63 protein-coding genes (2 of these 63 cut by a window edge) are annotated in these 55,532 nt (G+C 60.3%); 47 read left to right on the forward strand and 16 right to left on the reverse strand.

What is annotated here, in order from left to right; genetic code table 11:
- The 6 genes from LQK83_RS14115 to LQK83_RS14140 form a co-directional block, all read right to left on the reverse strand.
- Positions 1–76, reverse strand: partial view of an ABC transporter ATP-binding protein gene (locus tag LQK83_RS14115; protein WP_230838037.1) — the 5' end (the start) only. It extends 1,553 nt beyond the left edge of the window; only the first 76 of its 1,629 coding nucleotides appear in the window; the start codon lies at positions 74–76; the stop codon falls past the left edge of the window.
- Positions 69–575 carry a type II toxin-antitoxin system VapC family toxin gene (locus tag LQK83_RS14120; protein WP_230838038.1) on the reverse strand — a complete coding sequence of 169 codons (507 nt, stop codon included), beginning with the start codon at positions 573–575 and terminating at the stop codon, positions 69–71. Before LQK83_RS14120 ends, LQK83_RS14115 begins: the two co-directional genes overlap by 8 nt.
- Positions 572–817, reverse strand: coding sequence for a hypothetical protein (locus LQK83_RS14125; RefSeq protein WP_230838039.1), 246 nt, complete (start codon positions 815–817; stop codon positions 572–574). The genes LQK83_RS14120 and LQK83_RS14125 overlap by 4 nt, the downstream gene beginning before the upstream one ends.
- 69 nt (positions 818–886) lie before the next feature.
- A complete protein-coding gene (locus tag LQK83_RS14130) occupies positions 887–2,029 on the reverse strand; it encodes an ABC transporter permease (RefSeq protein WP_230838040.1) in 1,143 nt (380 codons plus the stop codon).
- A gap of 1 nt (position 2,030) precedes the next feature.
- The gene (locus LQK83_RS14135) at positions 2,031–3,125 is read right to left on the reverse strand and encodes a microcin C ABC transporter permease YejB (RefSeq protein ID WP_230838041.1); all 1,095 of its coding nucleotides are present in this window, start codon (positions 3,123–3,125) and stop codon (positions 2,031–2,033) included.
- Between the two features lie 102 nt (positions 3,126–3,227).
- A complete protein-coding gene (locus LQK83_RS14140) occupies positions 3,228–5,078 on the reverse strand; it encodes an extracellular solute-binding protein (protein ID WP_230838042.1) in 1,851 nt (616 codons plus the stop codon).
- Between the two features lie 193 nt (positions 5,079–5,271).
- Here LQK83_RS14140 and mepA point away from each other — a divergent pair, with 193 nt between their 5' ends.
- From mepA to LQK83_RS14180, 8 genes are all read left to right on the forward strand, one after another.
- Complete coding sequence (gene mepA / locus LQK83_RS14145; protein ID WP_230838043.1) at positions 5,272–6,414, forward strand: penicillin-insensitive murein endopeptidase; 1,143 nt, start codon at positions 5,272–5,274, stop codon at positions 6,412–6,414.
- A gap of 257 nt (positions 6,415–6,671) precedes the next feature.
- Entirely contained in the window at positions 6,672–7,046 is a 375-nt protein-coding gene (locus tag LQK83_RS14150) for a methylglyoxal synthase (RefSeq protein WP_230838044.1), read from the forward strand.
- 33 nt (positions 7,047–7,079) lie between these two features.
- Complete coding sequence (locus LQK83_RS14155; protein ID WP_230838045.1) at positions 7,080–8,108, forward strand: glucokinase; 1,029 nt, start codon at positions 7,080–7,082, stop codon at positions 8,106–8,108.
- A gap of 93 nt (positions 8,109–8,201) precedes the next feature.
- Entirely contained in the window at positions 8,202–9,011 is an 810-nt protein-coding gene (dapB, locus tag LQK83_RS14160; protein WP_230838241.1) for a 4-hydroxy-tetrahydrodipicolinate reductase, read from the forward strand.
- Between the two features lie 51 nt (positions 9,012–9,062).
- Positions 9,063–9,698: a 2,3-bisphosphoglycerate-dependent phosphoglycerate mutase gene (locus tag LQK83_RS14165; protein ID WP_230827940.1), complete on the forward strand. Its 636-nt coding sequence runs from the start codon at positions 9,063–9,065 to the stop codon at positions 9,696–9,698.
- Positions 9,699–9,793: 95 nt separating this feature from the next.
- Positions 9,794–10,039: a type II toxin-antitoxin system ParD family antitoxin gene (locus LQK83_RS14170; protein ID WP_230838046.1), complete on the forward strand. Its 246-nt coding sequence runs from the start codon at positions 9,794–9,796 to the stop codon at positions 10,037–10,039.
- A gap of 9 nt (positions 10,040–10,048) precedes the next feature.
- Positions 10,049–10,342: a type II toxin-antitoxin system RelE/ParE family toxin gene (locus tag LQK83_RS14175; protein WP_230838242.1), complete on the forward strand. Its 294-nt coding sequence runs from the start codon at positions 10,049–10,051 to the stop codon at positions 10,340–10,342.
- Positions 10,343–10,417: 75 nt separating this feature from the next.
- Positions 10,418–10,675 carry a HigA family addiction module antitoxin gene (locus tag LQK83_RS14180; protein ID WP_230838047.1) on the forward strand — a complete coding sequence of 86 codons (258 nt, stop codon included), beginning with the start codon at positions 10,418–10,420 and terminating at the stop codon, positions 10,673–10,675.
- 16 nt (positions 10,676–10,691) lie between these two features.
- Here LQK83_RS14180 and LQK83_RS14185 read toward each other — a convergent pair whose 3' ends face one another.
- Complete coding sequence (locus tag LQK83_RS14185; protein ID WP_230838048.1) at positions 10,692–11,573, reverse strand: methylated-DNA--[protein]-cysteine S-methyltransferase; 882 nt, start codon at positions 11,571–11,573, stop codon at positions 10,692–10,694.
- Between the two features lie 85 nt (positions 11,574–11,658).
- A complete protein-coding gene (locus tag LQK83_RS14190) occupies positions 11,659–12,171 on the reverse strand; it encodes a DUF2244 domain-containing protein (RefSeq protein ID WP_230838049.1) in 513 nt (170 codons plus the stop codon).
- On the opposite strand from LQK83_RS14190, the gene nth reads away from it, so the two are divergent.
- A complete protein-coding gene (gene nth / locus LQK83_RS14195; RefSeq protein WP_230838050.1) occupies positions 12,170–12,955 on the forward strand; it encodes an endonuclease III in 786 nt (261 codons plus the stop codon). The genes LQK83_RS14190 and nth overlap by 2 nt on opposite strands.
- Here the strand turns inward: nth and LQK83_RS14200 are convergent.
- Together LQK83_RS14200 and spdA are read right to left on the reverse strand one after the other, a co-directional pair.
- Positions 12,948–13,658 (reverse strand): sulfate transporter family protein, encoded by a 711-nt coding sequence (locus tag LQK83_RS14200; RefSeq protein WP_230838243.1) that lies wholly within the window; start codon positions 13,656–13,658, stop codon positions 12,948–12,950. The genes nth and LQK83_RS14200 overlap by 8 nt on opposite strands.
- Before the next feature lie 83 nt (positions 13,659–13,741).
- The gene (spdA, locus tag LQK83_RS14205; RefSeq protein WP_230838051.1) at positions 13,742–14,560 is read right to left on the reverse strand and encodes a 2', 3'cyclic nucleotide phosphodiesterase SpdA; all 819 of its coding nucleotides are present in this window, start codon (positions 14,558–14,560) and stop codon (positions 13,742–13,744) included.
- Between the two features lie 712 nt (positions 14,561–15,272).
- On the opposite strand from spdA, the gene LQK83_RS14210 reads away from it, so the two are divergent.
- The 13 genes from LQK83_RS14210 to visR all read left to right on the forward strand — a co-directional run bounded on the left by LQK83_RS14210 (position 15,273) and on the right by visR (position 27,389).
- Positions 15,273–16,883: a methyl-accepting chemotaxis protein gene (locus LQK83_RS14210; protein WP_230838052.1), complete on the forward strand. Its 1,611-nt coding sequence runs from the start codon at positions 15,273–15,275 to the stop codon at positions 16,881–16,883.
- Positions 16,884–16,955: 72 nt separating this feature from the next.
- Complete coding sequence (locus LQK83_RS14215) at positions 16,956–17,243, forward strand: STAS domain-containing protein (RefSeq protein ID WP_230838053.1); 288 nt, start codon at positions 16,956–16,958, stop codon at positions 17,241–17,243.
- 13 nt (positions 17,244–17,256) lie between these two features.
- A complete protein-coding gene (gene cheY1 / locus LQK83_RS14220; protein ID WP_109855772.1) occupies positions 17,257–17,622 on the forward strand; it encodes a chemotaxis response regulator CheY1 in 366 nt (121 codons plus the stop codon).
- 22 nt (positions 17,623–17,644) lie between these two features.
- Positions 17,645–19,945: a chemotaxis protein CheA gene (locus LQK83_RS14225; RefSeq protein WP_230838054.1), complete on the forward strand. Its 2,301-nt coding sequence runs from the start codon at positions 17,645–17,647 to the stop codon at positions 19,943–19,945.
- Between the two features lie 29 nt (positions 19,946–19,974).
- Complete coding sequence (locus LQK83_RS14230) at positions 19,975–20,442, forward strand: chemotaxis protein CheW (protein WP_230838055.1); 468 nt, start codon at positions 19,975–19,977, stop codon at positions 20,440–20,442.
- Positions 20,442–21,347 carry a protein-glutamate O-methyltransferase gene (gene cheR, locus LQK83_RS14235; protein WP_230838244.1) on the forward strand — a complete coding sequence of 302 codons (906 nt, stop codon included), beginning with the start codon at positions 20,442–20,444 and terminating at the stop codon, positions 21,345–21,347. Before LQK83_RS14230 ends, cheR begins: the two co-directional genes overlap by 1 nt.
- Complete coding sequence (gene cheB, locus LQK83_RS14240) at positions 21,344–22,402, forward strand: protein-glutamate O-methylesterase CheB (protein ID WP_230838056.1); 1,059 nt, start codon at positions 21,344–21,346, stop codon at positions 22,400–22,402. The genes cheR and cheB overlap by 4 nt, the downstream gene beginning before the upstream one ends.
- Positions 22,402–22,791 (forward strand): response regulator, encoded by a 390-nt coding sequence (locus LQK83_RS14245; RefSeq protein ID WP_109855767.1) that lies wholly within the window; start codon positions 22,402–22,404, stop codon positions 22,789–22,791. The genes cheB and LQK83_RS14245 overlap by 1 nt, the downstream gene beginning before the upstream one ends.
- Positions 22,788–23,348: a chemoreceptor glutamine deamidase CheD gene (gene cheD / locus LQK83_RS14250; protein ID WP_230838057.1), complete on the forward strand. Its 561-nt coding sequence runs from the start codon at positions 22,788–22,790 to the stop codon at positions 23,346–23,348. The genes LQK83_RS14245 and cheD overlap by 4 nt, the downstream gene beginning before the upstream one ends.
- A gap of 19 nt (positions 23,349–23,367) precedes the next feature.
- Positions 23,368–23,760 carry a chemotaxis protein CheT gene (gene cheT / locus LQK83_RS14255; RefSeq protein WP_230838058.1) on the forward strand — a complete coding sequence of 131 codons (393 nt, stop codon included), beginning with the start codon at positions 23,368–23,370 and terminating at the stop codon, positions 23,758–23,760.
- A gap of 181 nt (positions 23,761–23,941) precedes the next feature.
- Positions 23,942–25,663, forward strand: a complete 1,722-nt coding sequence (gene fliF / locus LQK83_RS14260) for a flagellar basal-body MS-ring/collar protein FliF (protein WP_230838059.1) — start codon at positions 23,942–23,944, stop codon at positions 25,661–25,663.
- 271 nt (positions 25,664–25,934) lie between these two features.
- A complete protein-coding gene (visN, locus tag LQK83_RS14265; protein WP_442966769.1) occupies positions 25,935–26,603 on the forward strand; it encodes a transcriptional regulator VisN in 669 nt (222 codons plus the stop codon).
- Between the two features lie 51 nt (positions 26,604–26,654).
- The gene (gene visR / locus LQK83_RS14270) at positions 26,655–27,389 is read left to right on the forward strand and encodes a transcriptional regulator VisR (RefSeq protein ID WP_230838061.1); all 735 of its coding nucleotides are present in this window, start codon (positions 26,655–26,657) and stop codon (positions 27,387–27,389) included.
- Between the two features lie 35 nt (positions 27,390–27,424).
- Here the strand turns inward: visR and LQK83_RS14275 are convergent, their stop codons facing one another.
- The 6 genes from LQK83_RS14275 to motA all read right to left on the reverse strand — a co-directional run bounded on the left by LQK83_RS14275 (position 27,425) and on the right by motA (position 32,856).
- Complete coding sequence (locus LQK83_RS14275; RefSeq protein WP_230838062.1) at positions 27,425–27,865, reverse strand: hypothetical protein; 441 nt, start codon at positions 27,863–27,865, stop codon at positions 27,425–27,427.
- Entirely contained in the window at positions 27,865–28,953 is a 1,089-nt protein-coding gene (flhB, locus tag LQK83_RS14280; protein ID WP_230838063.1) for a flagellar biosynthesis protein FlhB, read from the reverse strand. Before flhB ends, LQK83_RS14275 begins: the two co-directional genes overlap by 1 nt.
- Before the next feature lie 169 nt (positions 28,954–29,122).
- Positions 29,123–30,163 (reverse strand): flagellar motor switch protein FliG, encoded by a 1,041-nt coding sequence (fliG, locus tag LQK83_RS14285; RefSeq protein WP_230838064.1) that lies wholly within the window; start codon positions 30,161–30,163, stop codon positions 29,123–29,125.
- A gap of 20 nt (positions 30,164–30,183) precedes the next feature.
- Complete coding sequence (fliN, locus tag LQK83_RS14290) at positions 30,184–30,753, reverse strand: flagellar motor switch protein FliN (protein ID WP_230838065.1); 570 nt, start codon at positions 30,751–30,753, stop codon at positions 30,184–30,186.
- Between the two features lie 241 nt (positions 30,754–30,994).
- Positions 30,995–31,876, reverse strand: a complete 882-nt coding sequence (locus tag LQK83_RS14295) for a FliM/FliN family flagellar motor switch protein (protein WP_230838245.1) — start codon at positions 31,874–31,876, stop codon at positions 30,995–30,997.
- Between the two features lie 101 nt (positions 31,877–31,977).
- A complete protein-coding gene (gene motA, locus LQK83_RS14300; protein ID WP_230838066.1) occupies positions 31,978–32,856 on the reverse strand; it encodes a flagellar motor stator protein MotA in 879 nt (292 codons plus the stop codon).
- Positions 32,857–33,052: 196 nt separating this feature from the next.
- Between motA and flgF the strand changes: the two genes are divergently transcribed.
- From flgF to flgK, 25 genes are all read left to right on the forward strand, one after another.
- Entirely contained in the window at positions 33,053–33,778 is a 726-nt protein-coding gene (gene flgF, locus LQK83_RS14305; protein WP_230838067.1) for a flagellar basal-body rod protein FlgF, read from the forward strand.
- A 76-nt stretch (positions 33,779–33,854) separates the two neighbouring features.
- A complete protein-coding gene (gene fliI / locus LQK83_RS14310) occupies positions 33,855–35,249 on the forward strand; it encodes a flagellar protein export ATPase FliI (RefSeq protein ID WP_230838068.1) in 1,395 nt (464 codons plus the stop codon).
- Between the two features lie 3 nt (positions 35,250–35,252).
- Entirely contained in the window at positions 35,253–35,837 is a 585-nt protein-coding gene (locus LQK83_RS14315; protein WP_230838069.1) for a flagellar protein, read from the forward strand.
- Between the two features lie 126 nt (positions 35,838–35,963).
- Positions 35,964–36,362 (forward strand): flagellar basal body rod protein FlgB, encoded by a 399-nt coding sequence (gene flgB, locus LQK83_RS14320; RefSeq protein ID WP_230838070.1) that lies wholly within the window; start codon positions 35,964–35,966, stop codon positions 36,360–36,362.
- Between the two features lie 5 nt (positions 36,363–36,367).
- Positions 36,368–36,793, forward strand: coding sequence for a flagellar basal body rod protein FlgC (gene flgC, locus LQK83_RS14325; RefSeq protein WP_230838071.1), 426 nt, complete (start codon positions 36,368–36,370; stop codon positions 36,791–36,793).
- Positions 36,790–37,104 carry a flagellar hook-basal body complex protein FliE gene (locus LQK83_RS14330; RefSeq protein WP_230838072.1) on the forward strand — a complete coding sequence of 105 codons (315 nt, stop codon included), beginning with the start codon at positions 36,790–36,792 and terminating at the stop codon, positions 37,102–37,104. The genes flgC and LQK83_RS14330 overlap by 4 nt, the downstream gene beginning before the upstream one ends.
- A 9-nt stretch (positions 37,105–37,113) precedes the next feature.
- Positions 37,114–37,902, forward strand: a complete 789-nt coding sequence (gene flgG / locus LQK83_RS14335; RefSeq protein ID WP_230838073.1) for a flagellar basal-body rod protein FlgG — start codon at positions 37,114–37,116, stop codon at positions 37,900–37,902.
- Positions 37,903–37,920: 18 nt separating this feature from the next.
- Positions 37,921–38,415, forward strand: coding sequence for a flagellar basal body P-ring formation chaperone FlgA (gene flgA, locus LQK83_RS14340; protein WP_230838074.1), 495 nt, complete (start codon positions 37,921–37,923; stop codon positions 38,413–38,415).
- The gene (locus LQK83_RS14345; protein ID WP_230838075.1) at positions 38,412–39,530 is read left to right on the forward strand and encodes a flagellar basal body P-ring protein FlgI; all 1,119 of its coding nucleotides are present in this window, start codon (positions 38,412–38,414) and stop codon (positions 39,528–39,530) included. Before flgA ends, LQK83_RS14345 begins: the two co-directional genes overlap by 4 nt.
- Positions 39,530–40,054 (forward strand): MotE family protein, encoded by a 525-nt coding sequence (locus LQK83_RS14350; RefSeq protein ID WP_230838076.1) that lies wholly within the window; start codon positions 39,530–39,532, stop codon positions 40,052–40,054. Before LQK83_RS14345 ends, LQK83_RS14350 begins: the two co-directional genes overlap by 1 nt.
- A 2-nt stretch (positions 40,055–40,056) precedes the next feature.
- Positions 40,057–40,767, forward strand: a complete 711-nt coding sequence (gene flgH / locus LQK83_RS14355) for a flagellar basal body L-ring protein FlgH (protein ID WP_230838077.1) — start codon at positions 40,057–40,059, stop codon at positions 40,765–40,767.
- Between the two features lie 24 nt (positions 40,768–40,791).
- Complete coding sequence (locus tag LQK83_RS14360) at positions 40,792–41,367, forward strand: flagellar basal body-associated FliL family protein (RefSeq protein ID WP_230838078.1); 576 nt, start codon at positions 40,792–40,794, stop codon at positions 41,365–41,367.
- A complete protein-coding gene (fliP, locus tag LQK83_RS14365; protein ID WP_230838079.1) occupies positions 41,364–42,101 on the forward strand; it encodes a flagellar type III secretion system pore protein FliP in 738 nt (245 codons plus the stop codon). Before LQK83_RS14360 ends, fliP begins: the two co-directional genes overlap by 4 nt.
- A gap of 266 nt (positions 42,102–42,367) precedes the next feature.
- Positions 42,368–43,333 (forward strand): flagellin N-terminal helical domain-containing protein, encoded by a 966-nt coding sequence (locus LQK83_RS14370; protein ID WP_230838080.1) that lies wholly within the window; start codon positions 42,368–42,370, stop codon positions 43,331–43,333.
- A gap of 239 nt (positions 43,334–43,572) precedes the next feature.
- Complete coding sequence (locus tag LQK83_RS14375; protein ID WP_230838081.1) at positions 43,573–44,538, forward strand: flagellin N-terminal helical domain-containing protein; 966 nt, start codon at positions 43,573–43,575, stop codon at positions 44,536–44,538.
- Positions 44,539–44,840: 302 nt separating this feature from the next.
- A complete protein-coding gene (locus LQK83_RS14380) occupies positions 44,841–45,806 on the forward strand; it encodes a flagellin N-terminal helical domain-containing protein (RefSeq protein ID WP_230838082.1) in 966 nt (321 codons plus the stop codon).
- Positions 45,807–46,165: 359 nt separating this feature from the next.
- Positions 46,166–47,134: a flagellin N-terminal helical domain-containing protein gene (locus LQK83_RS14385; RefSeq protein ID WP_230838083.1), complete on the forward strand. Its 969-nt coding sequence runs from the start codon at positions 46,166–46,168 to the stop codon at positions 47,132–47,134.
- A gap of 288 nt (positions 47,135–47,422) precedes the next feature.
- The gene (locus LQK83_RS14390; protein ID WP_230838084.1) at positions 47,423–48,052 is read left to right on the forward strand and encodes a hypothetical protein; all 630 of its coding nucleotides are present in this window, start codon (positions 47,423–47,425) and stop codon (positions 48,050–48,052) included.
- On the forward strand, positions 48,049–49,377 hold the full coding sequence (locus LQK83_RS14395; protein ID WP_230838085.1) for a MotB family protein: 1,329 nt from the start codon (positions 48,049–48,051) through the stop codon (positions 49,375–49,377). Before LQK83_RS14390 ends, LQK83_RS14395 begins: the two co-directional genes overlap by 4 nt.
- A 1-nt stretch (position 49,378) precedes the next feature.
- A complete protein-coding gene (locus tag LQK83_RS14400) occupies positions 49,379–50,767 on the forward strand; it encodes a chemotaxis protein (protein ID WP_230838086.1) in 1,389 nt (462 codons plus the stop codon).
- On the forward strand, positions 50,764–52,206 hold the full coding sequence (gene fliK, locus LQK83_RS21760; RefSeq protein ID WP_230838087.1) for a flagellar hook-length control protein FliK: 1,443 nt from the start codon (positions 50,764–50,766) through the stop codon (positions 52,204–52,206). The genes LQK83_RS14400 and fliK overlap by 4 nt, the downstream gene beginning before the upstream one ends.
- The gene (locus LQK83_RS14410) at positions 52,166–52,732 is read left to right on the forward strand and encodes a transglycosylase SLT domain-containing protein (RefSeq protein WP_230838088.1); all 567 of its coding nucleotides are present in this window, start codon (positions 52,166–52,168) and stop codon (positions 52,730–52,732) included. Before fliK ends, LQK83_RS14410 begins: the two co-directional genes overlap by 41 nt.
- A gap of 274 nt (positions 52,733–53,006) precedes the next feature.
- Positions 53,007–53,678, forward strand: a complete 672-nt coding sequence (gene rem, locus LQK83_RS14415; protein WP_109855735.1) for a transcriptional activator Rem — start codon at positions 53,007–53,009, stop codon at positions 53,676–53,678.
- 125 nt (positions 53,679–53,803) lie between these two features.
- Positions 53,804–55,090, forward strand: coding sequence for a flagellar hook protein FlgE (locus LQK83_RS14420; RefSeq protein ID WP_230838089.1), 1,287 nt, complete (start codon positions 53,804–53,806; stop codon positions 55,088–55,090).
- A gap of 22 nt (positions 55,091–55,112) precedes the next feature.
- Positions 55,113–55,532: the start of a flagellar hook-associated protein FlgK gene (gene flgK / locus LQK83_RS14425; protein ID WP_230838090.1), read on the forward strand. It continues 1,041 nt past the right edge of the window; only the first 420 of its 1,461 coding nucleotides appear in the window; the start codon lies at positions 55,113–55,115; its stop codon lies beyond the right edge, outside the window.

Here is a 55,532-nt window from a genome sequence, read left to right on the forward strand (position 1 = left end):
TGACGGCCAGCGACGTGATGCCACCCTGGTGAAAGGCGACTTGCAGATTGCGGACGGAGAGGAGGGGATTAGTCATGGCGGAAACTTCTGATGAGGGTTTCAAGCACCGGGTTATCCAGTCGTAGCACGGAGATTGAAAGCGATGGTGATGTCGCGCCATGGCGCGTGTGCCGGAGCGAGTAGGACTGCAGGAAATCCGTGTCGCGTGTGAGGAAATGGGTGCATCCGGCAGCATAGGCCGAGGAAAGATGGATGGCGTCCGGCAGTTTCAACTTGAACTGCGAACGGATGACAGCCGCGAAATAGAGGACGTCTCGCGCGACAGGAACGACATCTAGCCAGTAGCTTGGAAGGATAGTGCTTTCATAGCGCTGAACAACGGTCTCGCGTTGGAGGCGAAGTGGTTTGACCAGCGTTTCGGCAAGCGTCACTTCGGATGTGCAGAAAACGGGCGGCTCATCCGTCGGCTGCTTGCATATCAGCTCTGATAGGAGTGACACTCTTGTCTCGTCTTCATCCTCGACCAAGGCGATGAACACATTCGTATCGAGGTAGACCCGACGAAAAAATCTCATTCGTCGTCCCATTCGTTCCGCAGTTCGCGGATGCCTGCCACGGCCGCGTCGAGATTTTCCCGCTCCTTGTTTTCAGCACGAAACTTCCGGATAGCGGCTACGGTTTCGGCGGGTGTCGCTCGTTGTCCGGAATTGGCTTCCTCTTCAATGACGACACGAACGGTCTGATAGGCCTCAAGACCCACCCGCAAATCTTCCGGCAGCTTCTCGACCGGGTAATGCTCCAAAACGATCTTATTCATCGCAGCGTCCTCGGCAGTGATGCACATGCGTCCAATATAGCGCCGCTCTCGGCATAACGCGACCCACCATCACACCGCCTTGCGCGGATCGAATGCGTCGCGCACCGCTTCCCCGATGAAGATCAGCAGCGACAGCATCACCGACATGGTGATGAAGGCCATGATGCCGAGCCAGGGGGCTTGCAGGTTGTTCTTGCCTTGCGCGATCATCTCCCCAAGCGACGGCGAGCCCGGCGGCATGCCGAAGCCGAGGAAGTCGAGCGACGTCAGCGTCGAGATCGAGCCTGAGAGGATGAAGGGCAGGAAGGTCAGCGTGGCGACCATCGCGTTCGGGAGCAGATGCCGGAACATGATCGTGCCGTTGCCGACGCCGAGCGCGCGGGCGGCGCGCACATATTCGAAATTGCGCGCACGCAAAAACTCCGCTCGCACCACGCCGACAAAGGCGGTCCAGGAGAAGAGCAACATGATACCGAGCAGCACGAAGAAGCCCGGCGGCAGGATCGCGGCGATGATCAGCAGAATGTAGAGCACGGGCATGGAAGACCAGATCTCGATGAAACGCTGCATCAGAAGATCCGTCCAGCCGCCGAAATAGCCCTGCACCGCACCCGCCGTCACGCCGATGATGGCCGAAGCAATGGTCAGCGCCAGCCCGAAGAGAACCGAAATGCGGAACCCGTAGATCAGTCGCGCCAGCACATCGCGCGCCTGATCGTCGGTGCCCAGCCAGTTCATGTTGCCGAGAATGCAGCCGGGATCGTTCACCCCTTGCGGATAGGCCGAGCAGCGCTCCTGCTTGTCCATGAGCCAGAAGGGCGCGGTCGGCGCGGAATGCGGCACGTAGGAATTGACCGAATTGTAGGAATAGCGGATCGGCGGCCAGATCATCCAGCCGTTCGCATTGATCTCGTTCGAAATGTCGGTCGATTTGTAATCCGTTGTCGCGAGAAACCCGCCGAACTTCTCTTCCGGATAATTGACTAGAACCGGAAACAGGATTTCGCCCTTGTAGGAAACGATCAGCGGCTTGTCGTTGGCGATCAGCTCGGCGCCAAGGCTGAGCACGAAGATCACCATGAAGATCCAGAACGACCAGTAGCCGCGCCGGTTGGCCTTGAAATTCTGCCAGCGGCGCTTGTTGGCGGGCGAGAGAAACGGCCGCTTCGGCGGCGCTGCAACGATGGCGATAGTGGCGGGCGTGTCGACCATATCAGACATCCCTCTTGTCGAAGTCGATGCGTGGATCGACCCATGTATAGAGCAGGTCGGAAATGAGCCCGACGACGAGGCCGATCAGCGAGAAGATGAAAAGCGTGGCAAACACGATCGGATAGTCGCGCTTGACGATGGCGAAATAGCCGAGCCGTCCGAGCCCATCGAGCGAGAAGATGTTCTCGATGAGCAGCGAGCCGGTGAAGAAGGCCGAGATGAAGGCACCCGGAAAGCCGGCAATGATGATCAGCATCGCATTGCGGAAGACGTGACGATAGAGCACTTGCCGGTCGGTGAGCCCCTTGGCGCGCGCAGTCACCACATATTGCTTGCGGATCTCGTCGATAAAGGAATTCTTCGTCAGCAGTGTCGTCGTCGCGAAGGCCGAGAGTGACAGCGAGATCAGCGGCAGTGTCAAATGCCAGAAATAGTCGCCGATCTTCTGATACCAGTTGAGCTGGTCGAAATTGTCGGACACGAGGCCGCGCAGCGGAAACCAGTCATAGAAAGACCCACCTGCGAACAGAACGATCAGCAGGATGCCGAAGAGGAAGCTCGGTACGGCATAGCCGATGATGATCACGCCGGAGGTCCACACGTCGAAGGCCGAGCCGTCGGAAACGGCCTTCTTGATCCCAAGCGGGATGGAGATGAGATAGGAGAAGATCAGGATCCACACACCGAGCGACGCCGAGACCGGCAGGCGGTCCTTGATCAGGTCTAGCACCTTCTCGTTGGAAAAGAAGCTTTCGCCGAAATCGAAGCGGATATAGTCCCACATCATCTTGCCGAAGCGCTCGAGCGGCGGCTTGTCGAAGCCGAACTGCTTTTCCAGCCGCTTGACGAGATCCGGGTCGAGGCCCTGTGCGCCACGATACTTGGAATCGAGATCGGCGCCCGACATGGACTGGCTGCCGAGATCGCCGCCACCCGAAAGCCGGTCTTCCGCCCCGTTGCCCTGTCCGGTCAGGTCTGCAATCGCCTGTTCCACTGGTCCGCCGGGCGCGAACTGCACGACGGCAAAGGAAATCGCCATGATGCCGACAATGGTCGGGATGATCAGGAGGAGGCGGCGTAGGATATAGGCGCCCATTCTATCGGCGATCTCCGTGCGTCGTAATATGTGTCAGGCCGTCAGCCGCGTTCGAATCGCAGCCTTTGCAGTTGGAACGCTGGATAGTGCGAAAGCAAGTCATCATTGTTTGGCGGCATCAGCCGACCACCAGATGGTCGGAAAGCCGGTGCTGTAGGTCGGCAGGTCTTTTGGATGTTTGAGCTTCTTCCAATAGGCGATTTTCATCTCGCCGGAATAGAAGAGCGGCACAACATAATGGTTGGCGAGAAGCACGCGGTCGAGCGCATGGACAGCCGCGATCTGGTCGTCGCGATCCTTCGCATTTACGACCATGTCGATAAGCTGGTCGACGGCCGGATTGGCAATGCCGGCGTAGTTCTGCGAGCCGGGCGTATTGACGGAATCCGAACCCCAGAACCCGCGTTGTTCGTTGCCGGGGTTCATCGTCTGGGGCCAAACATAAAAAATCATGTCGTAGTCGAAGCTTCGAATACGATTGATATATTGCGATGCATCGACCGTCCGCAGCGTCGCCGTGACGCCGATCTTGGCGAGACTGTTGACGAAGGGCTGGAGTGTGCGCACTGCGGACGTGCTGCTGAGCAGGATTTCGAAGGTCAGCGGCTTGCCGGTCTTGGTGTTGACCATGCGATTGCCCTTGATCTCGTAGCCGCCCGCCTTGAATAGCTCGATCGCCTTCTTGAGATTGTCGCGCACCTTCTGAGGATCGCCGTTCACCGGATTGGTGTAGGGTGTCGTGAAAACCTGCGGCGGAACCTTGTCCTTCATTCCCTCCAGGATTTCGAGTTCGCGACCTTTAGGCAGACCGGACGAGGCGAGCTCCGTGCCCCAGAAGAAGCTGTTGACACGCTTCAACCCGCCATAAGCGAGGTTTTTGTTCAGGTCCTCGAAATCGAACGCGTAGTTCAGCGCCTCACGAACGCGCTCGTCCTTGAACATGTCGCGACGCATGTTCGGCACCAGTGCCTGCATGATACCGGTGGCGCGGAACGGGTTTGGCAGCGCCTCTCGGATGATGCGGCCATCTTTCACCGCGTCGAAATCATAGCGCGTGGCCCAGCGGCTGGCGCTGTTTTCCTGATAATAGTCGATGTCGCCGGCTTTGAACGCCTGAAACTCGGCCTCCGGATCGGTGAAATAGACGTAGGTGATCGCGCCGAAGTTATGCGCGCCGATGTTTTCCGGCAGCTTCGCGCCCCAGTAATCCTTGCGCAGTTCATAGCGGATGGTCGAGCCCGGCTGCATGGAGGCGACCTTGTAAGGGCCGGAGCCCATCGGCAGTTCCAGCGTGCTCTTCGAAATGTCGCGCTGATTGCCGTTGGCATCCTTGCCCTGCCACCAGTGCTTGGGAAGAATGGACAACTGGCCGACGATTTCCGGCAGCTCGCGATTGCCCTTCTGGTCGAAGGTGAAGGTCACTTCGCGCTCGCCGGTCTTCTCGGCAGATTTCACATGGCGATAGTAGTTGGCAAGGCGCACGCTGTTGGCCTTGGCGCTGTCGAAACTGAAGATCACGTCTTCGGGCGTCACCGGCTCGCCATCGGCCCATTTCGCCTCTGGCCGCAGCTTGAAGCTGACGGAGGAATAGTCGTCCGGATAGGAAATCGCCTCGGCCAGCAGGCCATAGGAGGTCATGATCTCGTCCATCGAGGGCGTCAGCAGCGTCTCGTAAATCCGCTCCATGCCATCGGCCGGCGCGCCCTTGTCGATTAGCGGGTTGAAGCTGTCGAATGTGCCTTCGTTGGAAAGTCTGAGTTCGCCGCCTTTCGGCGCGTCTACATTCACATAGTCGAAATGCTTGAAGTCAGGTCCGTATTTCGGCGTGCCGAACAGGGTGAGCGCGTTGCGCCAGACTTTTTCCTGAGCCTCAGCGGGAGGGGCTGAAATCGCCGCGATGGCCAGCAGGCCGGCAAGGCCGAGGATTGCGCGCTTCAAACCGCCATGGAACATTCAAACGTCTCCCTGAATCGTCTTGAGGGCAAACATAGAGCAAATCAGGTCAAAATATAGGCCTGCTCCCATTTGCGCCGCGACGGTTTGGCGCAAGGGGATTCATCTAATGCTGGAATGTCGGTAGAATTGCCGTAAATCAATTTCAGGATCGCGCTCACGTTATTCTGGAAACCGCCGCAGGACCTCGTGCATGAAACTATTCCGATCCGTCGCCCTCCTTGCCGCCGCGCTTGTCACAGTCACAACTGATGCGGCACTTGCCAGCGACAATCGTCCGGCCAAGACGACATTCGGAGCGATGACGCTAGGCTCCTCGCAGGAGCCACAGCCGATCGGTTTCTACGCCAAGGGCTGCCAGGCCGGCGCCGTGCAATTGCCCTATGATGGACCGAACTGGCAGGTCATGCGGCTGGAGCGCAACCGCCGCTGGGGCCAGCCGCAGATGATTTCCTTCATCCAGCAATTCTCCCGCGATGCCGCGGCCAAGGACGGCTGGCCGGGTCTCCTGATTGGCGACATTTCCCAGCCGCGCGGCGGGCCGATGGTGAACGGCCATGCCTCGCACCAGATCGGGCTCGACGCCGATATCTGGCTGTCGCCCATGCCGCGCCAGCGCCTGACGGGCCAGCAGCGTGAACAGCTTTCGGCTGTTTCCATGTTGAAAAAGGGCGAGTATCTCACCATCGACAATCGCAACTGGAGCGAGGGCCAGGCGCGCCTGATCATGCGGGCTGCCAGCTACCCGCAGGTCCAGCGTGTTTTCGTCAATCCGGCGATCAAGAAGAAACTCTGCGAAACCTGGCGCGGCGACCGAACCTTCATGAGCAAGGTGCGACCCATCGGCGGCCACGATTCCCATTTCCACGTCCGGCTCTATTGCCCGCCCGGCGTTGCCAATTGCAAGGCGCAGCCGGAAATCCAGCCGGGCGACGGCTGCGGCAAGGATCTGGCCGCCTGGTTTGGACCAAGGGCCGTCAGAAAGCCGACCGCGCCGATCAAGCCGCCGCCAAAGCCACGTGTCGTAACGGTCGGCGATCTGCCGCCGGCCTGTCTGGCGGTGCTCTCCGCTTCTTCGAAGCGCGGCGACGACAATATGGGTCTGCCCTATGCGCCGCTGGCCTCGGCCGATTCCAGCGTCGGGACACCGATCACCACACTCGCCGCCTATCAGGAAAAGCTGACCCCGCAGCCGAGTGCCGCCACCGCTGCGATGCCCACCGATCCCGCGGCAGTGGCAACTGCGGCCGATCCCGCGTCTTCGAGCCCGGCTGCCGCTCCGTGGATTGCGCTGCCGGACAAGGTGCCGGTGCCGCGCGTCCGGCCTGTTCGGTAAGGACTGGCCTTTTGGGCTGCGCCGCCCTCATCTGTCCTTCGGACATCTTCTCCCGAGGGGGGAGAAGAGGGAACGTGCCGCAAGGTCTGCGGACCTCCTCGCCCCTTGGGGAGAGGTCCGCCGAGCGCAAGCGGAGGCGGGGTGAGGGGGCGCCGCTGGCTCAAGGGCCGTCTGGATTGCGTTACGGCCTTTTCAAACGGCGCACCTTCCTGTATTTGCCTAAACCGATTTAAATCCGCATCCAGCAGGAGTTCTCCATGGCGGACGACCGGGCGATTGCGCTCATTGCGCATGATCAGAAAAAGGCCGAAATGGCGGATTTTGCCGCCCGTCACGTGGAAATCCTGCAGCGCCATCGACTGGTCGCAACAGGAACCACCGGCGGCCGCATTCTTGAAGTCTGCCCGGACCTCAACCTGACGCGGCTCAAAAGCGGCCCGCTCGGCGGCGACCAGCAGATCGGCGCGTTGATTGCAACGGGTGAGATTTCCATGCTGATTTTCTTCACCGATCCTTTGACGCCCCTGCCGCATGATGTAGATGTCAAGGCACTGACGCGGCTTGCGACCGTCTATGATGTTCCCATGGCGCTGAACCGCGCGACCGCCGAACTGCTGATCGATAAAATCTGACCCGCCTGCCGGGATATGACGAGACTGTAAGACATGGCCAACCAGAACAACCACGACGCCACACTTCCATTCCCGATCCTGATTGGCGACATTGGCGGCACCAACGCCCGCTTCGCGCTTCTGGTCGATGCCTATGCGCAGCCGAAATTCTTCCCGAACGTCCACACGGCCGATTTTCCGACGATGAACGAGGCGATCCAGGCAACGGTTCTCGACAAGACCTCCGTTCAGCCGCGCTCGGCCATCCTGGCCATTGCCGGCCCGATCCAGGGCGATGAAATCCCGCTGACCAATTGCCCCTGGGTCGTCAAGCCGAAGGAAATGATCTCGGACCTCGGCTTCAGTGACGTTCTGGTGATCAACGATTTCGAGGCGCAGGCGCTCGCTATAGCCTCTCTGGGCGAAAATGATCGCGAGCAGATCGGCGGCGGCGCAAGCCTGCCCTCGGCCTCGCGTGCCGTTCTCGGCCCGGGCACCGGTCTCGGCGTTGCCGGCCTCGTCCATGCCCAGCATGCCTGGATCCCGGTTCCGGGTGAGGGCGGCCATATCGATGTCGGCCCGCGCAGCGATCGCGATTATCAGCTCTTCCCGCATTACGACCCGATCGAAGGCCGCATCTCCGCCGAGCAGCTTCTCTGCGGTCGTGGTCTCGTCAACATCTATCACGCAGTCTGCAAGGTCGACGGCATCGAGCCGGTCCTGAAGACCCCGGCGGATGTCTCGACCGCAGCACTCTCGGCCGCGCCGGACCGTGCCGCCGCTGAAACGCTGGAGCTTTTCTCGACCTATCTCGGCCGCGTCGCCGGCGACGTTGCGCTGATCTTCATGGCCAAGGGCGGCGTGTTCCTCGCCGGCGGCATTTCGCAAAAGATCATCCCGGCGCTGAAAGCCCCCGCCTTCCGCGCCGGCTTTGAGGACAAGGCGCCACACACGGCCATGATGCAGCAGATGCCGACCTATGTCGTCACCCATCCGCAGGCCGCACTTTCGGGTCTTGCCGACTACGCCCGCGCGCCGGCCCGCTTCGGGCTCGCGTCCGATGGCCGCCACTGGCGCGGCTGATCCCGCCTTCGGCGTCTGGTCAAGGCCGCTTTGACTGGCTATAGAACAGGAAAACAGCGAAGGGACGGAAGCGCCATGGACGACGGAATGGATATGCGGCTGGTGGTTGTCGGTGCGGCGGGCCGCATGGGGCAGACGCTGGTCAAAGCCATTCACGCCATGCCGGGCGTCACAGTCTCAGGCGCGATCGAGCGCCCCGGCTCCTTCGCGCTCGGCAAGGATATCGGCGAGATCGCCGGTTTGGGGCATCTGGGCGTCCCGGTCACTGACGATCCGCTGAAGGCCTTCGTCGCCGCAGACGGCGTCATCGATTTCACCACGCCTGCTGCGACCTGCGACTTCGCCGAACTCACCGCACAGGCGCGCATCGTCCACGTCATTGGCACGACCGGCCTGTCGGAAGAGGACGAGAAGAAGATCGCCGCCGCCGCCCGCCATGCCCGCATCGTCAAGTCCGGCAACATGAGCCTCGGCGTGAACCTGCTCGGCGTTCTGGTTCGTCAGGCGGCGAAGGCGCTGGACGCCGCCGGCTGGGATATCGAAGTGCTGGAAATGCACCACAAGCACAAGGTCGATGCCCCCTCCGGTACCGCCTATCTGCTCGGCCGCGAGGCTGCAAAGGGCAGGGGCGTCGAGCTGAAGGACAAGGCCGTCAAGGTCCGCGACGGCCTCACCGGCCCGCGCGAAGAGGGCACGATCGGGTTCGCGACGGTCCGTGGCGGCGGCGTGATCGGCGACCATTCGGTGATGTTTGCCAGCGAAAGCGAGATGATCACGCTGTCGCACCGCGCCACCGACCGCTCGCTCTTCGCCTCCGGCGCGCTGAAGTCGGCGCTCTGGGCGCGCGACAAGAAGCCCGGCCTTTATTCGACGCTCGACGTGCTCGGGCTGTCCGCTGACTGATTTTTAAAACGGCTCGCTCTCGCGGGCCGATCTTTTGTGAGGAAGACGACGATGAGTGGAACGCTTGTACTGGTACGCCATGGCCAGAGCGAATGGAACCTGAAGAACCTCTTCACCGGCTGGCGCGACCCGGATCTGACTGAGCTCGGCGTGCAGGAAGCCACCGCCGGCGCCAAGGCGCTCGCCGATTACGGCATCAAGTTCGACATCGCGTTTACCTCGGACCTCACCCGCGCGCAGAAGACCTGCAAGATCATCCTCGACGGCGTCGGCCAGCCGAATCTTGAAGTCATCAAGGATCAGGCGCTCAACGAACGCGACTACGGCGACCTCTCCGGCCTCAACAAGGACGACGCCCGCGCCAAGTGGGGCGAAGAGCAGGTCCATATCTGGCGCCGCTCCTATGACGTTCCGCCGCCGGGCGGCGAAAGCCTCAAGGACACCGGCGCCCGCGTCTGGCCCTATTACATGACCGAAATCCTCCCGCGCGTGCTGCGTGGCGAAAAGGTGCTGGTGGCCGCCCACGGCAATTCGCTCCGCTCCCTCCTCATGGTCCTCGACCGCCTCGACTCGACCAAGATCCTCGGCGTGAACCTCGCGACCGGCGTTCCGATGGTCTACAAGCTGAACGCGGACTCGACGGTGGCTTCGAAGGAAGTGCTGGGCGATATGTCCGGGGCGCATTGAATTCAGAAACGAGCCTGCTGCAACAGACATACCTTGCCAATCTTTGCCAAGGTATGTCATCCTCGCTTCGACATAACTGAAGCGAGGTTTCTCCTATGGCGACGATGAATGTCTCTCTGCCTGATCCGATGAAAGAATGGGTCGAAGGGCAGGCTCAATCGGGGCGCTATGCCAATGCCAGCGATTATGTACGCGATTTGATACGCAGGGATCAGGAGCGCGCCGACAAGATCAGCGCGATGCAGCGCTTTGTCGATGAAGGCTTGGCAAGCGGCATCGGCGAGCGGACGCGTGACGAACTTTTTGAAGCGGCCCTAAAGAGTGGCGGCGAGGCTCGCTGACCCATGAAAATCGGCTTCCGTCTTTCCGTCGAAGCTGAAAACGATATCCTCGACATCGCGCGTAATGGCGCTTTGCTCTTCGGCAATGCGCAGGCACGCAAATATCATAATGCACTTTTTTCCGTCTTTCAGTTGCTTTCGCAATACCCGCAAATGGCCCGACTGAGGTATGAAATTAGCCCGCCTGTACGCATCCATCCGTTTCGTGCCCATTTGGTTATCTATAGAGAAGAATTGGACGGGGGTATTCTGATTATACGCGTTCGTCACGGACACGAGGACTGGGCAGGCGAGGCTTTCTGAATGTGCACCTCTTCGGATCTGGAGGACTATCATGGCGCTTAAGATGCACAGCTCGCTTGCAGTCAATGTCGGCGAATGGCTGAAACAGAGGTCGTGGAGCCGGCTGGCCTTTCCGTCACGGCGCTCGCCGATCATTTCGGCGTTTCGCGGCAGGCTTTGAGCACCCTTTTGAATGGCAACGCCAAACTCTCCGCCGATATGGCGATCCGCTTTGAAAAGGCGTTCGGTCTGAAGGCAGAGACACTTTTGAAGATGCAGGCGACGCATGATCTTGCTGAGGCTCGGCTGCACGAAGGCGAGATAAATGTGAAGCCGCTGTCGAAGGCAGCTTGAGACATAAGGGAAAGCCTCAGGCCTTCCCTGCCTCCCAGCCCAGCATCGCCCGCTTTCTTGTCAGACCCCAGTGATAGCCCGTCAGCGCGCCGGATTTCCCGAGCGCCCGGTGGCATGGCACCACGAAGGAGATCGGGTTCGCCCCCACCGCAGCGCCCACCGCGCGGCTGGCCGTCGGCTGGCCGATATGGCCGGCGATGGAGGAATAGGTGACGGCGCGGCCCATGGGGATCTTGAGCAGCTGTTCCCAGACGCGGATCTGGAAATCCGTACCGATGAGGACGACGCGCAGCGGCTCTTCCTGCCGCCAGCGCTTCGCGTCGAAGATGCGCGCCGCATAGGGCGCGGTCGCTGCACTGTCTTCGACATAGCGCGCATTCGGCCAGCGCCGCGCCATGTCTTCGAAAGCCTCCCGCTCGCCGCCCTCGTCCGAAAAGGCGAGACCGGATAGTCCGCGGGGCGTCACCATGACAAGCGCGATCCCGAACGGGGAAGGGTGGAAACCATAGCGGATTTCAAGCCCCGCGCCCTTCGCCTTCCATTCCCCCGGCGACATGGCCTCATGCGTCACGAAGAGATCGTGCAGCCGGCTCGGACCGGAAAGGCCGACTTCCAGAGACGTATCGAGCAGCGGAAGCCCTTCGTTTCCCAGAAGCCGCTTGGCATGATCCAGCGTCACGGCCTGCAGAAAGGCCTTGGGTGACAAGCCCGCCCAACGGGTAAAGGTCTTCTGCAATTGCGTGGGAGACTGGCCGAGTTCGCCGGCGATGGTCTCCAGCGAAGGCTGCGCTTGATAGTCTTCCGTCAGCAGTTCGATCACGCGGCAGACCGTGTCATAATCGGAATCCTCCGGCGTGATGTCGCGGGCAAGGGCGGTGTCGAATTGGGCGAGTGTCATGGTGGTTCTCCTTGCCCTTATCGATATCGCCGTTGACGGTCGCTCTCCACCCGTTTCTTGCGCAAAGTGGCCGCTGGCCACAAGGTCAGATCCGCTGCTTGACCGTCGCCAGAGCCTGGGTCAACTCACTGGCCAGACGCTCGCGCGCCTCCGGATAGAGGAATTCGCCGAACGGCGTCTCGCGGCCCTGTCCGGCAACGCGCATCGAGGTGATACCGATCTCCGGATGGCGGGCGATCTTGAGCTTCGTCCAGAACGGATTGTAGCGCGCCTCGCGCACCAGGCCGTTCGGCGCGATCTTCCTGATGGTGAGGTCGAGGCGGGAGAGGCGGATCTGTTCACGCGCCAGCGCCGCGCGATAGTTCAGCCAAAAGGCGCCATAGAGCAGGACGAAATCGAGCCCGAAGAAGAGCATGATCGGCCAGGCGCCGACAGTCATGAAGAAGAGTACATGCACGAGGCTCAATGCGCTAGTGATGGCGAAGAGAATGCGGAAGCCTTTGCGCCCCAGCGAGCGATGCGGAACAAGCTCGGTTTCATATACCGGGCGCTCGCTCAAGCCCTCTTTCAGGCCCATCGTGCCGTTGCCATCGCTCATGGCCCATGATTATAGGGGAAGCATGAAAAACGGAAAGAAGAATTCGCAAACGTCAAGCCGGACAAAGGGTCGCGCCAAACGCGTGAAGACCGCCTATACGCAGGATGAACTGCGCGAAATCTTCCGCCGCTTTTCCGTCCAGCGGCCGGAGCCGAAGGGCGAGCTGGAACATGTGAACCCGTTCACTCTGGTCGTCGCCGTGGCACTCTCCGCGCAGGCGACCGACGCGGGCGTCAACAAGGCAACGCGCGCGCTGTTCAAGATCGCCGATACGCCGCAGAAGATGCTCGATCTCGGCGAGGAGAAGGTCCGTGATTACATCAAGACGATCGGGCTCTATCGCAACAAGGCGAAGAACGTCATCGCGCTCTCGCAGAAGCTGATCGAGGATTTCGGCGGCGAAGTGCCGAAGACGCGGGAAGAGCTGATCACGCTGCCCGGCGTCGGGCGCAAGACGGCGAATGTCGTCATGTCCATGGCCTTCGGCATTCCGACCATGGCGGTCGACACGCATGTCTTTCGCATCGCCAATCGCTTGGGCCTCGCGCCCGGCAAGACGCCGGATGAAGTCGAGGAAAACCTTCTCAAGGTCATTCCGGATGAGTATCTCTTCCATGCCCATCACTGGCTGATCCTGCATGGGCGCTACACCTGCAAGGCGCGCAAGCCGGAATGTCAGCTCTGCGTGATCGCCGATATCTGCAAGTCGGCGGAGAAGACCAATGCGGTTCCGGCGGAGCTCAAGGAGCTGCCGCCGCAATTCTCCGACGAGCCTGTTATCTGAAGGCCGGGTCGCGCGCCGAAATCATCTTGTGCAGATGCACCATCAGCCCCGCCGCAAAGAGCGGCGTCAGCAGGTTGAGGATCGGGATCGCCAGGAAGAGCGCGATGGCAAAACCGCCGAAGAGGACGGTCTGCCAGTGCTTGGAGCGGAAATCCCGCGCCGCCTGTGGCGAACGGAAGCGCATGGCGGCGAACTCGAAGAATTCGCGCCCAAGCAGATAGCCGTTGACGAGGAAGAAGGCGATGAGGTTCACGCCGGGGATCAGAAGCAGGAACAGCGCGAAGATGTTGCCGACGATCACGATGCCGAGGAAGCGTACCGCGGAGACAAGCGACTCGCCGAGTGGCATGGCGACGCCCGGCACATCATTCGGATAGTCGCGCTTTTCGACCACCTCGGCGACGTCATCCAGGAAGAACCCTGCGATCACGGCCGTGACCGGCGAGATCAGCAGGGCAAGCCCCAGCGCCAGCCCGATACTGGCGAGAATGCCGAAGACGAAACTCAGCCAGCCGGCCCATTCGGGAATACCGGGAACGAACTGGTCGATCCAGGGCAGAGCGAGCCAGATGAACAGGTTGCGCAGCAGGATCCAGAGAACGATCAGTGCGAGAAGCGTCAGCCCCAGCACCTTCCAGAAGACGCTACGCGTCTCCTTCGCAAAGAGGTTTGCGAGCGCCAGGCGGGCAGCGTCCATCACCATGTTGGTCTCCATGCCGGGAAATCCGGTGGGAGAAATGTAGGCGCTGTCCCCATCCCCGCCAAGTGCTGCAGTGCAGCAAGAGCTCAGTATTTGGCCGGCGAGGGGTCGCGTTTGGCGATCTCGTAGTCTTCGTTATGCACCTGCAGTCCGTGTTCCGTCGTCACGACGATGCCATAGGCGCCCGGTTCATCGACCGAAAGCGAGGCGTCGGGCATGTCGAAAGGCATCGGCTGCTGATGCACCGGGCTCTTGAAGATGGAGTAGGGAATGCCGCGATGCGATCCATTGATCGTACGGTGGACATGGCCGGCGAAGATGTGGCGCACATTGCCGTGAGCCTCCACCAGATCGTAGAAATCGCCCTCGTTGATCAGCTTGATCAGGTCCATGCCGGTAAAGCCGGTCTTGTGCGGCGGATGGTGCAGGAAGATCAGCACGGGCTTGTTCGCCGCCTTGGCCGATTTCAGCTCGGTTTCCAGCCAGCGCATCCGCTTGTTGCAGAGGAAGCCGGCATGTGTGATCGGGTATTCGTAGGGCGGCGCGAAGAGCGAATCGAGGATCAGCGCGCGGCAGTCGGCAAAGTCGAGGGCACGCTGCACGAAGCCGTTTTCGTCGACAGCGGTGTCGGTGAAGACGGAAAGAAAGTTGTCCCGCTGGTCGTGGTTGCCGACCGCGAGATAAAGCGGCGGCTTGAGCTGGTCGAGCAGCGTCTTCAGCCGCGCATAGGATACGACATCGCCATGATGGGTCAGATCGCCGGTCACGATCACGCCATCGGCGTCGGGGTGATAGGCATTCACATGCGCGATGCCGGTTTCCAGCCGCTTGAAGGGGTCGAGGCCGATAATGGTCTCGCCTTCCGGCACCATGTGGAGGTCGGTGAAAACAATCAGTTTGGTCATGAAATCAACTCGTTCGGGATGTTCTGGCCTGAGACATTCGGCCAGCGAGAATCTGGCGGGACTGTCGCTTCCGGCGCGCCCTTCGTCAAGCGCCGAACCGCAGTTTTGCGGCACGTTCATTGATTGGCGTGGGGCTGGGCGCTCCGCCGACCCGTGCGGAAAAATGCCATTTCGAGGCTTTAACCCGGGTGCGGAGATCCTCCCGCCAAAGCGTTGTCGGTGGAGACGGGCGAGTGCCATCCGGGCCTAAGCGCCGCCGCCGCGACAGCTTTTTCGCGTGTCGTCCTGCGTTAACCTCCGTTAATTTGCGTCTACTAGTTCTAGCGAGAGCAGACATCTTCCGAGTTCTATTTCTCGCTTGCCGCAGCCAAATTAACCTTCAGGCAAGGAATTAACCATAAAGATTAAGACGGGCCGGAGTGGGACAACTATTTGTGTCGATCAAGGTGCAAAACCTTGAAGACGGAACGCCTCAAAATTCGACAAACGCGGCAAGCGCTTTCGTCGAATGACAAGGCAGATGGAAGTTCCAGGCATGATGCCTTTCCGCTGCGCCGGGATTGGACCGGCATGTGATTGGGGTTGATTGGCAGTTTGCTCTGCCGCCGGCCGGCCGTGGAAATTTGATCCCCGCGCCTCAGCTGCAAGAGCAGGTCTCCTCAGGGGAGGCGCCGCCGTCGATTGCCTCGCCTGGTGTTCAGTGGGATTTGATTTGGAAAACGGGGCTCAAAACGATCGGTCGCAGCGGCAGCAGGCAGGCAGCCTGTTCGAACGGCTGCGCTTTGCCGGTCTCGAGGCCGAGCAGACCGAATTCCTTCGCAAGCACCGCGACAGCCTTCTTCCCGAGATCGAAAAGGGTCTCAAGGCGCTGTTCGAGCGCTTCCAATCCTCGCCCGAGGCCTCCGCACAATTCGAAAGCGACCGCCATCTCGACAGGCTGCATAGCCTCATGTCGTCGCATTGGGCCGTGCTTTCCGACGCCCGTTTTGACAGTCTCTATGCCGAGCGTGTCAAGGTTCTCTCCGATGCCGAAGGCCGCATGGGTCTCGATCCGCGCTGGCACATCGCCGGCCATTCGGTCGTTCTGGAACATCTGATTGCCGGCGCGCTGGCCACCCGCTGGCCCAAGACATGGTTCGGTCGCAAACATGCGAGCGCCGAAGAGGCGCAGGCGCTGGTCAAATCCATCGTCCGTCTGGTGATGGTCGATCTGGAAATTGCCGTGTCTCTGCGGTTCAACGAATTGCGGCTCGGCCACAAGCAGTCGCTCAAGGAACAGCGCGAGGAAATCGAGACCTCCACGGTCGCCTTCTTCGCCGACACGGTCGAGGCGCTGGCAAACAAGGACCTGACCGTTCGTCTGCGCGACGATGGCCCCGAAAGCTATGCTGACCTGACGCAGCGCTTCAATGAGGCGCTCGATCGTCTGCGCCAGGAAATCGACTCCGCCAACGCCCGCAACCGGCAAGGTCATGAACTGGCCGAAAATGTCACCACGCTCTCCCGGCAGGCGGCCGAAGTCGCGGCAGATTGCGCTCGACGCATCGATCTGGGCGTGACCGGGCTCAAGGACCTGACCCAAGGTGTCAGCCGCAATGCCGAACGGTCCATCGAGGCCGAACGCCATGTCGGCGAGACGCGCGTCGCCGTCGAACGCAGCGGCGAGATCGTCGGCGAAGCCATTGCCGCCATGGCCGATATTGAAGCCTCGGCGGAAAAGATCGGCGAGATCATCGGCGTCATCGACGACATTGCCTTCCAGACCAATCTTCTGGCGCTGAATGCCGGCATCGAAGCTGCCCGCGCCGGCGATTCCGGCCGCGGCTTTGCCGTTGTCGCCCAGGAAGTCCGCGCATTGGCGCAACGGTCTGCCGATGCCGCACGTCAGATCAAGACGTTGGTCAGCGAAACGAAATCGCAGGTCGACTCGGGCGTCCAGATGGTCGGCCGCACCCAGACCGCGATCGGTGACATCGTCCGTCAGGTCCAGGAGATCAGCGCGGCCGTCACCGGCATCGCCCGGGATTCCGGCGACCATGCCCGCGGCCTCGATCATTCGATGGCCGCCTTCACGGATATCCGTCGCGAAGCCTCGCGCGGTGCGGAAATCGCGCTCAGCTCGCGGGCCACGTCCGGCGACCTTCATACCGTCATCCTCGAACTCGGCGATACCATCCGTTCGTTCCGCGTGGCAGCGCGTGAACCGGAGCGCCGGCAGACGCCGCAGCCGAAGCGCGCGCCCGCCTTCGAGCTCGGCAATCGCGATGACGATCAGTTTCTGCCGCAGCCGTCCTACCTCGCAGGTCTTGGAGGTGGACGATGAACGGCATGACAGGAAAGCCCGCATGTCGGGCTGAAGCAGAAAACACTTTGTTGCGCAATGAAGGACAACCGAATGGCTAGCAAGAAACCGGCCGCCGCGAAAAGTCTGAGCCTGGCCCCGGTCCTCGATCTGAACGAGGCCACGGCGCTGCATGGCAAGCTGATGGCGCTGCGCGGCAGCGACCTGATGATTGATGCGTCCGGCGTGGAACGCGTGGGCGCACAATGCGTCCAGGTTCTCTGGGCAGCAAAGAAGAACTGGGAGGAGGACAAGCTGACTTTCAAGTTTTCGAAAGTCTCCGACTCTTTCACAAAGACGATGCAACTGATCGGCATCAATATCGAGCCCCTGCTGGCATAGGAGAGTACCTGAAATGAAAAAGAAAGTTCTGACAGTTGATGATTCCAGAACGATCCGGAACATGCTTCTGGTGACGCTGAACAACGCCGGATTTGAAACGATCCAGGCCGAGGACGGCATTGAAGGCCTCGAAGTTCTCGAGGATGCAAATCCTGACGTGATCGTCACGGACATCAACATGCCGCGTCTCGATGGCTTCGGCTTCATCGAAGGCGTGCGCAAGAACGACAAGTTCCGGGCCATCCCGATCCTCGTTCTGACCACCGAAAGCGACGCGGAAAAGAAGAACCGCGCCCGCCAGGCTGGTGCGACCGGCTGGATCGTAAAACCGTTCGACCCGACCAAGCTGATTGATGCAATTGAGCGCGTAACGGCCTGACCGCCTACCCGGGATATTCCAAATGGATATGAACGAAATCAAAGACATCTTCTTCCAGGAATGCGAGGAACAGCTCGCAGAACTGGAATCGGGTCTTCTGAAGCTGAATGACGGCGATCGCGATCCGGAAACAGTCAACGCTGTCTTCCGCGCCGTTCACTCGATCAAGGGCGGCGCCGGCGCATTCGGTCTCGATGACCTCGTGGCCTTCGCGCATGTCTTCGAGACCACGCTCGATTGCGTTCGATCCAACAAGCTCGATCCCGGGCCGGAAGTTCTCAAGACGATGCTGAAGTCGGCCGACGTGCTTGCCGACCTCACCGCAGCGTCTCGCGACGGCGGAACGGTGGACCCCTCCCGGACCAGTGTTCTGGTCAAGGAACTGGAAGCGTTGGCCAGCGGTCAGGTGCCAGCCCCGACCGCTGAAGTTGCCGCGCCCGTCGCTCCGCCTGCGCCCAAGCCCGCACCCGCTCCGGCAAAGCCTGTTGCCGCAGCCCCCACGGACGAAAGCGGCTTCCAGCCGATCCCGTTCAGCTTCGATGAGTTCGGCGGCGATGAGCCGGAACCGCTCGCCATGGAAATCCCGCTCTGCGACGTCGTGTTCAAGCCGCGTCCGGAACTCTATTCCAAGGGCAATGAAGCGGCTCTCCTGCTGCGCGACCTCTCGCGCCTCGGCGAGATGAGCATCTATTGCGACATGGATGCCCTGCCGCCGCTCGACCAGATGGACCCGGAAGGCGCCTATTTCTTCTGGAAGATCGCCATCCGCACCGAAAAGGGCGAAGAGGGTGTCCGCTCCGTCTTCGAATTCGCCGAGTGGGATTGCGACCTCGAAGTCAAGGTTCACGAAGTGGTTTCCGAGGAAGAAGAGGGTGAAGAGCTGCCGATGCAGCCCGTTCCCTTCGATCTGTCCGCGCTCGATGATGCAGACGAAGAACACGATCACCACGACGATCATCATCACGAAGATGTGGCCGCTGCCATCGAAGCGGCCAAGGTTGCCAGCGCCGTTGTGAGTGCCGCCGCCAATGCACCGGCAGCGCCGGCCGCACAAGCCGCCGCCAAGCCTGCCGCAGCCGCTGCTGCAAATGCGGACTCCTCCGGCTCGGGCGGTGCCAATCCGACCATCCGCGTCGACCTCGATCGCGTCGACCGCCTGATCAACCTTGTCGGCGAGCTCGTGATCAACCAGGCCATGCTCTCGCAGAGCGTGATTGCCAACGAGACATCCGGCGCCACCACGATCAATACGGGTCTCGAAGAGCTGCAGCAGCTGACCCGCGAGATCCAGGACAGCGTGATGGCCATCCGCGCGCAGCCTGTGAAGCCGGTCTTCCAGCGCATGTCGCGTATCGTTCGCGAAGTCGCCGACATGGTCGGCAAGTCGGTCCGCCTCGTCACTGAAGGTGAAAATACCGAAGTCGACAAGACCGTCATCGACAAGCTCGCCGAGCCGCTGACGCACATGATCCGCAACGCCGTCGACCACGGTCTGGAAATGCCGGAAAAGCGCGCAGCGCTCGGCAAGAACCCGGAAGGCACGGTCAAGCTTTCGGCCAAGCACCGCTCGGGCCGCATCGTCATCGAACTCTCCGACGACGGCGCCGGTATCAACCGTGAAAAGGTCCGACAGAAGGCGATCGACAACGACCTCATCACGTCCGAAACCAACCTGACGGACGAAGAGATCGACAACCTGATCTTCCATCCGGGCTTCTCGACTGCGGACAAGATCACCGACGTGTCGGGTCGCGGCGTGGGCATGGACGTGGTCAAGCGTTCGATCCAGGCGCTCGGCGGTCGCATCAACATCTCCTCGCGCCCCGGTCAGGGCTCGACGTTCACGATGAGCCTGCCGCTGACGCTCGCCGTTCTCGACGGGATGGTGGTCACGGTCGCCGGCCAGACGCTGGTCGTTCCGCTCACCGCCATCGTCGAAACGCTGCAGCCGGAAGCCTCGGCCATCCATTCCTTCGGCGCAAGCCAGCGCCTCATTTCGATCCGCGACAGCTTCTGCCCGCTGGTCGATGTCGGCCGCATCCTGAACTTCCGTTCGGTTCAGGCCAACCCCACCGATGGCGTGGCGCTTCTGGTGGAATCCGAAAGCGGCGGTCAGCGCGCGCTGATGGTCGACGCGATCCAGGGCCAGCGTCAGGTGGTCATCAAGAGCCTCGAAGCCAACTACACCCATGTTCCCGGCATCGCCGCGGCAACCATCCTTGGCGATGGCCGCGTGGCGCTCATTCTGGACGTGGATGCGGTGGTCGCAGCCTCGCGCGGGCAGACGCTCGGCGGTGACGGTGCGCTGGCTGCGGCGAGCTGACTGTGAGTGTGTGAGGAACGAGTTCTGACATGACGATTGCTGCAAAAAATCTGACCAAGGGTGTCCGAGAGCTGATCGCTTTCCGCATTGGCGATCAGGAATTTTGCGTGAACATCATGGTCGTGCGCGAAATACGCGGCTGGACGAAAGCCACGCCCATGCCGCATTCGCCGCACTACATGATGGGCGTGATCAACCTTCGCGGCGCTGTGCTGCCGATCGTTGATCTCTCGCTACGCCTTGGCATGAAGCCTTCGGAGCCGAACCCACGGCATGTGATCATCGTTGTGCAGATCGGCGAGAAGATCGTTGGCCTGCTCGTCGATGCGGTCTCGGACATTCTGGGCATCACTGACGACAGTATACAGCCGATACCCGAGGTCTCCGCGGAATTCGTGCGTGCCTTTGCACGCGGGATCATTGCCGTGGAAGGCCGCATGATTTGCCTGCTCGAGCTCGATGCGCTTGTTCAGGGTAACGAAAGCGAAGCAGCATGATGAGCCCACTTGCGATAGACCAGAAGCTGCCGGGCGAAGAGTTCCTCGCAAACGGTGAATTTCCGCTGACACGGCGGGATCTCTCCGAAATTGCGGCGATGATCTACGCCGATGCCGGCATCTTCCTCAACGAGACCAAGGCCTCGTTGGTCTACTCGCGCCTGTCGAAACATATCCGCAAGCTGGGCCTGAAAAGCTTCCGCGAGTACTGCAATCTTGTCGCCTCGCCGGAAGGCGCTGCAGAGCGTCGTGAAATGCTCTCCTATCTCACGACAAATTTCACGCGCTTCTTCCGCGAGAACCATCATTTCGAGCATCTGCGCGACGAGGTTCTGCCCGAGCTTTTCGCCCGTGCCAAGGCAGGCGGCCGCGTCCGCATCTGGTCTGCGGCCTGCTCGGACGGACAGGAGCCCTATTCGATCGCGCTGACGATCCTGTCGATGATGCCGAATGCGGCGGATTACGATATCAAGATCCTGGCGACCGATATCGATCCCAAGATCCTCGCGATCGCCCGCGAAGGTGCTTACGACCAGAACGCGCTGGAAACGGTCAGTGCCGACATGCGTCGTCAGTGGTTCAAGCAGGTCGATGCGGCCGGCCGCCAGAAGTGGAAGATCGATGATCGCGTCAAGCGCCTGATCACCTTCAACGAGCTGAATCTGATGACCGACTGGCCGTTCAAGGGCAAGTTCGACGTCATCTTCTGCCGCAACGTCGTTATCTATTTCGATGAGCCGACGCAGACGCGCATCTGGTCGCGTTTCGCCGAACAGCTGCCGCCAGGCGGCCATCTCTATATCGGCCATTCCGAGCGCGTGACCGGCGAGGCGAAGAACCGTTTCGACAATATCGGCATCACCACGTATCGCCTGCATGGCACATCCGCGAGGAGGCCGGCATGAGCGCACCTGCACGCGTCCTCGTCGTCGATGATTCGCCCACCATGCGCGGGCTGATCTCGGCGATCCTGAGTTCGGATCCCGATGTCGACGTCGTCGGGCAGGCCGGTGATGCCATGGAAGCGCGCGAGGCGATCAAGCGGCTGAACCCCGACGTCGTCACGCTCGACATCGAAATGCCCAACATGAACGGGCTGGATTTCCTCGAGAAGATCATGACGCTCCGGCCCATGCCGGTAATCATGGTGTCGTCGCTGACGCATCGCGGTGCGGATGCCACCCTGGCCGCGCTGGAAATCGGCGCGTTCGACTGCATCGGCAAGCCGGCCCCCGGCGAGCCGCGCCCGTTCCATGACCTGGCGGAAAAGGTCAAGGCTGCGGCCCGTTCGAAATACCGCCATGGCGGACCGGTTTCGGCGTCCACGCGCCAGCCGCCGGCCAATATCAACAGTGAAAACGCCTATCGCGTTGGTCGCAAGATCGTGGCGATCGGATCGTCCACCGGCGGCGTCGAGGCGCTGATCACCGTGCTGCAGGGATTCCCCGTGAATTGCCCGCCGACGGTCATCACGCAGCACATGCCGCCGACCTTTACCAAGAGTTTTGCCGATCGGCTGAACCGTCTCTGCGCCCCCGTTGTCGAGGAGGCCCGAGATGGGGCCCGTCTCGAGATCGGCAAGATCTATCTTGCTCCGGGCGGAGAACGTCATCTGCAGGTCGTCAATGCCAGCGCGCCGGCTTGCCGGCTGCTGGAATCCGCGCCCGTCAATGGTCATCGACCCTCGGTCGATGTCCTGTTCGACTCCGTGGCCGAGCTGGCCGGGCGCAATGCCGTCGGCGTGATTTTGACAGGCATGGGCCGTGACGGCGCAGCAGGCCTGCTCAAGATGCGCTATGCTGGAGCCAGAACGATCGGACAGGACGAAAAATCCTGCGTCGTTTACGGAATGCCAAGAGTTGCCCACGAATTAGGGGCGGTCGAACGTCAACTGCCGCTCGGGCACATCGGCGAGGAAGTTTTGAAAATGACAGCAGCCCGGAAAGAAGGAAGCGAATAATGTCCATAGCAGAGAAGATCAAGGTTCTGATCGTAGACGATCAGGTGACAAGCCGTTTGTTGTTGAGCGATGCGCTCACCCAGCTCGGCTTCAAGCAGATCACGGTCGCCGGTGACGGCGAGCAGGGCTACAAGATCATGTCGACGGCACCGCATCATCTGGTGATCTCCGACTTCAACATGCCGAAAATGGACGGCCTCGGGTTCCTTCAGGCCGTGCGCACCAACCCGGCCACGAAAAAGGCAGCATTCATCATGCTGACCGCGCAGGGCGACCGCGCGCTCGTCCAGAAAGCGGCCCAGCTCGGTGCGAACAACGTTCTGGCAAAGCCCTTCACCATTGAGAAAATGAAAGCCGCCATCGAGGCCGTATTTGGATCGCTGAAATGAGTCTTGACCTCCCGCCGCGCCGGATCAACATCATCCAGGGGGAATACAAGGTGTCAAACGACCCGAACGTCGTCATCACGACGATCCTCGGTTCGTGCGTGGCGGCCTGTATCCGTGATCCTGCGGCAGGCGTTGGAGGCATGAACCACTTTCTCCTGCCGGGCAGCACGGAAGCGCTGGCCGCAGGCGGCGACGCGACGCGCTATGGCGTTCACCTGATGGAGCTTCTCATCAACGGGCTGTTGAAGCAGGGTGCGCGTAAGGATCGCATGGAGGCCAAGATTTTTGGAGGCGCGAAGACGATCGCAAGCTTCTCCAACGTGGGAGCGCAGAACGCGGAATTCGCGGCGCGCTTCCTGCGCGATGAAGGCATCAGGGTCGTCGGTTCGTCCACAGGCGGCGAACATGGCCGCAAGCTCGAATTCTGGCCGGTCTCCGGCCGCGCGCGCCAGCATGCACTGACGGGGGTCGAAACGCAGCGCACGGTCGCAGCCGAAATCAGACCGATCGCACCGGCGCCGAAGCCGGCGGTCGATACGTCGGTCGAATTCTTTTAATCGTAAAGTGGGGGGGCGGATGCGTCTCGATAAGGAAATGTCACAGATGCAGATAGACGAAGCCCTTCCGGAAGTTCTCATGCGTATCGTGTCGGAACTGCACGACGTCGCCTATCTCATCGAGCGCATCGAGCCAACGATTTCCAATACCGATCATCCCGGCGTCCTGAATGAGGCCGATCGAATCAAGGTTCTGCAGGGCATCGATCTGGCCGTGCAGAAGACGCGCGGTCTTGCCGAATTCATCGACACGATTACCTCTGGAATTCCAGAGGACTGGCTCGTGGATACGACCGTTGCGCTCAGCCTCGTCAAGCTCGCTGACATGCAGAAGGCGCTGAGCAAGGCAGCAGCGCGACACGGCCATTCGCAGCCCATCAACAAGGCGTCCGGCGACTTCGAGTTCTTCTGAGGTCGTCGCGGCGGCGCACCTTAGCCCCCGACAAGTTCGCGCAAGCTTCGATTCCTAATCTTCCGCCACGGCGTAAAGCTGCGGCGCGATTCCCAATTCGCACCGTTGCCCGGGAGTTTCTGAAGGACATTGTCCGAAAAGCAGCCTCCGCCGGAAGTCAATGATGACGGTGCGGGACAGAATGAATCTGTTGAATCAGCTTTTGGCGATCGGCAAGAACCTCGCGGGCCTCGGTCCCGGTCGACTGGCAGCACTCGCCGGCGTCGGCGCTCTGACAATCGCACTCATCCTGGGCGCCACCTACTACCTGAACAAGCCGTCCATGGAGACGCTCTACGTTGGCCTCGACGCCAGCGACGTGAGCCGGATCAGCCTGGCGCTTGCCGGCGCCGGTATTCCCTTCGAGCAGGGCACTGACGGAACCAGCATCAAGGTCAAGGTGGGCCAGACCGCGCAGGCACGCCTGTTGCTCGCCGAGCAGGGGCTGCCCAACAGCGCCAATTCCGGCTACGAACTGTTCGACAAGGTCGGCTCGCTCGGTCTCACATCCTTCATGCAGCAGATCACTAAGGTCCGCGCGCTGGAAGGCGAGATCGCCCGCACCATTCAGCAGATTCAGGGCATTTCCGCCGCCCGCGTCCACATTGTCCTGGCTGACCAGGGCTCGTTCCGCGAAGGTACACAGAAGCCGACCGCTTCGGTCATGATCCGCGCCGGTGCGCAGGCAGGCCGCAAGGCGGCTCAGTCAATCCGACATCTCGTCGCCTCTTCAGTCCCCGGCCTCAGCCCGGATGACGTCACGATCCTCGATTCCACTGGACAGTTGCTCGCTTCGGGCGATGACTATTCGAACACGGCGGCCAATCGCTCGCTCAATACTGAGCTGCAGGTCCAGTCGCAGATCGAAGCCAATATCGACAAGGCGCTGTCGCCGTTCCTCGGCATCGACAATTTCCGCGCCAGCGTCGTCGCCAAGCTCAACACGGACGCCCAGCAGACCCAGGAAACCACCTTCGATCCCGACTCCAAGGTCGAGCGTTCCGTACGCACGACCAAGGAGAGCCAGAAGTCGCAGCAGACCGACAGCAACAGCGCGACGACGGTTCAGCAGAACATTCCGCAGGGCACGGCCGCAGGCTCCGCCAAGGGTGGCCCCTCGCAGAATGACGAGCAGGACAAGAAGGAAGAGACGACCAATTACGAGATCAACAGCAAGACGGTTTCGACGGTTCGCAACAGCTATGCCATCGACAAGCTTTCGATTGCTGTGGTCGTCAACAAGGCCCGCGTGGCCAAGCTGGTCGGAGAGCCCGTTGATCAGGCCAAGATTGATGCCTATGTTGCCGAGATGCAGAAGGTCGTCACCGCGGCCGCCGGCATTGATCCCAAGCGTGGCGACGAAATCAACGTCACGGTCATGGACTTCCTCGAAAGCCAGCTGATCGCCGACGCGGCATCCTCCGGCCCGGGCATCATGGAACTGCTGTCGCGCAACCTCGCCGGCATCATCAACTCGCTTGCCTTCATCGTGGTCGCCTTCCTGATCGTCTGGCTCGGCTTCCGTCCGCTGGCCAAGTCCATGGGCACCGGTCTGGTCGTGGCCGGCGCTGCCGGGGCTCCCGGCGGCGCGATCGAAGGCCAGGCCGACTCGCTGGGCCTGGAACTCCCCGACTTCGCTCCGTCTGCGGTCGGCGGCCCTGGCGCAACGCTGATGGAAGGCTTCGGTTCCGACTTCGGCTTCGACAGCACCGAAGACCTGCTGACCGCTGGCGACGAGGACGAGGGCGGCTTCAACCGTCGCGTCAAGGAAGGGCCGGAACGGCGCCTTGCCCGTATGGTCGAGATCAGCGAAGAGCGCGCAGCGAAGATCCTTCGCAAGTGGGCAGTGGACAGGGCGGCATAAGGCGCCCTGTTTCCTTTTTGCGACACGTCCCACCTTTCGTCAAACCCAGCGGCAACAGGCTGGTGATAGATCAACATCCGTCGATTTTGCATGTGTCGCTGCTACGGCGCTGGCGATACACTTGGTTGATTCGAATTAACCGGGTCGCGCCGTGCGAGCCGGGATGTCGGGCAGGATGCCTTTGGGCACTGGGGATGTAATGAGTCAGAAGGAGATCACTCCTACCGGCCAGCCGATGGAGAGGCCAGAACCAGAAGTGGGCCGGCGCATGATGAGCCGGGAATTCCTGCTGACGCGCCTTTCCCGGATGACAGACGCATGCAGTCTGTCCATGCCCTTTGATCTCGTGACGGAATATTGCGGCGCTTCGGCCTATCTGGTTGCCCGCTATGACATGGTCAGCGATCAGCGTCTCGACAACGTGCTCAGTTCCAACTGGCCTTTCGATCTGGTGCGGCAGATCGATGAAGAATTGCATGCGAGCTATCACCGCTCGAACGAACTCGAAAAATGCATGTCCGCTCTCCAGCCGGCATTTGCCTTTTTCTCCGACGAAATCCTTCTTCCCGAAGGTGTGAGCCGGCAATATTGTTCCCTGATCTTCAATGCCGGGCGCTCGCGCTACATTCTGCTGCTGCTGATGCCGGATCAGACGGCACATTCGAGCCAGCGCGTCATGGAGGCCGGCCTTCTCTCCGGCTACATTCTGAGCATGAGAACGGCGCGCAAGGTCCAGATGGACCGCGAGATGGACCTGACCGAGCGCGAACTGGAATGCATCTACTGGATCGCCGAAGGCAAGACGAGCGATGAAATCGCCATGATCCTCGGCATCTCGAAAAACACGATCAACAACTACATCACCAGCGTGATGCGAAAGACCGCCACCAAGAACCGTTCGGAAGCCATTGCCTATGCCGTCCGCAACAATCTCGTCTGAGGTCATCGTCATCGATGTGCTTCGCCGCGCTGAACCGTCCGAGGATACGTGATGCCGCAACTTCATGAACGGTATGACCCGGAATCAGCGGGTGCAGCGAAGGCGCGTTCCCGCAGAGGCGCGGATCTCCTGCAACAGATGACGGCCCTGCAGCGCAAGCTGAATGCACGCAACTTCGCGGTGTTCCGTGTCTCTGGATCGGGCCTTACTTCGAAGCGATCGATCAAGCTGGTGGCCGATAATTTCCCGGGCGGCAGCGCCGGCGCGCAGGCCGTACTCGAGCTCTATGGCGACGCCATGGTGGAGCATCTCGACGTGTCGATCCTTCCGCTTCTGTGGAACGGAAAGGACGAAAGCTCGACCTCGGAGACCGTCGACTTCGACGGCTTTGTCACGCGGTTGCGGGGTCGCTCCCTGCCGTTTGCCGGAATCGCCTTTCCCGTTCGCCTTGGCTCAACCGGAAACGGCTTTGCCGTTTTCACATCGGCCTATCTGGATCTGACCAGCGAGATCATTCTCGACACGCATATTCAGGTCACGGGCGCTCTGGCGCGGCAGCTTCAGAACGAGGAACGTCGCGGACAACCGGCGGAAATGTTGACGGAGCGCGAAATCGCCTGCCTGCAGATGGCGGGAGACGGTCGTACCAGCGAAGAGATCGCCGAAAAGCTCGGCCTCTCGGTTCACACCGTCAACGCCTATCTGGGCACGGCGACAACCAAGCTCGATTCCGTCAACAGAATTCAGGCGATCGCCAAGGCTATACGCCTCGGCTACATCAACTGACTGTGTAACTGAGGGCGACCGGCGGGCCAGCCGCGTCAGCCGGCCATGGCAGCCTTCTGATCCGTGTGATAGCGCGAGCTCGCAAGTGCGTTGCGAAGGAAGACGGTGTTGTCTTCGGGATTGGCGGCCGGGTTCTTGAAATCGATATGATTGATTTCGACGCCCGCATGGTTCTTGCTCAGCGCGAGCTTCGCATAGATCGTCACACCCTGCGGCTTGATCTCGAGATCGAGTTCGACCTCGGGCTCGCTATCCCATTCCAGACGGTAATTTCCGCCGACGCCGAGCTTGACGGTGCCGGGATGGAAATAGAGTTCCGCGGCCGAGGAGACGAGATCGGCAAGGCTGCCATAATGCTCGAACTTGAGGAGCGAAATCAGATCTGCGGCATCCACCAGACGCAGTTCCGAGGCTACCGGGCGGATCGCCTCGGCCAGAATTTGCTCGCGCTGTTCAGAAAATGGGTTTTTTCTCATTAGCCACGCTTATTTTGTCTGGACTTGTTCTGCTTCGAGTAGACGCGGTGAATGAGTTCGGCGACGGCCTTGTAAAACACCGGTGGAATGACACTATCGACCGAGACTTGCGCAAACATTGAGCGCGCCAGAGGCGGATCTTCAAAAACGGGAATGTTGTTTTCCTCGGCGATCTCGCGAATGCGCAACGCGATCAGATCCTGCCCCTTGGCCACGACGATCGGCGCGTCGCTTTCCTCGCGCGCATAGCGCAGCGCCACCGCATAGTGGGTCGGGTTTGCGACGATCAGTGTGGCGCGGGGCACATTGGCCATCATGCGTCGACGCAAGAGAGTGCGGGCGAAGGAGCGCTGCTTGGCTTTTACGGCGGGGTCGCCCTGCGCCTGCTTGAACTCTTCCTTGATTTCCTGCTTCGTCATTCTCAGATTTTCGTACCATTCCCGGCGCTGCCAGAAAAAGTCGCCGAGACCGACAATGGCGGTGGCGAAGAGCATGACGATGAGGATCGTGCGCAGATCGCTCACCATCCGCGAGAACATGACCGTCGGGTCGGAAAACATCAACGACAGCGACCCGAAGAATTCGTCCTTCAACGCAAAGCCGACGACGATCGAAACCGCGATGACCTTGATGAGCGACTTGCCGAATTCGACCAGCGTCTGCAGGCTGAACATACGTCCGATGCCGGCGACGATGGATACGCGCGAAAACTTCGGCGCGATACGGTCGAGAACCGGGCTCGGCATGTTCTGCAGAACGGACGAGGCCACGCCAAAGCCCATGATCAGAACCAGAGCGGGAAGCACCAGACCCCCGGCATTCCAGGCCAGCCTGTAAAGCAGCGAGATCACGTCGGGGCTGGAATCGAACCGCCACTGGTCTGCCTGTTCGAAAATGTCCTTCAAGCTTCCGGCGACCCGGATCGAACCGTCCGTTGCGAAGAAGACGATGAAGACATAGATCGCGACCGTCGAGGCAAGCGACGTCAGCTCTCGGGAAAACGGGACATTGCCCTCTTCAAGCGCGTCCTGTTTTCGTTTCTCTGTCGGGTCTTCTGTTTTGCTGTCCTTGTCTTCATCATCAGCCATGGATCAGCCCTCGAACCTGTCGTGCAAGACGCTAGGGCGATCTTGCGGTCATGACAGGAGTCACAAACATGGAATTGCCGCGGCGGCGCGCTTTTCGAAGCCGCGACACGCGTTCAACTCGCCGCGCCGGGAAACCCGGCCATGGTGAGGTTGAAGAGAGGCGAGGGCGTCAGGCCGCAGCCGACGACTCGCCCTTCTCCTTCAATTCTATCTGGTTGTTGTTTGCAAGGCGAATGGCTTCCTGCGCGATCGAGCGGCGGGCCACTGCGATGTCGCGCGGATTGATGCCGGTCGTTCCGGAGCCGAGATCGGATTCGATCATGCGGCGCTGACGTGCGCCGATGGCCGAAAGGACGGCTTCGCGGATATCCATCGGCGAGCCACGCAGCGCCATGGTGATGACATCCGCCGAAATGTCGTTGAAGAGCGTGACGCGGCTGCGCTGCGGCATGGCGAGAAGGTCTTCGAACAGGAAGATGCGCGGGCGAACCTTTTCGGCAGCTTCCTTGCTGAGCGACTCCAGTGCGCCGAGCAGCTGTTCCACCTGTTCCTTCTCCAGCTCGTTCATCAGTTCGGCGACCTTGACCGTGCCGGTCGCATTCTTCTCTGCTTCCATCGCGCGCATCAATTCGACCACGCGGTTTTCGATGATCTCGGCTGCCTTCGGGCTGACCTGCTTCAGATTGACCGTACGGTTGATGACGTCTGCACGACGTTCCTCGTTGAGTTCCATCAACACCTTGGCGCCGAAGCTCGAGGGAACCATGGAGAGAATATAGGCGCCCGTCTGCGGATGTTCCTTTTCGAGGAAGTTCGCGACGAAAATCGGGTCGGTTTCGCCAAGCTCGTCCCAGATGGAACTGGATTCGAGGCTCTGGAAATTGGCGCGGCGGCCGAGCAGATTGTCGACCTCTTCCGGCGTCAGGCCTTCCTCGAGGATACTTTCCATCGCCTTGGCATTGTCCATGAGGCCGGCGCCCTCGGTGAACAGGTCCTCGAACTCGTTGGTCAGCTGAATCAGTTCGTGAGGCGGAATAGACCGGAGATTCTGCGCGGCGCGAATGATCACCTGCAGCTCGTGCTGCGTGAAGAATTTCAAGAGCTTGCCCGCCACCGACTTGCCCATCGAAAGCAGCACGGCGGCGGCTTTCTCCGGCGGAGTCAGTGGCTTGTATGCAGCCTGTTCCTCAAATTCTTCGAAATCCATCATGGCTTCCAACTCATTGCCGTCTATCGCTTGATCGGCTTGACTTCGATCATCCTGATACCGAAGCGGGTATTGTCTTCATCGAGAACGGTGATTTCGCCTCGGCCGATCTGACGTCCGTTGACGACGACCTCGACCGGTTCGCCGATCTTGCGATCAAGCGCGATCGTGGCACCTTCGGTCAGGTTCATCAGCGTGGCGACATGCATATGGCTGTTTCCGAGCACGATCTGAACGTCGATCGGAATATCCATGATCAGGTCGATATTGGCGTGCAGCGCGCTGCCGGTCGTATGGCCATGGTCGGACATGCCGCCGCCAAAGCCTGCGTCCATGCCGCCGCCGAAGCCGCCGCCAAACTGGGAAAGATCTGTTTCGCCCATCGCGCCATCCGAGGACGCGTCGAAATCGAAGCCGCCGCCTTCCCCAAATTCCGGCAAGCCACCCTCGGCATCGCTTTTCAGCACACCGCGAAGGCTGTCGATCTGGTCATCAAGGCCAGTATCAAGATCGGGAGCGGCGTCAGACGAAAAATTCGCGAGGATGTCATCCTCTACGGGTTCTTCTCCGGTTTTTGTCGTCTGCTTTGCCATGGCCGATTTATTCCAGTTCAAACTTGCGCCAGGCGTGATCGACAGGCCGTGCGCACGTTCCAACATGTTGAAGAATTCGCATCCGCCGATATGCGGACGCGCTCACGTCGAATCCTTAGCTGATTCTTATTTAAAAACGATTGCTTCGCCCGGTCGAAACCGACGGATCGGACCGAATTTCGGGGCGGTGTGACCGGATTGAATCGCTGCCGACCGTTTGCAGGAAATCACCCCCCGCGTGTCAGCCCATCAGGTGTTCCAGAAGGTCGGTTTCGGTCGAATATGTATCGGTTACCCGCACCGTGTAGCGCGTGCCGCTGCGGCCGAACTCCCCGAAATAGAGCTCCTTGCCATTGGCGTTCACCTGCACCTTGACATCGCCCAGATCCTCAAAGGGGATCACGTCGCCGACCTGGAGCTTGCTGATGATGCCGAGCGTCTGGGGCTGCAGGTTTATGCGCGCTTCGACGCCGACCTGGGAGCGCTGCACCTGCTCCTTGATCTGGTCGGTCCATTCCTTCTTGGCCCGGCCGGCGGGTTTTGCCGCCGTCACCTTGGTCTTCAGGAAGTTCCGTTGGGGCGCCACGATGTGGATCATCGATTCCGTTTTGCCGAAGCTGATGATCAGGCTGATCAGCGCGGCATTCGGGTCGCGATAACCTTCCGGCGGTTTTGGGCGGTCCGGCGCGTTATAGGGATTGCTCAGAACCGGTTCGAAATTGCCGCCCGTCGCAACCGCGGTCCGCAGCACATTGGCGACCTTGGAGAAGATCATCTCCGTCAGGTCGAGTTCGATTTTCGACAGGGCGCGCTCCGACGGCGGCTCGATCAGTTCCGGCGGAGCGCCCAGCATGGCCTCCACAAGCGTCAGGACGAACGTGCTGCCGCAGGCCATGGTGAACTCCGGACACCAGCCGCGCAGCGAGGCGTCGCAAAGCGCGACGGTGTCGCCGAGATCTGCCAGAAGCTGAGCCTTCAGCCCGGTCTTCAGCGAGCCGAAACGGACCTCAATCTTGAAGCCGGTTTCACTATGAAAGATGTCGGGCAGAAATTCGATATAAGCGGCCGTCAGCTCGTGGCCGATCCGCTCGATGCTTGCGGCATCGCCCAGTTCGCCGGTCATTCGGGCAAGCAGGGTAGGGTCGAACGTTGCGGAAGGCGCCGAGGGGGCGTCGTCCGGAGCGGTCTCGACATCGGGTTCTATGACTTCTGCCGCTTCAGACATCAGGCCGCCTTCGCGTCACCGCCGCCGCCGGGGTTCATCATTTCCTGTTCCACCGCATCGATGGACGGACGCTCCTTGGCAGAAATGGTCTTGCGGCCATATTCCAGAGCAACCTGCGGCACCGAGCCGTTCATGTAGGCCAGCAGCGTTTGCTTGACGATGACATAAAGGCGGTTCTGCTTCTCGCGCACCACCTTCACGGAGGCCGAGATCGGCTGGAGAATACAATAGGAGATCAAGATACCTGCGAATGTGCCCACGAGAGCGGCGGCGATGAGTTCGCCGAGCACTTCCGGCGGCTCGCTGATCGCGCCCATGGTGTGAATGATGCCGAGAACGGCCGCGACGATACCGATTGCAGGCATGGCGTCGCCCATGCCATTCAGCGCGTTGTGCGGCTTCAGCTTGTCGTGCTCGATCGTGTTGATTTCCTCATCCATCAGCGCTTCGATTTCGTGGCTTCGCGCATTGCCGATGATGATCAGGCGAACATAGTCGCAGATGAAGGCGGTCAGTTCGTGGTTAGCCAGAACCGTCGGAGCAGCCTGGAAGATCGAGGATTCTTCCGGGTTGTCGATATGGGCTTCGATTTCGTTGCGCGACTTGGTGCGCAGGTCGCGCATCAGGGCGTAGAGAACACCCAGCATGTCGAGATAGTGGCGCTCTTTCGGCACCTTGTTGCCCAGCGCTTCGCCGAGCGCCTTGCCTGTGTCCTTGATGACCTTCATCGGATTGGCAACGATGAAGCCGCCGACGGCAGCCCCGATGATTTCGAGAAGTTCATACGGCTGTACAAGAACGCCGAAATGTCCGCCCGCCGCCATGTAGCCGCCGAATACGCAGCCGAAGGTCACGACCAGACCGATGATCATGTTCATGCCAGAATACTCCCGTCGAAAACGACATTCGAACACTCTGGTATGAATTTTCCCTTGCGTGAGGCTGGCAGGGCTAACCATTCGGTGACTTCTTTACCGCCACGGGACATATGCGAAGTCACGGATAAAGCCTCGCACAAGCCGAGCGCCGCAAGTTGGCCGCAAATTCCGATCCTCCTGCTTATCTGGAACCCCCATGGAAACCGGCATATACGTGTCCTTGTCTTCCCAGGTCGCGCTCGAACAGCGTCTGGCGACCTTGGCAGACAACGTCGCGAACCTGAATACCGTCGGCTTTCGCGCGACCGAGATCAAGTTCCAGGACGTCCTTCAGCGCAGCGGCGGCACCGACGTTCACTATGTGGACCCGGGCAAGGAGTTCCTGTCGGAAAAGAACGGCGCTTTGACGCCGACCGGCAATTCTTTTGACTTCGCCATTCGCGGTAATGCTTATTTCCAGGTGCAGACGCCTGCCGGTCCTGCACTGACCCGCGACGGACGCTTTTCGCTGACGCCCAGTGGTGGGCTGGTGACAGTTCAGGGCTATCCCGTTCTCGATGCGGGCGGTTCGCCGATCCAGATCGCAACCAACGGCAGTGCCGTGTCGCTCGGTAACGACGGCTCGCTTCAGGTGGATGGCAAGCGCGTCGCTGTCCTGGGGCTTTTTGAAGCCAACATGAACAACGGTTATCAGCGCGTCGGCGGCTCCGCCTTCATTCCGGCGGGCGGCTCGCAGGCCGTGGTGGATCGAATCGATGCCGGCGTCGTCCAGGGTTTTCTTGAAGAGTCAAACTCCAACCCGGTCCAGGAAATGACGCGGCTGATCATGGTTCAACGCAATTTCGAGGATGTTTCTGCCGCGATGCAGAAGAATGAAACCTCGCTTGAAGAGGCCATAAAGTCACTCGGGTCGAAATCATGAGGATCATGGCATCTGATCGTCGAAGGGAGCAGGTTCGGTCAACGACGGCCACCTCGTTCCGTGGGAGCGCCGCGGGATGATGGAAAGCGCCAGCGATCGCAGCGCTGCTTCTCGGCTCGAAACGCTGTCGCGCGTCGTCTCGCAATACGCCTCGCCCGAGCAGCTTTCGGCGCCGGGCGGACGCGTGAAGACGATCGCGGCCGGCCATTACACCGTGACCGGGCTTTCCAAGCATGTCCGACTTGGCGATTTCGTCGGCCATACGACAGCCACCGGCGTTCATCTGGGCGAAGTGGTTCGCGTCGAGCCGGAGGCGGTCTTTGTCTGCCCCATCGAACCCGGCGAGCCGATCGGCATTGGCGACGTTGTTCTGCGCAAGGGCGCCTTCCGCCTTGCCCCCGACGCGAGCTGGTGCGGTCGCACCATCAATGCGCTCGGCGAGCCGATCGATGGGCTCGGCCCAATGATACAGGGTCCCGTGCGCCGTCCGATTTCCGCCAACGCGCCGCCCTCCATGCTGCGCTCCCGCGTGGAGAAGGGCTTCAAGACCGGCGTCAAGGCGATCGACATCTTCTCGCCGCTCTGCCTCGGCCAGCGTCTCGGCATTTTTGCAGGCTCGGGCGTCGGGAAATCGACGCTTCTGTCCATGCTGGCGCGCGCCGATTCCTTCGATCGCGTCGTCATCGCGCTGGTGGGCGAACGCGGCCGCGAAGTGCGCGAATTCATCGAGGATACGCTTGGCGACAACCTGCGCAAGTCGGTGGCTATCGTCGCGACCAGCGACGAAAGCCCGATGCTGCGCAAGATGGCTCCGCTTTCGGCCATCACGATCGCCGAACAGTTCCGTGACAACGGCGACAACGTGCTGTTGATTGTCGACAGCGTCACCCGTTTTGCCCATGCCATTCGTGAAGTGGCGGTCGCGTCCGGCGAGCCGCCGGTGGCGCGTGGCTATCCGGCCTCCGTCTTCACCGAGCTGCCACGCCTGCTCGAACGCGCCGGACCCGGCGAGGAGGGCAAGGGGACGATCACCGCGATCATCTCCATCCTCGTCGACGGCGACAATCACAACGACCCGATTGCCGACTCCACGCGCGGCATTCTCGACGGCCATATCGTGATGGACCGGTCTCTGGCGGAGGAGGGGCGTTATCCGCCGATCAATCCGCTCGCCTCGATTTCGCGTCTCGCCCGCAAGGCCTGGACGCCGGACGAGGAACGGCTGGTATCGCGCCTGAAATCGCTCATTCACAAATATGAGGAAACGAGCGACCTGCGCCTGATCGGCGGCTACCGCGCCGGCTCGGATCCTGAAGTGGACATGGCCGTCCGGCAGGTGCCGGTCATCTACGAAATGCTCAAGCAATCGCCCGGCGACGCACCATCCGCGGATGCATTCGCGGACCTCGCGGCGGCGCTGCGCAACGCCGCCATGCCGCAGGCGCAGCCAACCAATATCCGAAGGAATTGACACATGATCGAAGATGGGGAGCCGATCAAGATCGAAAAGGAGCGTCCGGCAAAGGCCGAGTCCATGGACAAGGTGGACATGGCGCTCTCGGCAACGGGCGTGGCACTGGCGCTGTTTGCCGCCTTCTTCCCCTGGTATGTCTTTTTCAATCACGAGCAGTTTGCGCCGAAATACGGCAACCTGGTTCAGAACATGCGACGCGACCTGCCGGTCAATGCGCCCCGCCCGGTCTTTTCCGTGTCTCCGTCGGCCAGCATCAACATCAACCAGCGGCCGCCGGGCCTGGCGATGCAGGTGCCGCCTGGTCTTGATGACATCACCACTGCAACGGTGCCCGGCGAGGATAACGACAGGAAGAAGCGTGCAACGGACGGGGCTGCTCTCGATCAGCCCATGCCCGGTGCGGCCTCCGGCTTCCGCCTCCTTCACGTCGCGGGCGGCCGCGCGCTGGTCGAAGACAAGAGCGGCATCTACATGGTCGGCGTGGGCGAGGTTCTGCCCGACAACAGCAAGCTCCTGTCGATCGAACAGCAGGGCACCCAATGGGTGCTGACGGCCTCCAACGGCCATGTCTTCCGGGTTAATTGACCGATCTCCCGGTGGCGGGCGAACCCGCTACCCGCGCCTCTTTCCGGCAAGTGCAAGTCCCACGCAAGTTTGGAAGCCTACCCTCCGCTTCATAGCGATGATTAGCTGAAATGGACGGAGCAGGCGATGCAGCCTATACAGTTTTTCCAACTCGCCTCGCAGCAGGCGCAGTGGCTGTCTGCCCGCCAGAGCGTGATTTCGACGAATGTCGCCAATGCCGATACGCCTGGTTTCAAGGCCAAGGATCTCGTGCCCTTCACGCAGTTTCTCGATGCGGCAACGTCGAACAACTCCGACAACGTCAACCTCGCGTCCACCAATCCCATGCATTTTGCCGATCCTGCCCAGATGTCGATGAACATCCGTGAGGTTGACGACAAGTCCGGCAAGATCAGCGCCTCCGGCAACAATGTCGGTCTGGCGCAGGAAATGATCAAGGCGAACGAAGCGCGGCAGGACTACGATCTGAACGCCGGGCTGGTGAAGGCCTTGAACAAGATGATGTTGATGGTCGTCAGGAGATAATCGGGATGATCGTTGATCCGCTTTCGGCAAGTCTGAAGATTTCGGCCTCCGGCATGGATGCGCAGGCGACGCGTTTGCGTGTCGTGTCCGAAAACCTGGCCAACATGCGCTCCACGGGGGCGACGCCCGGCTCCGAGCCCTACCGCCGCAAGATGGTGAGCTTTGCCGAGCATGTGGACCGTGCCTCTGGCGTTCCCCAGGTTCAGATTCAGAAGGTCTTCGACGACATGACCTCCTTCAATCTGGAATTCGATCCAGGCAATCCGGCAGCCAACAAGGACGGCTACGTCAAGATGCCGAACGTCAACCCCCTCATCGAAATGGCCGACATTCGCGAAGCCAACCGCAGCTATGAGGCCAATCTGCAAGCGATCAAACAAGCGCGAGACATGATCAGCTCGACCATCGACCTTCTCAGGAGCTCGTCATGATAGATCCCATTTCCCTTTCCTCGCTGGTCCAGAACCTGTCGAGCGTCGCCAGCAAGGCGGCGACCACGGCCGAGGATGCCGCCAAGGCGGTCGGGCCGACCTTTAGCGATGTGCTGAAAAACGCCGCAACCGACATGTTCGGCGACCTGAAGGGGGCGGAAACGATGTCCTACAAGGGCATCGAGGGCAAGGCCTCGACCCGTGAGGTGGTAGACGCTGTCATGAATGCCGACCGCTCGCTGCAAACCGCCATCGCCATCCGTGACAAGGTCGTTTCGGCCTATCTCGACATCACCAAAATGCCAATCTGAGGACTGCCGATGAGAGCTCTATCCATAGCTGCAACCGGCATGAATGCCCAGCAGACAAACCTCGAAGTCATTTCGAACAACATTGCCAACATCAACACGACGGGTTTCAAGCGCGCGCGCGCCGAGTTCACCGACCTTCTCTATCAGACGGAGCGGCAGGCCGGCATCGCCAACAACGCCAACGGCTCGATCGTGCCGGAAGGCGTCAATATCGGTCTCGGTGTTAAGACAGCAGCAGTGCGCAATCTGCATGAGCAGGGTCAGTTGCAGTCGACCAGCAACCCCTTTGATGTGGCGATTGTCGGCAAGGGCTGGTTCCAGGTTCAGGCCGCTGACGGCAGCACGGTCTATACCCGCGACGGCGCTTTCAACGTCAACGAAACCGGCCAGCTCGTCACCTTGTCCGGTGCGCTTGTCATTCCGAACATCACGGTTCCGATCGACGCCAAGAATATCACGATCAACAATTCGGGTCAGGTTTTCGCAACGCTCGGCAATGCCAACCAGGCGACACAGCTTGGCCAGCTGACGGTTGCGACCTTCATCAACGACGCCGGCCTCGACGCGATGGGTGACAACCTCTTCCGCCAGACCGCGGCTTCCGGCGATCCGACGGTGGGCGTGCCGAACGACCCCGGCTTCGGCAAGTTGCAGCAGAACTATCTGGAAGGCTCGAACGTCGATCCGGTGAAGGAAATCACCGATCTGATTTCGGCACAGCGTGCCTATGAAATGAATTCCAAGGTCATTCAGGCTGCCGACGACATGGCTTCCGTTGTGAGTAAGAACCTGAGGTAAAATATCTGGAGGTTGGGCATGATGCTCCGACTGCAAAAGCGCAATGTCATGAAGACACTCTTCGCCGCCGCCCTTGTGGCCGTGCTGCCCACCGTTGCCGCAATCGCCGGCCCGACGGAAGACAGCAAGCGCTATGCCATGGTGCCGCTGACGGTCATCTATCCCGGTCAAGCGATCGCCTCGGGGCAGGTACGCCGCGTCGAGGTCACCAATCCCAATTTCTCCGGAGATTACGCCACCGACTTCTCGCAAGTCGAGGGCATGATCACCAAGAGCACGCTCATTCCCGATCGCGCCATCAGCCTCTCTTCGCTGCGCGAGCCGTTTGCCGTCACCCATGGCCAGCAGGTCAGGCTGATCTACAACAACGGTTCTCTGCAGATCACCGCGCTGGGCATGCCGCTTCAGGACGGCAGCATCGGCGAGCTGATCCGTGTGCGCAACACTGACTCCGGGCTGACTGTCAGCGGCACGATCCTCGGACCGGGCATTGTGCAGGTGGTCACGAAATGAAGCGTCTGAGTCAAATTGCAAGTCTCTTGCTTGCCGTCTGCCTCATGCTGGCAGGCGGCGCAGATGCGTTTGCGGCGTCCCGTATCAAGGACATCGCCTCGCTTCAGGCAGGCCGTGACAACCAGCTGATCGGCTACGGCCTCGTTGTCGGTCTGCAGGGCACGGGCGACAGCCTTCGCTCGGCGCCGTTTACCGAACAGTCCATGCGCGCGATGTTGCAAAACCTCGGCATCTCGACCCAGGGCGGACAGAGCCGCACCAAGAACGTCGCCGCCGTCATGGTCACGGCAACGCTGCCGCCGTTCGCCAGCCCGGGAAGTCGCATCGACATCACCGTTTCCTCCATGGGCGACGCCACGAATTTGCGCGGGGGCACACTGGTCATGACGTCGCTGAGCGGTGCTGACGGCCAGATCTATGCGGTGGCGCAAGGTTCCATCATCGTTTCCGGTTTCTCGGCCGATGGCGCGGCAGCGTCCGTGACACAGGGTGTGCCCACCGCAGGCCGCATCCCGGGCGGTGCGATCATCGAGCGTCCGCTCCCGTCGCGCTTCAAGGACAGTGTCAATCTCGTCCTGCAACTGCGCAATCCGGATTTCACCACGGCTGTCGGCATTTCGGATGCCATCAATGCCTGGGCAAAGTCGCGCTTTGGTGCCCCGATCGCCGAGGCGGCGGATTCGCAGGAAGTCTCTGTCTTGAAGCCGAAACAGGCCGATCTCGCCCGCCTCATGGCCGATATCGAGAACATCGTCGTGGAGACCGATACGCCGGCCAAGGTCGTGGTGAACGAGCGGACCGGAACGATCGTCATTGGCGCGGATGTCAAGGTATCCAAGGTGGCCGTGAGCTACGGGACGCTGACCGTTCAGGTCACCGAGACCCCGCAGATCGTGCAGCCAAATCCCTTCAGCCAGGGAGAAACCGCCGTTCAGCCGCAGACCGACATCAAGGCGACTGCCGACAGCGGCACGGTGGCGATCCTCAATGGTCCCGATCTGAAAAGCCTTGTTGCGGGCCTCAACAGCATCGGCGTCAAGCCTGACGGCGTGATCGCCATCCTGCAAGGCATCAAATCCGCCGGCGCGCTGAACGCTGAACTGGTGGTGCAGTGATGGCGGCTCTGGATTCCAGCGCGATCCGGGCCGTCTGGAAGCTCGCCGCCTCTGCTTTCCTCTTGGCAACCGTCTCTGCCATGGCCAACGACGTGCCGGCATCGCCCCCGGCCAATGCGAGCATCGACGAAATCCAGCAATATTGCTCCAATGTCGTCGATCCGGCGCGTGACCGCCGCTATCTGATGCAAAAACAGGATCTCGAAAAGCTCAAGGCCGATGTCGACGTCCGCATCAAGGCGCTCGAGGAGCGCCGCAACGAATATCAGGACTGGCTGAAGAAGCGCACCGACTTCATGGACATGGCGCGCCAGGACCTGGTCGAAATCTACAAGAACATGAAACCCGATGCGGCGGCGCTCCGGCTCGCCGAAGTCGATGTCTACGTTTCCGCAAGCATCCTGATGAAGCTTACGCCGCGTCAATCCGGGTTGATCTTGAGCGAAATGGACCCTGCCAAGGCAGCAAAACTGACGGCGCTGATTTCCAGCGCTGCCGCAGCTCCTCCGGCGAAAAAAGGCTGATTATGAAAAAACTTATCCCTCTCGCCGCTCTGCTGGTACCTTTGGCCGGCTGCGCAAGTCAGGCGGTCAACGAGATCGGCCGCGCGCCTGCCATGAGCCCGATCGGCAGCGGCCTGCGTTATGGTCAAACGCAGGAAATGGCGCTTTATCCAAAGCGTCCGCAGCAGGTGGCTTCCGGTTACTCACTGTGGAACGACAATCAGGCCGCCTTGTTCAAGGATTCGCGCGCCCTCAAGGTCGGCGACATCCTGACGGTCAAGATCCAGATCAACGACAATGCCTCGTTCAATAATGACACGAAGCGGTCGCGCAACAATTCGTCCGACATGAAATTCGGCCTGAATGCGAAAAGCCCGGTCGTCTCGCCGTCTCTGTCAGCGGACATCAACGGTGCGTCCGACACATCCTCGACCGGCTCGGGGTCGACCAAGCGGTCCGAAAAGCTGACATTGATGGTGGCGGCGGTTGTCACCGGCATTCTCGAGAACGGCAATCTTGTGATTTCCGGTTCGCAGGAAGTCCGCGTCAACCAGGAACTGCGCATCCTCAATGTCGGTGGTATCGTCCGGCCGCAGGATGTCAATGCCGACAACCAGATCTCTTATGAGCGCATCGCCGAAGCCCGCATCTCCTACGGCGGTCGCGGCCGTCTGACAGAAGTGCAGCAGCCGCCATGGGGTCAGCAGGCGGTCGATCTTTTCTCCCCGTTCTGACGCGTGAACTGAAGGACGCCGGTCATGGCAGACGCAGAAGCAGCGCCGGAAGGCGAAGGCGAGGAGGGGGGCAAGAAGAAAGGTGGCGGCCTCGTGGTCACCATCGTGATCGTGCTTGTCCTCTCGCTGGTCGCTGCCGGCGGCGGCTGGTTTCTGGGCAAAAGCATTTCCGGCAAGTTCATAACGCAGGAAAAGAAGGACGAGATCGCCAAGAAGGCTGCCGAGCAGACGGCTATTGCCGCGGCTGAAGCCGGCGGTGAGAAAAAGGGCGGCGGCAAGAAAGAGGAAGACAGCGTTCCCAAGCTTGCCACCGAGGAAAACAACGTCGTCCAGCTCGAGCCGATCACCAGCAATCTGGCCTATCCGTCCGAAAGCTGGGTGCGGCTCGAAGTGGCGCTGCTCTTCGGCGACAAGCCGGACGAAAAGACGGCCGAGGAGGTCCATCAGGACATCATGGCCTATCTCCGCACCGTCTCTCTGCAGCAGATCCAGACCGCCCGCGGATTTGAATATCTGCGTCAGGATATCAAGGAGCGCGCGACGCTCAGAACGGAAGGCCGGGTGAAGGACGTGATGTTCAGAACGTTTGTAGTGCAATGAAAAAGCTTCTTTTCCTCACGACCCTTGTTGTCCTTCTGCCGGCCGGCAGTTTCGCGCAGCAATTGCCTGATTTCCTGACCCAGACACCGGTCAACGGATCTGTGGCCTCCTGGATCATCCGCACGCTGGGCCTGCTGACGGTCCTGTCCATCGCGCCGGGCATCCTTGTGATGGTCACCAGCTTTCCGCGCTTCGTCATTGCGTTCTCCATTCTGAGATCCGGCATGGGTCTGGCGACAACGCCCTCGAACCTGATCCTGACGAGCCTGGCGCTGTTCATGACCTTCTATGTCATGACCCCGGTCTTCGATAAGTCCTGGCAGGACGGCATCAAACCGATGATGGATAACAAGATCACGGAGACGGAGGCGCTGCCGAAGATCTACGGACCGTTCCGCGACTTCATGCTGGCAAACACCCGCGACAAGGACCTGAAACTCTTTGTCGATATTGCCCGCGAAAAGGGGCAGGCGACAGAGACCGACGGAAAGGTCGATCTTCGGGTCATTGTGCCGGCCTTCATGATCTCGGAAATCCGCCGCGGCTTCGAAATCGGCTTTCTGATCGTGCTGCCATTCCTCGTGATCGACCTCATTGTCGCGACGATCACCATGGCCATGGGCATGATGATGCTGCCGCCGACATCGATCTCCTTGCCCTTCAAGATTCTCTTCTTCGTACTCATCGATGGCTGGAACCTGCTGGTCGGAAGTCTGACCCGGTCGTTTCTCTGACTAGCCTGGCGGCTACGCGCCATTGCGAAACATCGAATGGAGCCGCTTGAGAGTTGTTAAGACTCTGTTTCATATGATTCGCGCTGAGCCGGCGTGGAACTCCGAAATTAAGTTTCTGGCAAGATTTGAGGCGGCATAGTCCCGCCTGTATGACGGGCCTGGTAGCGAAGACAAGCTGCAGGCGGCATGATGCCTTTCCGTCGTCGCCGGTAACTGTTCAAATCCGGTATGTCCCTGTTTTTGTTTTGCGTTAAGGGACAATCCCAATGACAAGTATCATGACGAACAGCGCAGCTATGTCTGCGCTCCAGACCCTGCGTGGCATCTCCTCTCAGATGGATGACACGCAGAGCGCGATCTCCTCCGGTCTTCGCGTCAGCCAGGCCTCGGACAACGCCGCCTACTGGTCGATCGCGACCACGATGCGTTCGGACAACAAGGCTCTCTCCACCGTCTCGGACGCTCTCGGCCTTGCCGCCGCCAAGACCGACACGGCCTATACCGGCCTCAACGCCTCCATCTCCGTTGTTGACCAGATCAAGTCGAAGCTGGTTGCTGCCCGTGAACCGGGTGTCGACAAGACGAAGATCAACTCGGAAATCACCGAACTGAAGTCGCAGCTGACCTCGATTTCGAAGTCGGCGACCTTCTCGGGCGAAAACTGGCTCTACAACACCACGGGTACCGCCGGCACGAAGGAAATGGTCGGCTCGTTCACCCGTGACTCCACGGGCAACGTCGCCATCAACACGCTGAAGTTCAACGCCAACAACTCGGTCCTGATCGACACCGGCAATGCCGGCCAGGGCATTCTGACGAAGTCGACGACCGGCACGCAGTCGATCGCCAACTCGACAGGTACGACGACGGCGACCTACTACCTGATCAATGCCAACTCGACGACCTCTGCGAGCGGCACGGAAGTCAAGCTGACGACCGGCACCAGTGCCCAGAATATCGAAGGCATGGTCTCGGCCGTTGACACGATGCTGAAGAACATGACGGCCACGGCCTCGACGCTCGGCGCGGTCTCGAGCCGCGTCGACCTGCAGAACAACTTCGTCACCAACCTGCAGGACGTGATCTCCAAGGGTGTTGGCCGTCTCGTCGACGCCGACATGAACGAGGAGTCGACCAAGCTGAAGGCGCTGCAGACGCAGCAGCAGCTCGGCATCCAGGCTCTGTCGATCGCCAACTCCGACAGCCAGAGCGTCCTGTCGCTCTTCCGCTAAGAGCGGTCGCGACCGGTTCACGGACAGATTGGAGAGCCGCACTTTCGGGTGCGGCTTTCTTTTTTGTCTGTTTGTTCAAGATTTTTACTTTGTATTAAGCTTAATGCTTGGCGATATATTAAGGTTGATGCAGTCATGATGCTTTTCAGCGGAGCCGTTACAACGGCAGCATGAAGCCTTCCGCTTAGGCCGGCAACTCCGGCATGTCCCGTTTTCGTATTGTGTTAGGGACAATCCCAATGACAAGTATCATGACGAACAGCGCAGCTATGTCTGCGCTCCAGACCCTGCGTGGCATCTCCTCTCAGATGGATGACACGCAGAGCGCGATCTCCTCCGGTCTTCGCGTCAGCCAGGCCTCGGACAACGCCGCCTACTGGTCGATCGCGACCACCATGCGTTCGGACAACAAGGCTCTCTCCACCGTTTCGGATGCTCTCGGCCTTGCCGCCGCCAAGACCGACACGGCGTACACCGGCTTGAGCGCTTCCATTTCCGTTGTGGACCAGATCAAGTCGAAGCTGGTTGCTGCCCGTGAACCGGGTGTCGACAAGACAAAGATCAACTCGGAAATCACCGAACTGAAGTCGCAGCTGACCTCGATTTCGAAGTCCGCCTCCTTCTCGGGCGAAAACTGGCTCTACAACACCACGGGTACTGCCGGCACGAAGGAAATGGTCGGCTCGTTCACCCGTGACTCCACGGGCGTCGTTTCGATCAACACGCTGAAATTCAACGCCAACAACTCGGTCCTGATCGACACCGGCAATGCCGGCCAGGGTCTGCTGACGAAGTCGACGACCGGCACGCAGTCGATCGCCAACTCGACGGGCACGACGACGGCGACCTACTACCTGATCAATGCCAACTCGACGACCTCTGCGAGCGGCACGGAAGTCAAGCTGACGACCGGCACCAGTGCCCAGAATATCGAAGGCATGGTCTCGGCTGTTGACACGATGCTGAAGAACATGACGGCCACGGCCTCGACGCTCGGTGCGACCTCCAGTCGCATTCAGCTGCAGAACAACTTCGTCACCAACCTGCAGGACGTGATCTCCAAGGGTGTTGGCCGTCTCGTCGACGCCGACATGAACCAGGAATCGACCAAGCTGAAGGCGCTGCAGACGCAGCAGCAGCTCGGCATTCAGGCTCTGTCGATCGCCAACTCCGACAGTCAGAGCGTCCTGTCGCTCTTCCGCTAAGGCGCGGCGAAAAAGGGGCTTGCGGCGTTCCGCCGCCGGCCCTGGCACGACAAATATCAGAGAGGGCTGTCCGAAGGGACGGCCCTTTTTTGTTGTCGAGAATATGAATGGCTAAATTTGTTAGGTCCATCCGGACACCCATTTAGCCTTAATTAACTAAGTTGGTGTTTCCTTGGGACATCGAAACGACGCGTTAACCATAACAAATGGTTATCGAGCATGATGCTGCAGCGACGTTGCCGTACGAGATCCGGCATGATCCCCCTTAAAAATTTAGTCTGTCAAACTCAGGGGCAGTACACATGACCAGCATTATGACGAACACTTCCGCAATGGCTGCATTGCAGACCTTGCGCACGATCGACTCCAACATGTCCGACACGCAGAATGCGATTTCGTCGGGCTACCGCGTTCAGAACGCTTCCGACAACGCCGCTTACTGGTCGATCGCGACCACGATGCGCTCGGACAGCAAGGCTCTCTCCACGGTTGGCGATGCACTCGGCCTTGCCGCCGCCAAGACCGACACGGCCTATACCGGTCTGAACTCGGCCATCTCGGTAATCGACCAGATCAAGTCCAAGCTCGTCGCCGCCCGCGAACCGGGTATCGACAAGACGAAGATCAACTCGGAAATCACCGAACTGAAGTCGCAGCTGACCTCGATTTCGAAGTCGGCGACCTTCTCGGGCGAAAACTGGCTCTATAACACCACGGGTACTGCCGGCACGAAGGAAATGGTCGGCTCGTTCACCCGTGACTCCACGGGCAACGTCGCCATCAACACGCTGAAGTTCAACGCCAACAACTCGGTCCTGATCGACACCGGCAATGCCGGCCAGGGCATTCTGACGAAGTCGACGACCGGCACACAGTCGATCGCCAACTCGACGGGCACGACGACGGCGACCTACTATCTGATCAATGCCAACTCGACGACCTCTGCGAGCGGCACGGAAGTCAAGCTGACGACCGGCACCAACGCTCAGAACATCGAAGGCATGGTCTCGGCTGTTGACACGATGCTGAAGAACATGACGGCCGTTGCCTCGACGCTCGGTGCGACCTCCAGCCGCATTCAGCTTCAGAACAACTTCGTCACCGATCTGCAGGACGTAATCGGCAAGGGCGTTGGCCGTCTCGTCGACGCCGACATGAACCAGGAATCGACCAAGCTGAAGGCGCTGCAGACGCAGCAGCAGCTCGGCATCCAGGCTCTGTCGATCGCCAACTCTGCCGGTCAGAACGTCATGTCGCTCTTCAGGTAAGAGTAAGCGAATCACTGTCCCCCCAGAGCGGGTAGACAGACAGTCGCTTTGGGCCAAAGGGTCATTGAGAAGCCGCACCACGGATCGTGGTGCGGCTTTCGTCGTTTTGCATATCTCGCTCAACTCTCTGAAAATTATTAATAAATTCCTTCTACTCGTTCTGTCCGGTAATCCTTTGTTCAGTGAAATTAACAGCTTGCTAAACCCGTTAGGGATTTGTTAACTATATGACAGTTAAAGCTTCGTTAAGAACGCGGACGGGCCCCAGGGCAAAATGGGCCAGAGCATGATGCTATTTCCGCGTTTCCGGTATTTATGACTCCGGAATGTCCCGCACATATCTCTTGGGGCAATGACCGATGACAAGCATTATGACAAATGCTGCCGCCATGGCGGCACTACAAACCCTGCGCACTATCGACACCAACCTGGAAACGACGCAGAACAAGATTTCGTCTGGCTATCGTGTTCAGAATGCGGCTGACAACGCCGCCTACTGGTCCATCGCGACCACGATGCGCTCCGACAACATGGCGCTCTCCACGGTAAGCGACGCACTCGGTCTCGGCGCCGCCAAGACGGATACCGCATACACGGCCCTCGACTCCTCCATTTCGGTGATCGAGGATATCAAGGCCAAGCTAGTGGCCGCTCGCGAACCGGGCGTCGACAAGACCAAGATCAACTCGGAACTGTCCCAGTTGAAACAGCAGCTGTCTTCGATTTCGAAGTCTGCAGCCTTCTCCGGCGAAAACTGGCTCTTCAACTCCGCATCGACGGCTGCAGGCACCAAGGAAATGGTGGCCTCGTTCAACCGCTCGACCACGGGGGCGGTCTCGGTCGCGACCCTGACCTTCAACGCCAACCAGTCCGTGATGATCGACACCAATGACGCTTCGCGCGGTGCATTGACCAAGAACGTGACCGTCACGCAGCCGATTGCCAACTCGTCGGGCACGACGACGGCAACCTATTACCTCATCAATGCCAACTCGACGACATCGGCCAGTGGCACGGAAGTCAAGCTGACGACGGGTACGCCGCCGGCAAACGTCGATGGCATGATCTCGGCGGTCGACCTGATGCTGACCGGTCTGACCAAGGTTGCCTCCGACCTCGGTGCGATCAACAAGCGTATCAGCATGCAGGATAATTTCGTGTCCACGCTGATGAACGTGATCGACAAGGGTGTCGGCCGCCTCGTGGACGCCGACATGAACCAGGAATCGACGAAGCTCAAGGCGCTGCAGACACAGCAGCAGCTCGGCATTCAGTCGCTTTCGATTGCGAACACCAATTCGCAGAACATCCTCTCGCTCTTCAAGTAAGAGCGGTGAGACCGGCGGTTTGCCGCCGGTCCGGGCAACTGATGCGCCGGCGTATCTGGCCGAAAAGGATTTTCGGCTTGTCGGGTAAGCAGCCCCCTTTGCAACATGTCTGGAATTTCTGCCGTGCCGCCGGTCATCGGTATATGGTAGAAGGTTGGGCCGCGTTCATTGCCCTGACGCGGCCCAACATCTTCATTTTCGCACAAGATTGATGCTCTAGCATTGGTAGCACTACCAGTTTGGCCCCACGAGGCCGACTGTTTTGTTTTCAGGGAAGTAGCGGATCGAATGAGCGCAGGCCTCGCCAGATATCTCAAGGATTTCAGCGCTCCGCCACCCTCCGCACCGGAGGTCTTCGAGCTGCCTTCCCCTGCCGAAATCTCCTTCGATTTCACGCCCGAGCCACAGGTCGACCTGGATGAGCTGCGCCGCGAAGCGCATGCGGAGGGGCGTGCCGAGATGCAGGCGGAGATGGAGGAAACCCATCGTCGCGAGATCGAGGCCCTCATCGCTCAACACCGGCAAAACGAAGCCGAGATGGCTGCCGCGCTCGAACAGAGCGTGGCCGATCAATTGTCTGTCGCATTGCCACGCATGGCGGCGCAGGTTCAGGAATTCCTCTCGGGCCATGTGTTGAATGCGCTTCGCCCGATCCTGGACGAGGCGATCGCCGAGCGCGCGGTCGAGAGTCTGGCCCAGACTGTTCGCACGGTTTTTGCGGGCGAGGGTGGGATCGAGCTGGTGATCAAGGGGCCGGAAGCCCTGGCCGAAAGGCTGCGAGAGCGCCTTGCCGGGGAGGACCTGGATTTCAGACATGTCGAGGCGCCCGGAATCGATCTTTCCGTAGAACAGGGTGACACGGTTCTCATGACGCGCCTTTCGGCATGGCGCGAGAGTGTTGAAGAGCTTGTAAAATGAGCGAGAACGAAAGCCACCACCACGGCAAGAACGAGATCATCATCATCAAGCGCCACGGCCATGGCGATCATGGTCACCACGGCGGCGCCTGGAAGATCGCCTATGCCGACTTCATGACGGCCATGATGGCGTTCTTTCTCGTCATGTGGCTCGTCAACGCTGCCAACGACGCAACGAAGGCGGCCGTCGCCAGCTATTTCAATCCGATCAAGCTGACGGATTCCAGCCCGGCGGACAAGGGCATAGCCAAGCCCGGCAAGCAGGCCCAGGGCGAGGCGACCCAGGAAAAATCCAAGGAAGACGGCGAGGAAAAGTCGCAAGGCAGCGCTGCAGACAGCGGCCAGGAAAAGAGCGCCACCGCAGGCGAAAAGACTACCTATTCCGAGGCCGACTATTTCGAAAATCCCTATGCCGTTCTTTCGGAAATCGTTCTGGAAGTCGGCCAGCAGGCGAATGTCAGCGTCAAGGGTGAGGGTGGCGCGGCCGCGGCCGGTCCCGCCACGGGCGCTGACGGCGGTGACGCCTACAAGGATCCTTTCGATCCGGATTTCTGGACCAAGCAGGTTCAGGTGAATTCGAAGATGGGCAAGGGACAGGATGCTGGCAAGGCCGGCAAGGAGCAGGCTGCCGCGGCCGTTGCCGCGCAGGACAGGGGCAACGAAAACGGCAAGGGCGGCATTCCGGGCGATCAACAGACGGCGGAAAAGGGCAAGGGCGGATCGGCGGCGGACAATAACGCCACCGAGCAGGGCGGGGCCACGGCGGAGCCGAAGCCGGGACAGGCGCAGGACAAGGCCTCCGAAGTCGCGTCAGCGCAAAACGAGATGAGCAAGGCCGAGTCCCAGGCGGCAGCCAAGGCAGCGGCGGACCTGAAAAAGGAAATCATGAACACGCTGCCCGCCTCCGTGGGCAAGCTTGCCGATGCGATCCGTGTCGAGCCTTCCGAGGGCGGCCTGTTGATCTCGGTAAGCGATCAGGTCAGCACGCCGATGTTCACTGTCGGCTCGGCGGTTCCCAGCCGCGAACTTGTGCTGGCCATGCAGGATATTGGCAAGGTTCTGGCCAAGAGCAAGGGCAGCGTCGTCATTCGCGGACACACGGATGGTCGGCCATACAAGGACGGAACCGGCGACAACTGGGGCCTCTCGCTCAATCGTGCGCGCAGCGCCTATTACATGCTGGTCAGCGGCGGCCTCTCGGAGAAGCGCATCAACCACGTTTCAGGTTATGCCGATCGGTTCCTGAAAGTTCCGAGCGACCCCTACAGCCCCGCGAACCGGCGGATCGAGATCCTGCTCGAGGGCAAGACCGTAGCAGGAGGCTGATATGGGCCGTCTCCTGAACTTTGCCACAGCATGTCTGATTCTTGGCATCGGGTCCTTCGCCCGCGCCGAGGAGGCGAAGCCGGGAAACGTCGATCCCAGCCTTCCCATCTACAAGCTGGTGCGATCGCTGGAGGACGTTCAGGATAAGATCGTATCGGGCGACCTGACCGCTGTCGACATGCAGCGCTTCATGATCGGCATGATCGACCGGCGCCTTCGGACGGCCTCGCCTGACGAGTTCAATGATCTGCGCAATGTCGATGCGGCGATGATCTATGCCATGTCCGGCGGTAATCCGGCGACGCTCGACACGCTGGTTTCGCATGATGCACGTGGCAACTTTGATACCCGGCTGACGAATGCTTTGCTGATGTATCTCGGCGGCAAAGGCGGTTCGGCCACGAAAACGCTGGACGAGATCGTCCCGGAATACAAGTCGACGACGATCGGACCCTATCTCGCGCTGGTCGCCGCCAATGTCATCATGCAGAAAAAAACCGACCTGGCCTTGAAATATTTCGACTGGGCGCGGCTGTCGCTGCCGGGCACCATTGTTGAGGAGGCGGCGCTGCGCCGCTCGCTCATCATCACGGTCAAGCAGAACAATGTCGAAACCTCGATCAGGCTGGCCCGGCTCTATCTGTCGCGCTTTCCCAATTCGCCCTATGCCGCCCAGGTTGCCGAGCAGGTGATCACGCTGGTCGACGCCCATTACCAGCAGATCGGCAATGACCGGATTTCCGAGACGCTCGCATGGCTCGACCCGCCGCGCCAGCAGGAGCTCTATCTGCGGCTGGCCCGCAAGGCGGCAGTGACCGGACGTTTCGAATTCGCCCATTGGACCGCAGGAAAGGCGCTCGCGCTTTCCGATGGAAAAGACGACAACCCGGCCAAACTCGCGCAGCTCTATCTCAACCTTTCGAGTCTTCCGACTGCTGACATTGCCGAAGTGAAGGGGGCCTTCGCAAAGATCCCGGATGAAATTCTGGGACCGGACGAACGGCGACTGCGTGACGCGGGTGCCTTTGTCTTGTCGGAAGTTGAGAGACAGCCAACGCTCGACAGCCTGACACAAGCGCGTCCGGCTATCACGGGGAAGGACAAGCCGGCAGCCGATTCCCCTCAAGGGGCGGGTGCGCCGCCGGCCTCTCCGGATGCGAAGCCGAATGCTGCGAAAGATGCATCGCCGGCCCAGCCTCCAGAGGCCAAGCCTGCATCGGCTCAGCCTCCGGGGAAAAGCCCGGCTGTTGCGAAAACGGCGGCGGCAAAGCCAGGAGAGGCCAAGGTGCAGGAAGCGTCGGACGAAAAGGACAGCATCGACACCTTCCTGTCTGACAGCCAGACACAATTGAAGGCCATCGACGAGTTGATGAAAAAGGGGGACAAGTGAACGCGATCGATCAATATGTGGCGCCGCCTCCCCCACGTCCGGCCGCGCAGCCTGCGCCGCAGCAGCGCAACGGCTCCGATCCGTCGGGAGCGCAGAGCTTTGGCGATGTCTACAACAGGGCCTCAAACGCCAACGACGCGGACGACAACACGGCCCCCGCGCCGCGCGAAGACTCTGGCAAGGGACAGTCGTCGCAGACCGATGCGCAAGCCTCAGGCGCCGCCGGGCAGGCGCAGGCCACAGATCCGAACGGCAAGAAGACAGCGACCGCAGGAAGCGCGCTTCTGGCGCTTGCATCCAACCCCACGGCAAAGAAGAGCGGTAAGGATGACAACGCCGCCGTTGATCCCAAGCTGAACGAAGACGCCTTGCTTGCCGCGGCCCGGCAGGATGCGAAGAACAACGCTGCCGCGGTAGACGCCGGCAAGCTTGCTCAGAAGGCTCTTGAAGGACAGGCGCCGGCAGCGGATGCCGATGCGGCTGCAATCGCTCTGAAATTGCTCGGTGCGGATGTCCTTGCCAAGGGGCAAGACAAAAAACTGCCCGCAGAGACCGTCGAGAAGAAGGACGGGCCGGCAAAGGAAAACGCCGGTGAGGCAAAGGCGGATGCCACGGGCCATGCCGCCGACGCGGCCAACGCGCTTGCCGCGGCCGCCCTCGTCGTCAACGCGGCCGGCGGACAACCGAAGGACCAGCAGGAACAGGCCAAGCCCAAATCCGAAGGGCAGTCTGAGAAGACGATCTCGGCAACGGGATTGTCGATCGCGGGCGCAGCCTCGAACGAGGAGACCAAGGGTCCGGCCGGTGCTGACGCTGCCAAGCCGGATGCGCTGACTGTGCTCGATGCGCGCCGTTTCGTCGGCAGCGGCGAGGTTCTGTCTTCCAACACGCAGGCCGTGATATCCGGCGTCACGCGTGACGGCGACTGGGCAGCGGCGATGAAGGCGGCTTCGGCTGCCGCAACGGCCCCCTCCGAGCCACGGACGGCGACACCGGTCAATATGCTGAAGATCCAGATGACTCCGGAATCACTCGGCAATGTGACGGCCACGTTGAGGCTGCATGGTGATCAGCTGACGGTTCATTTAACTGTCGAATCCGGCGAAGCATTCAAGCAGCTCAGCCATGACAAGGATGGCCTCATCCAGTCGCTGAAGTCGCAGGGCTTCTCTGTCGATCAGGTCAGCGTCCAGATGGCGCCCACGCCGACAACCGACAAGACTGTGGCCCAGACCTCCTCCGGTCAGCAGAGTGGCGGCCAGATGCAGGACGGCAGCTCGGCTGGCCAGTTCGCGCAGCAGGGCAGGGAACAGGACAACAATCGCAGGCAGCAGAACAATGGCTTCAACACGACCTGGCAGAACGACGACAAGAGCGTGGCTCCTGATCCTGCCGCTCATGCTTCTGACGCTGTCCGCACCGGTCAGGTCTATCTCTGACGCCAGCGCTGCCCAGACGCCAAGTCAGGCAGGGCTCTGCGAGCAGGAAATCCATCGGGCCGCTGCCAAATACGGCGTGCCAGAAGGTATTCTCTATTCCGTGGGGCTGGCCGAAACGGGCAAGAAGGGCTCTCTGCAGCCCTGGGCGCTCAACATCGAAGGCAAGGCGGTCTTCGCCTCAAGCCCGAGCGATGCGCTCGCCATCTTCGACCAGGCGCGCCGCAGGGGCGCCGTCCTCATCGACCTCGGCTGCATGCAGATCAACCAGCATTTCCATGGCTCGGCCTTTTCCTCGCCGGCCCAGATGCTCGAGCCAGCGCTGAACGTGGACTATGCCGCGAAGTTCCTTGCCGAGCTTCACGCCCGTCACGAGACCTGGACAATGGCGGTCGCGCGCTACCACGCTGGCCCGAATAATGATCCCGCACAGAAACAATATGTCTGCCGCGTGATCGCCAATCTGGTCGCCAGCGGCTATGGACAATGGACCAAAAATGCCTCGCAATTTTGTGTTGGATACAACTAAAAATTTAGTGACTGAGGCCGCAACCTCGGACTCCGTCAATGCGGCAAGAATATGAAACCGTCGTTAACCTTAACGCGATCCGTTAACCATGCATTAACTTTTCCAAGGCATGATAGCGGCATGAAAGAGGGCGGCCTACTAGATGTAGTGCAAATCGCCACTCAGAACTTAATCAACTGTAAATTTGCGTAGTTGAGTTCATCCAGTTGTCCCTGATTCCCCCGATTCGTATCGATGACGCATCGAGGCACCAGACTGATTCGGAGGCGGACGAATGATCGTCGTGGTTGATGAGCGAGAGCTCGTAAAAGACGGATATACTTCACTATTTGGCCGGGAGGGCGTGCCCTCTACAGGCTTTGACCCGAGCGAATTCGGGGAATGGGTCAACACGGCGGCTGATACGGACATCGACGCTGTCGAGGCTTTCCTGATCGGCCAGGGTTCGCAGGCGCTTTCGCTGCCGCGCGCAATCCGCGACCGTTCCACGGCACCGGTGATCGCAGTCAGCGATTCGCCGTCGCTTGAAACCACGCTCGCCTTCTTCGACTGCGGCGTCGATGATGTCGTGCGCAAGCCGGTTCACCCGCGCGAAATCCTGGCCCGTGCGGCGGCCATTCGTCGTCGGCTGAAGGCTATTTCCAACTACACCGATATCGGCGCGATCCGGGTTTTCTCGGATGGTCGCGACCCGGAAATCGAAGGCGAAGTCTTCCCGTTGCCGCGCCGCGAGCGCCGCATTCTGGAATATTTGGTCGCAAACCGTGGTCGTCGCGTCTCCAAGACCCAGATCTTCAGCGCGATCTACGGCATTTTCGATGAGGATGTCGAAGAGAACGTCGTTGAAAGCCATATCAGCAAGCTGCGCAAGAAACTGCGCAAGAAGCTGGGCTTCGACCCGATCGATTCCAAGCGCTTCCTGGGTTACTGCATCGACTGGAGCTAACACCCTGGAAAGGCTGGCCGGCATGAAGCCAAGTGGCCATAGTTCGCAAATGTATTCAGCGACCACTCAGTTTCACGCAAGGCCCGCCTCCTACTCTGTAATGAATACGGAAACGAGGATCCGAAATGAGCCTTCAAGGAATGATGCGAACCAGCACGTCTGGTATGAACGCGCAGGCGAGTCGCCTGTCATCGATTTCTGACAACATCGCCAATTCTTCCACCACAGGCTACAAGGGGTCTTCGGTCTCCTTTTCCGATCTCGTTCTGTCTTCGAACGGCGGCAACTATTCTTCCGGTTCGGTCAATTCCATCACGTCCTATGCCATTTCCGAGCAGGGCGCGTTGACCTCGACGACCTCCGCCACCGACCTTGCGATCAAGGGCACCGGCTTCTTCATCGTCCAAGATACCGGCGGCAGCATTTTCCTGACGCGTGACGGTTCGTTCAAGGTCGACTCCTCGGGACAGCTCGTGAACTCTTCGGGCTATACGCTGCTTGGCTATCCGGCGACCAACGGTTCGGCGGCAATCGTCAACGGCTTCTCCGGTCTCGCGCCGGTCAAGGCAACGCAGAGTGGTCTCTCCGCCCAGGCGTCGTCGAGCGGTGTCATTAATGCGAACCTGGATTCGACTGCGACGGCCGTGACCACGGCTGTGACGCCACGCGATATCGGTTCGAACCCCTCGGCGACCGTCAATGACGTGAAGTACACGAATTCGACCTCGGTTGTGACTTATGACAGCCTTGGCAATGCCGTCCAGGTGGACCTCTATTTCACCAAGACAGCGGCCAACAAGTACCAGGTGACGGCGTTCAATCACGCCAACGCCAGTACGACGTCTGGCTCCTTCCCGTACAGCTCGGGTCCGATGGAAACCTCGCCGGTGGATCTCACCTTCGATCCGACGTCGGGTAAGCTGACGTCCTCGTCACCCAATTCCATGACGATCCCGATTCCAGGCGGACAGAACGTCAAACTGGACCTGTCGTCCACGACGCAGTTCGCCTACAAATTCGGCGTTTCGAGCGCCAAGGTCGACGGCAATGCGCCGAGCACGATCTCCTCGGTTTCTATCGGGCAGGATGGCAAGATCTCCGCGGTCTTCTCGAACGGTTCGACGAAGAACCTCTATCAGATCGCGATGGCCAAGGTGCAGAGCCCGGACAATCTGACGCCGGTCTCCGGCAATGCCTTCTCGTTGAGCAACGCAGCCGGCACGGTTGTGGTCGGATTTGGCGGTGACGGCAACTTCGGCACGATCAATGCCAATCAGCTCGAACAGTCGAATGTCGACGTGGCGACGGAGCTGACCGACATGATCGAATCGCAGCGCAGCTATACGGCGAACTCCAAGGCCTTCCAGACGGCATCTGACCTGATGGACGTCCTCGTGAACCTCAAGCGGTAATCGGGGGGTCGCGTAGAGCATCATGGGGCTTACATCCGCACTTAACACGGCATCGAGCATCTTCTCCAACACGTCCGCCCAGATGGCGGTCGTGTCGAAGAACATCTCGAATTCCGGTAATGCGGACTACTCTCGCCGTGACGCCGCGCTGACGACTACGATCAACGGCGCCAAGCTGAACCCGACGGTTCGGTCGCAGGATACGCTGCTGCAACGGCACAATCTGACCGCCACATCGGCGCTCAGCGCGCAGAACGTGCTATCCGGCGGGCTTGATCAGCTGCAAGGCGCGATGGGCGGCAATGGCTATGCCACGGCCCCTTCCACCTATATTTCCAAGCTTGAAGGTAGCCTTCAGGCTTTCGCCGCCTCGCCAGGCAATACGACGCTGGCGCAATCCGTCGTCTCCGACGCGAAGGATGTGGCCAATTCGCTGAACCAG

Origin of the sequence: Rhizobium sp. C1, from assembly GCF_021026335.1 — a bacterium.
Lineage (GTDB): Bacteria > Pseudomonadota > Alphaproteobacteria > Rhizobiales > Rhizobiaceae > Ensifer_A.

Coding starts and splice junctions, on each gene's coding strand:
- flgA (WP_230838074.1), top strand. CDS start 37,921: ATGATGCTCCGACTGCAAAAGCGCAATGTCATGAAGACACTCTTCGCC.
- LQK83_RS14215 (WP_230838053.1), top strand. CDS start 16,956: ATGGCTAGCAAGAAACCGGCCGCCGCGAAAAGTCTGAGCCTGGCCCCG.
- flgB (WP_230838070.1), top strand. CDS start 35,964: ATGCAGCCTATACAGTTTTTCCAACTCGCCTCGCAGCAGGCGCAGTGG.
- LQK83_RS14410 (WP_230838088.1), top strand. CDS start 52,166: ATGCTTCTGACGCTGTCCGCACCGGTCAGGTCTATCTCTGACGCCAGC.
- visR (WP_230838061.1), top strand. CDS start 26,655: ATGCCGCAACTTCATGAACGGTATGACCCGGAATCAGCGGGTGCAGCG.
- flhB (WP_230838063.1), bottom strand. CDS start 28,953: ATGGCTGATGATGAAGACAAGGACAGCAAAACAGAAGACCCGACAGAG.
- LQK83_RS14155 (WP_230838045.1), top strand. CDS start 7,080: ATGGCCAACCAGAACAACCACGACGCCACACTTCCATTCCCGATCCTG.
- LQK83_RS14135 (WP_230838041.1), bottom strand. CDS start 3,125: ATGGGCGCCTATATCCTACGCCGCCTCCTCCTGATCATCCCGACCATT.
- dapB (WP_230838241.1), top strand. CDS start 8,202: ATGCGGCTGGTGGTTGTCGGTGCGGCGGGCCGCATGGGGCAGACGCTG.
- LQK83_RS14165 (WP_230827940.1), top strand. CDS start 9,063: ATGAGTGGAACGCTTGTACTGGTACGCCATGGCCAGAGCGAATGGAAC.
- LQK83_RS14170 (WP_230838046.1), top strand. CDS start 9,794: ATGGCGACGATGAATGTCTCTCTGCCTGATCCGATGAAAGAATGGGTC.
- LQK83_RS14390 (WP_230838084.1), top strand. CDS start 47,423: ATGAGCGCAGGCCTCGCCAGATATCTCAAGGATTTCAGCGCTCCGCCA.
- LQK83_RS14400 (WP_230838086.1), top strand. CDS start 49,379: ATGGGCCGTCTCCTGAACTTTGCCACAGCATGTCTGATTCTTGGCATC.
- cheB (WP_230838056.1), top strand. CDS start 21,344: ATGAGCGCACCTGCACGCGTCCTCGTCGTCGATGATTCGCCCACCATG.
- LQK83_RS14150 (WP_230838044.1), top strand. CDS start 6,672: ATGGCGGACGACCGGGCGATTGCGCTCATTGCGCATGATCAGAAAAAG.
- LQK83_RS14345 (WP_230838075.1), top strand. CDS start 38,412: ATGAAGCGTCTGAGTCAAATTGCAAGTCTCTTGCTTGCCGTCTGCCTC.
- flgG (WP_230838073.1), top strand. CDS start 37,114: ATGAGAGCTCTATCCATAGCTGCAACCGGCATGAATGCCCAGCAGACA.
- LQK83_RS14245 (WP_109855767.1), top strand. CDS start 22,402: ATGTCCATAGCAGAGAAGATCAAGGTTCTGATCGTAGACGATCAGGTG.
- LQK83_RS14330 (WP_230838072.1), top strand. CDS start 36,790: ATGATAGATCCCATTTCCCTTTCCTCGCTGGTCCAGAACCTGTCGAGC.
- fliI (WP_230838068.1), top strand. CDS start 33,855: ATGATGGAAAGCGCCAGCGATCGCAGCGCTGCTTCTCGGCTCGAAACG.
- cheD (WP_230838057.1), top strand. CDS start 22,788: ATGAGTCTTGACCTCCCGCCGCGCCGGATCAACATCATCCAGGGGGAA.
- LQK83_RS14385 (WP_230838083.1), top strand. CDS start 46,166: ATGACAAGCATTATGACAAATGCTGCCGCCATGGCGGCACTACAAACC.
- LQK83_RS14125 (WP_230838039.1), bottom strand. CDS start 817: ATGAATAAGATCGTTTTGGAGCATTACCCGGTCGAGAAGCTGCCGGAA.
- cheT (WP_230838058.1), top strand. CDS start 23,368: ATGCGTCTCGATAAGGAAATGTCACAGATGCAGATAGACGAAGCCCTT.
- nth (WP_230838050.1), top strand. CDS start 12,170: ATGGCCCATGATTATAGGGGAAGCATGAAAAACGGAAAGAAGAATTCG.
- LQK83_RS14190 (WP_230838049.1), bottom strand. CDS start 12,171: ATGAGCGATGGCAACGGCACGATGGGCCTGAAAGAGGGCTTGAGCGAG.
- flgF (WP_230838067.1), top strand. CDS start 33,053: ATGGAAACCGGCATATACGTGTCCTTGTCTTCCCAGGTCGCGCTCGAA.
- cheY1 (WP_109855772.1), top strand. CDS start 17,257: ATGAAAAAGAAAGTTCTGACAGTTGATGATTCCAGAACGATCCGGAAC.
- LQK83_RS14275 (WP_230838062.1), bottom strand. CDS start 27,865: ATGAGAAAAAACCCATTTTCTGAACAGCGCGAGCAAATTCTGGCCGAG.
- fliP (WP_230838079.1), top strand. CDS start 41,364: ATGAAAAAGCTTCTTTTCCTCACGACCCTTGTTGTCCTTCTGCCGGCC.
- LQK83_RS14375 (WP_230838081.1), top strand. CDS start 43,573: ATGACAAGTATCATGACGAACAGCGCAGCTATGTCTGCGCTCCAGACC.
- LQK83_RS14360 (WP_230838078.1), top strand. CDS start 40,792: ATGGCAGACGCAGAAGCAGCGCCGGAAGGCGAAGGCGAGGAGGGGGGC.
- fliN (WP_230838065.1), bottom strand. CDS start 30,753: ATGGCAAAGCAGACGACAAAAACCGGAGAAGAACCCGTAGAGGATGAC.
- cheR (WP_230838244.1), top strand. CDS start 20,442: ATGAGCCCACTTGCGATAGACCAGAAGCTGCCGGGCGAAGAGTTCCTC.
- LQK83_RS14315 (WP_230838069.1), top strand. CDS start 35,253: ATGATCGAAGATGGGGAGCCGATCAAGATCGAAAAGGAGCGTCCGGCA.
- LQK83_RS14380 (WP_230838082.1), top strand. CDS start 44,841: ATGACCAGCATTATGACGAACACTTCCGCAATGGCTGCATTGCAGACC.
- spdA (WP_230838051.1), bottom strand. CDS start 14,560: ATGACCAAACTGATTGTTTTCACCGACCTCCACATGGTGCCGGAAGGC.
- LQK83_RS14180 (WP_230838047.1), top strand. CDS start 10,418: ATGGCTGAAACAGAGGTCGTGGAGCCGGCTGGCCTTTCCGTCACGGCG.
- LQK83_RS14370 (WP_230838080.1), top strand. CDS start 42,368: ATGACAAGTATCATGACGAACAGCGCAGCTATGTCTGCGCTCCAGACC.
- fliF (WP_230838059.1), top strand. CDS start 23,942: ATGAATCTGTTGAATCAGCTTTTGGCGATCGGCAAGAACCTCGCGGGC.
- mepA (WP_230838043.1), top strand. CDS start 5,272: ATGAAACTATTCCGATCCGTCGCCCTCCTTGCCGCCGCGCTTGTCACA.
- LQK83_RS14295 (WP_230838245.1), bottom strand. CDS start 31,876: ATGACCGGCGAACTGGGCGATGCCGCAAGCATCGAGCGGATCGGCCAC.
- flgC (WP_230838071.1), top strand. CDS start 36,368: ATGATCGTTGATCCGCTTTCGGCAAGTCTGAAGATTTCGGCCTCCGGC.
- LQK83_RS14140 (WP_230838042.1), bottom strand. CDS start 5,078: ATGTTCCATGGCGGTTTGAAGCGCGCAATCCTCGGCCTTGCCGGCCTG.
- fliG (WP_230838064.1), bottom strand. CDS start 30,163: ATGATGGATTTCGAAGAATTTGAGGAACAGGCTGCATACAAGCCACTG.
- LQK83_RS14225 (WP_230838054.1), top strand. CDS start 17,645: ATGGATATGAACGAAATCAAAGACATCTTCTTCCAGGAATGCGAGGAA.
- visN (WP_442966769.1), top strand. CDS start 25,935: ATGAGCCGGGAATTCCTGCTGACGCGCCTTTCCCGGATGACAGACGCA.
- LQK83_RS14120 (WP_230838038.1), bottom strand. CDS start 575: ATGAGATTTTTTCGTCGGGTCTACCTCGATACGAATGTGTTCATCGCC.
- LQK83_RS14200 (WP_230838243.1), bottom strand. CDS start 13,658: ATGGTGATGGACGCTGCCCGCCTGGCGCTCGCAAACCTCTTTGCGAAG.
- LQK83_RS14350 (WP_230838076.1), top strand. CDS start 39,530: ATGGCGGCTCTGGATTCCAGCGCGATCCGGGCCGTCTGGAAGCTCGCC.
- LQK83_RS14420 (WP_230838089.1), top strand. CDS start 53,804: ATGAGCCTTCAAGGAATGATGCGAACCAGCACGTCTGGTATGAACGCG.
- LQK83_RS14395 (WP_230838085.1), top strand. CDS start 48,049: ATGAGCGAGAACGAAAGCCACCACCACGGCAAGAACGAGATCATCATC.
- flgH (WP_230838077.1), top strand. CDS start 40,057: ATGAAAAAACTTATCCCTCTCGCCGCTCTGCTGGTACCTTTGGCCGGC.
- motA (WP_230838066.1), bottom strand. CDS start 32,856: ATGAACATGATCATCGGTCTGGTCGTGACCTTCGGCTGCGTATTCGGC.
- LQK83_RS14185 (WP_230838048.1), bottom strand. CDS start 11,573: ATGACACTCGCCCAATTCGACACCGCCCTTGCCCGCGACATCACGCCG.
- LQK83_RS14230 (WP_230838055.1), top strand. CDS start 19,975: ATGACGATTGCTGCAAAAAATCTGACCAAGGGTGTCCGAGAGCTGATC.
- LQK83_RS14130 (WP_230838040.1), bottom strand. CDS start 2,029: ATGGTCGACACGCCCGCCACTATCGCCATCGTTGCAGCGCCGCCGAAG.
- rem (WP_109855735.1), top strand. CDS start 53,007: ATGATCGTCGTGGTTGATGAGCGAGAGCTCGTAAAAGACGGATATACT.